Raw genomic sequence first — 52,049 nt, forward strand, 5'->3', positions numbered from 1 at the left:
GCAATGGTATGGCGCATCACACCGATCCTCTGGCCGCGGAAGTTCACACCGCGCACGCCTGGCTGAACACCATCGCCGACGGCCTGGGCACCGAGGACCGCCATTTCGCCCTCCGCGCCCTGCGCGCATGGATGCATGCGGTCCGTGACCGGGTCGGGGTGTCCAACTCTGCCCATATGACCGCACAACTTCCCGAGTTCCTTCGCGGGGTGTGGTACGAGGGCTGGATACCTGCCAAAGTCCCGGTCCGCCACGGTGTGGCCTCGTTCATCGACCAGTTGGCCGAGGAGGCACGGATCGACCGCGACGATGTTGTCATGGTCGCGGGAAAAGTGACGCGGTCGTTGGATCAGCTGTTCGCCCCCGGCCAGCTGGACAGGATATTCGCCGTTCTGCCTGCTCCGCTGGATATCGCTCTGTGGGGCGATTTCCTCGGCGAGACCACTGCGGCCAGGACCGTGTCGCCGGTCCGTGCCCTGCGTGCGCAGCGCAGGCATTCCCTCGCACAGCAGGTTCGGGTGCTGGGAGAAGCGGTTGCGGTGCTGGCCCGTGGGCTCGAACAGTTGCCGTCGCGTCCCGCCGACGAACAACAGGTCGCCGAGGCAGCGCAGTCGGCGCACCGGATTCTGCTGGCCGAGGGGCTGGTGGATCAGCACGTGACGGAGTGAGGTGAGCATGCTGCGGCCGACGGTGCCCCTGGGCCATCTGACCGGAATCCGGATCGGTGCACACTGGTCGGCGCTGGTCGCGGTGGTGGTGTTCACAGTATTGCCGGCCTCCGTGCTGTCCGACGGGTCGAGATCTGCGCCGGCGCTGTGGTCGGCCGCGCTGGGGCGCGCAGCCCCGCCGACCGACCGTCGCGCCGGTCCCGCCCCCTCGAGGAACCCGTCAGGAGGACACGATGTCAGAACCGCAGGACGGTGACGCGCCGCGAGGTGTCTTCGCGGACCGCCGCGAAGCCGGGCAAGCTCTCGCCCGGCTGCTCGAGCACTACCGTGGCGACCCCGACGTTGTGGTGCTGGGACTGGCGCGTGGCGGCCTACCGGTCGCCTGGGAGATCGCTGCCGCTCTTCATGCGCCGATGGACACGATGATCGTGCGCAAACTCGGAGCACCCGGCAATCCCGAATTCGCCATCGGGGCGCTGGCCTCCGATGGCCGGATGGTGCTCAACGACGACGTCGTACGCGCATTACAGCTGTCTGCCGAGCAAATTCGTGCCATCGCCCGGGAGCAAGCAGTGGAGCTCGCGCGGCGCGAAGCCGCCTACCGGCCCGGGCGCGGACCACTGGATGTCGCCGGCCGGACCGTGATCCTCGTCGACGACGGGCTCGCTACGGGCGCGACCATGTTCGCCGCCATCGACGCGATCCGCCGGGCGGAACCGAAACAGATCGTCGTCGCTGTCGCCGCGGCACCGGAATCCACCTGTCGCGAACTCGGCGCCGCGGTCGATGATTTCGTCTGCGCAACGATGCCGTCGCCGTTTCGGGCGGTCGGCGAATCCTACTGGGATTTCACCCAGGTCACCGACGAACAGGTCAGACAACTGATCGCCACCCCCACCGTCGGCGCACCCCCGGTCGCGGTTCCCGACTCAGCGGTCCTGCGCGATGCGGCCGTCGACGCCCCGGCCGGGATCCCGCCGGGAAAGGTCGTCGACGATCTGGTCGGCGATGCCCGCTTCGTGCTCATCGGCGAGAGCTCGCACGGCACCCACGAGTTCTATTCGGCCCGCGCCGAGATCACCAAACGGCTCATCGAACGCCACGGGTTCACCGCAGTCGCTGTCGAAGCCGATTGGCCCGACGCCTACCGTGTCAACCGGTTCCTGCGCGGCCGCGGCGACGACCGCGACGCAGAGCAAGCACTGGCAAGTTTCGAACGTTTCCCGGCCTGGATGTGGCGCAACACCGCGGTCCGCGACTTCGTTGACTGGCTGCACACCCACAACGCGCGCTGCCGTACCGCCGGCGCCCCCGAGACCGGGTTTTACGGGCTCGATCTCTACAGCCTGCACCGGTCGATGCAGCAGGTGCTGCGTTATCTCGAACATGTCGACCCGCGCGCCGCGCAGCGGGCCCGAGTCCGCTACGCCTGCTTCGATCAGGTCAGCGGGGACGACGGGGAGGCCTACGGTTTCTCCGCGGCGTTCGGCGCCGGTGCGTCGTGCGAAAAGGAGGTGGTCGACCAACTCGTCGAACTGCAGCGGGGACTGCTCACCGCCACCATGTCACACGGTCAGGGCTCCGAGGAACAATTCGACGCGCTCCGCAACGCCTGGTCGGTCCGCAACGCCGAGGCCTACTACCGCGCAATGTTTTCCGGCCGAGTCCACTCGTGGAATCTGCGTGACCGGCACATGGCCCAAACCCTGGACGCGCTGGCAACCCACATGTCCCGGCCGGGCCGTTACGGCCGTGTCCATGGCGAACCGCGCATCGTGGTGTGGGCACACAACTCCCATGTGGGTGACGCGCGCGCCACAGAATTGGGTGCCGAAGGGCAGGTGACCCTGGGCCAGCTGATCCGGCAACGCCACCCGACCGGCTGCCACAGTATCGGGTTCACCACCAGCTCCGGCACGGTCACCGCCGCCCGCCAGTGGGGTGGTACGGCCCTGCGGGAAACCGTGCGAGAACCGTTGCCGTCCAGTCTCGAAGGGCTGCTGCACGACACCGGCAACCCGGAATTCCTGCTCCGGCTCGACATCCCCGGCCCCGCCGCCGAACTGTTGAACACACCACGGATACAGCGCGCGATCGGTGTGGTCTACAGCCCTGGGACCGAACGGCAGAGCCACTATTTCCATGCCCGCACTACCCAGCAGTTCGACGCATTGATCCATATCGACCGCACCACCGCTGTGCAACCACTGGAACCGGACAGCCGCCACGACGCGGGCGCCATACCGGAAAGCTACCCCACCGGGCTATGAGTGCAGCCGCGCCTACTGCGCGGGGACAGCCACGATGCTCCCGAGAATGATATGGAGGTGGCGGCAATGATCGAGCTCGCCGGGCTGACCAAAACTTACCGGCACACGGTGGCACTCGACGATGTGACCGTGCAGATACCTGCGGGTGTGGTCTTCGGATACGTCGGACCCAACGGGGCAGGCAAAACCACCACCATCCGCATCCTGGCCGGGCTGATGCGGCCCACACGCGGTTCGGCGCGAATCTGCGGCGCCGATACGGTGCGGGAACGGGAAAAGGCGCAAGACCACATCGGCTATCTGCCGGGCCAATTCGTCGCCTACCCCGACCTGACCGGCGCGCAATACCTGGACTATCTGGCACACCTGCACGGAGGTGTCGACCCGAAACGACGCCGCGGTATCGCTGAACGCCTCGACCTCGACCTCGCCACTCGCATCGGTGCGATGTCACACGGCAATCGGCAGAAGGTCGGCATCGTGCAGGCGTTCATGACCGAACCGGACGCGCTGGTGCTCGACGAACCGACCACCGGCCTCGACCCCCTGGTTCAGCGGGAATTCCTGGCCATGGTGCGTGAGTCTCGCGACAACGGGTGCACCGTTTTCCTCTCGTCGCACGTGCTGTCGGAGGTGGAAGCGGTCGCCGACAGCGTCGGAATGCTACGCAAGGGCCGGCTCATCGACGTCGGGGCCGTCGCCGAATTCACCGGCCGGACACTGCGGCGCCTCGATGTGACTTTCGGCGCCCGGCCGCCGGATACGGCCCGGCTACGTGGTCTGGCAGAGGTCCGGAACGTGCAGCAGGACTCGCAGCACATACAGATCGAAGTGCAGGGGTCCACCGCCGAATTGCTCAAAGCAATCGCACCCTATGACGTGGTCGACATCGCGAGCCATGAACCCGATCTAGAAGAGATCTTTCTCAGCCACTACGGACAGGACTGAAACACCATGCTGCGCAGCGTGTATCTGAAATCCCTGCGTGATCAACGGCGCGGGCTTCTCGGCTGGAGTATCGGTATGGTTGCGCTGGTGCTCTTGGAGAGTGCCTTGTGGCCGTCGATCTCGGAAACCGGGGGAATGCAGGACATCGTGGAGAACTACCCCGAAGCGCTGCGCGAACTGTTCGACCTGGACGCATTCGGGACGGGCACCGGGTTTCTCAACGTCGAACTGTTCAGCATGCTGCTACCGATCCTGTTCCTGGTCTTCGCAATCGGGCGCGGCGCCAAGGCGATCGCGGGCGAAGAGGAACGCGGAACACTGGAAGTGCTGATGGTGACCAGGATATCGCCGGTGCGGCTCATGCTCGAGCAAGCGGCAGTGCTGGTCACCGCTGTCTTCGCGCTGGGTGTGGTGTTGTGTGTCGCGGTGGTGGTGTTCTCGGCGGTGTTCGGTCTCGAGGTCACCATCGGTTCGGCGGTGACCGGAGCACTGTCGATGGTGCTCATCGGTATCGAATTCGGTCTGCTCGCACTGGCCATCGGTGCCGCGACCGGCCATCGAGTGCTCGCAGCGACTGTCACGGCGGTCTTCGCGGTCGCGGCCTATGTCCTGTATGTGGCGAGCAAGCTCGTGGAGGCTGTGCGTCCCTGGGGGCCGCTGTCACCGTTTCACCAAGCCATAGAAGGTGGGCCGCTGGGGGCCGGGCTTCCCGCCGCCTATGGCTGGCTGCTGCTCGCCGGAGCCCTGGTGCTGCTGGCGGGACTACCGATCTTCGATCGACGCGACATCGCCGGTGTGTGATTCTGATCGGGTCGGGCGCATAGGTGCCTCGTCACCGTCAATGCATGCCTCCCCCACGATCAGGGTCTCGTCAGCGGTAACCGGTCTCGGCGGCCGGCGGTCAGGTTTGGTGGGCAACCAGGACCGGGCAGTGGGCTCGTTGCACGATGATGTTGCTGGTGGAGCCCATGAGCAGACCGTGGAACCCGCCGCGGCCACGGCTACCGACCACGACGAGCTGCGCCGACTTGGACCAGTCGATCAGGTGCAGGTCCGGGCCGGCCAGGTAGATCTTGTTGATAACCTCGACGTCAGGGTATTTCTCCGTCCACTCGGCGAGCCACTCGCTCAGTTGTGCCTCCGCCGCAGCGGCGATGTCGGGATCGTCGACGATCTCCGGCATGCCGGCGAACCAGTGGAAACGCAGATCGTGCCAGGCGTGGAGGGCAACTAGGGGGGCTCGCATCAGGTCTGCTTCGGCGAACGCGGCGGCCGCGGCAGCGTGACTGGCCGACGTTCCGTCGAGGCCCACGACGACGGGCCGCTCACGGCCCATGCCCGATTCGGGCCCGTGCCCGCGCACCACGACGACTTTCCCGTGACCGTGGCTGGTGACCGCGAGCAGAGTCGATCCGAGATGAGCCAGCGTGGATCCTTCTCCGGAGGCGCCGATCACGGTCAGTTCGGCGGAGGCGGACTCTTCCACCAGTAGCCGCGCAGGTTCCGCATCGGACAGTTCGGTCTCCACCTTCAGAGAAGGGGCAATCTGCAGCGCTAGAGAACGGGCGTGCTCCACGCAGTCGTTTCCGCGTCGATACGCTGCCTCGAGCACTGGCCGCTCCATCTGGTAGTAGACGCCGGTGAGGGTGCGCGCGGCAGCCAGGTTGTATCCGTGCACGATGCGCAGCCGCCAGCCGCGTTGGGAGGCGGTTCGGCCGGCCCAACGCGCGGCAAGCTCGGACGGCTCGGAGCTGTCGACACCGACGACGATCGATGGGGGCGACTCGGGCGACTGTGCGGAACTGTCCATGACGGCGGTCCTTCGGGCTCCGAAGCGGCGATCCTTCGAGACTAGGCCGGTAGGTACAACCGCCGCGGTTGTCATTCGTCACCCATACCCGGGACTTCGGTCGCCTGCACCCCGGCACGACCACTGAGCAACCCCGGCCACGTAGCCCGGCCGAGACTGCCCTCGCCAGGCCTGGCCCAGGGTTTGTGTGCGCTCGCGGACGTCGGGAGGACAGGGCGCTGCGGCGCGGCACCCTCAGCGGCTATCGCGCTCGCTGGTGGTGAATGCCGGCGGGCCGTGGTAGGGGCGTTGCAGAGCGGCGAATTCGGGTGTGCTCGCGGCGTCGATCACCGCGCGCAGCAGTGCGGTGGCGCGGTGAGGGGGCGGGGGCGCGGTGAGCACTGGCCCACCGAATCCTTGCCCGTCGATCGAAATGATGGGGCTGCCGCCGCGAGCGCCGAGAGCCTGCTGGGAGGCCCGGTGGGCTTCGGCGACCAGGGAGTCGAACGAGGCGTCGTCGAGGGCGGCGAGAAAGCCCGAATCCAGGCCGGCTTCAGCAAGCGCCGCCGCGGCGGCGGCATCGTCGTCGGGATCCGGTCCTCGAGGATGCAGCCGAGGCCCCAACGCCAGGTAGAGCGGAACGAACCCCGCGGGACCATGGCGCTGTTCGGCGGCGGCGAACATGCGCCCGAACCGGCGTGAACAGATGATCATCGGTTCCTGGCCGGCGTCGATGGTCTGAGCATCGTTGAGTACCGCCAGACTCATCTGTTTCACGGCCACCGTGTGCTCGCCGTGTGCGGCGTCGAGCAGCCAGCGGGCTGTGACCCAGGCGAACGGGCATACCGGGTCTACATACAAGTCGATCTCGGCCATCACGGTCCTCCTTCGCGGGGTTCCGGCCGGTGCGCGGGCGGGTGCCCTCCACTTGCCCAATATACCCCCTGGGGTATATTGGGGAACTCGAATATGAAAAGAGTGGGGGTGGGGGTTTTCGAAGAGGTGGAGGTACGGAGCTGACGGAAACGATGCCCGAAAAGGCAGGCGCCGAGACGGCGATCGGCGGTCCGCCGGCGCGACTCGGCGCGACGATGGCCGGGCGGCAGTTGGGGGGTCGGGGTGTGGCTGGTGGTTCTCGTCGCCCTCGGCTCACTGTGCCGTCGGCATAGACCGCCAGATCGGGCTCTTGCTGTCCTGCAACATCATGCGTCTGCCGCGATCCAGCCAACGACACCGACGTACTCGTCGAAGCCATGAACCCGAACGTCATGGTCCAGATCGCCGGGCAACCGGCGCTCGCCCCGATCGCCGAGGAGCAACGACGAAATCGAAGGCTGCGATCGGTTCCTTCGGCACCGGCGAGAATTGACACCCGCCGGTTCAGTGGATCGCTGCCCGGGTTTCGGCTCGTCCGCCGATACCGTTCGCGCATCGGCACGGTCGCTCCGGTCAGCGACGGGCTTCCGCCGGTCTGCCGATGCACCCGGGGTCTTGCGCCCACGGACTCGGGGACCTTGTTCCCTGATCCACGCAGCCCAGTTCAGGGATGCTCGGTTCAAGGACGGACCGGATACGAAGAAGCCCGCCGGAGCATACTGCAACCGTCGCGCCATCGGAGGCCGTTTCTCGCCGGCGGACTCGTCGATGCCCGCCCTGAGCGAATCGCGTACTCGGGGCCGTCAACGAGGAAGGCAGAGTATGAACCGACTCACCGACCCGGTGCACGGGAAACCCACCGTGCCAGATGTTGTTACCGCGGTAGATGGCTCACCCAGTTCGTATCGAGCGGTGGCCTGGGCGGCGATCGAGGCGAGAATGCACGGCTGTGGGCTGCATTTGATCAACTCGTGGGCCATCCCGTCGGGATTCGGTCCCGAGGACACGATGACCGAGAGCGACCTGCGCTGGTTGTACGACCAGGGCCAGCGAGTCGTCGACGAGGCCGAGCACGTGGCCCGGACCGCGTCGCCGGGCAAGGAGCCGATCATCAGCACCGAGGTAACCTCGTTGCTCATCACCACGGCGCTCATCAAGCGATCACGTTCGGCGCGAATGGTGGTAGTCGGCAGTCGCGGCCTGGGCGCGTTCCAGCGCGGCTTACTCGGATCGGTGAGCACAGCTGTCGCCCGCCACGCATGCTGCCCGGTCGCGGTCATCCATGCCGACGCACCGCTGGACTCGGCTGCGGCCGGGCGGCCGGTGCTAGTGGGAGTGGACGGCAGTGACAACAGCGCGCCGGCGGTGGCGCTGGCGTTCGACGAAGCGGCCCGGCGAAACGTCGGACTGATCGCCATGCACTCGTGGAGCGACACCAGCGGACTCGATTTCCCGATCCTCGACTGGGACGACGTCAGGAACTCGGCCGACAGGACGCGCGCCGAGACCTTGGCCGGCTACCACGAACAGTATCCCGATGTCGCGGTGCAGCGGATTGTCCGCATGGACCGGCCTGCACGTTCGTTGCACGACGCCTCGGCCGACGCGCAACTCGTCGTCGTCGGTAGTCGGGGACGCGGTGGTTTCCGCAGGCTGCTTCTCGGCTCCACCAGTGACGCCTTGCTGCATTCGGTGGATACTCCGCTGATCATCGTCCGCGCGGGGCCCCCACACGGTGACGGTGCAGGCGAGCACGAGTAGGGGAGTGCGCTACTCAGGGGCTGCACCGGCAGCTTCAACTGTTGGCGCGAGTGCCGCTGTGCGGCTGGGTCCTTCCGGTCTCGCCAGGGGGTGGCGCCTGCGCGACGGCCGCCGCGCTCACCGCCTCAGCCCTGGCGGGTACTCACACATCTGTACGGTGGCGTGCGCGTAGTCCTGCCAGGCGGAGTCCGGCGAAGGTCACCGCTACCGCCACGAATCCGGCGACCACTATGAGCCGGTTGACGTCCGCGGCCGGTTGCCGGCGCACCCGGCCGTCGGCGAGCACATAAGCACCGACGGGCTTGGCGCCGACACCGAACCCACCGCCGGAGCCTTCCTAGCCCTCCTCGTCGGTACCGCTGCCCCCGCCCGCACCGCCGGAGACCGCCGCGGCGGTGATCACCGTGGCCCGGTCGCGTTCTGCGCCGGATTGCAGGGCGTGTTCCGGCGGCGACCTCGGGTGCACAGTCACCGTCCGCTGGCCCATCCGCACCCGGACCTGGTCGACCGGCAGTTCGCAGCCGACTGCCCTGACCGGTTATGGTGCATGGACGTCATTCAACACCCCGGCACCGCACCCGTCCCGCGACAGAAAAGCACGTTCGGTCGACTCACTCGGACGCCACCAGTACGGGCAGTTCCGGCAGGCGCGCGAACCCCAGGGGTGCCGGCCCGGCGACGGGGTGGGTGAGTCGCAGGTCCGGGAATCGGCCGATCAGCCCACGCAGGGCGACCTCGGCTTCTTGCCGGGCGAGTGCCGCTCCGAGGCAGTAGTGCGCTCCCTGCCCGAACCCGAGATGTCGCTCACCGCGGCCGGTCTCGCGCCGGACGTCGAGCTCGTCGGGATTCTCGGTGAACTCCGGATCGAAGTTCGCGGACAGGATCGCGGCTGTCACCGTCGAACCGGCCGGCACGGTGACTCCGCCGAACTCGATATCGGTCGCGGCGTAGCGGGGCAGGCTAGTCGGGATCGGGCCGCAGGTGCGCACCAGTTCGTGCACGGCCCTCGGCCACAGCCCTGGCTCAGAACGCAGTGCCGTGAGCTGGTCGGGCCGGGTCAGCAGCACCTGCACGGACTTCGAGATCAGGTGGGCGGTCGTCTCGAACCCGGCGGTGACGAGTTCGAACACCATGGTGATCATCTCGTTCTCGGTGAGCCGGTCGCCGTCGTCGTGGGCCTCGACCAGAACGGTCATCAGGTCGTCGGCCGGGGTGTTGCGGCGGGCCTCGACGAGGACGCGGATCTGCTCGACCACGGCGTGGATCACCGGTGGCATCCGGTCCGGGTCCGGGGAGGTGAGCAGCTCGGCCAGCTCGCGCCAGCGCGCCCGGTCGGGCTCGGGCACTCCGACCAGCTCGCAGATCACCGCGATCGGCAGCGGGTAGGCGAAGGCCTGCACCAGGTCGACCGGGTGCCCGCCCGCACCCGCCGCGGCGATGTCGTCGAGCAGGTCTTCGGTCAGCGTCTCGACCCGCGGACGCAGCGCGTTCACCCGCCGGACGGTTAAGGCCGGGGAGACGAGCTTGCGCAGCCGGGTGTGCTCGGTCCCGTCCAGACTCAGCAGGCTCCGCTTCATCCAGTCCAGCTCCGGCGGGATGCCGAGCTTGCCCAACAGGTCGGACAAGGCGTTCTGCGCCCCGTCCACAGTAGATGCGTCGGCCCGCAGTCGAGGATCGGTCAGGACGGCGCGAACGTTGTCGTGCCGGGTGATCAGCACGCCGGAGTCGCCGCCGAAACCCGGGAAGGCCACGACCGGCCCCTGCTCGCGGAGTCGCCCGAACTCCGCGACCGGGCAGCCGCTGCCGGGCCCGGTGGCGGCCGAAGCCGTGTCGTCGGGTGTTGCAGTGCCGGTGTCCATGCATCGTCTCCTCGGGAACATCCTCTCGGTGCAGCTCCAATCAACACCATGCCGTCGCGGCATGGTCAAGCCCGCCTGCCGACGACCGGGGCCGGCGCGATCCATGCGGCGGCCGGTCGACTATGCGTCCGACGTATATCGCCTGGACACACCACCGAACTGGAGAGACCGTGCCCGAGTTGCCCCACCGCCCAGCCGAAACCCGGCACAGGTATCCGCCACTGCTCAGAGGACCGATCGAGCGTGTATCAGAGGAGCTATGCACCGCAGCAGCGATGCACGACGCATTGCCCGAAATCGACAATCCGACCCACCGCAGCGCCCCGGACCGAGCGCGGCGTTCAGCCTTCGCAAACGTGCCGGTTAGCCCGAAGCCGGTTACCGGAGCCCCTGCACGGAAGGCCTCGGGTAACCGGCCGGGGTCAAGAGGTGGCCAGCCGGACCGTCATGCGTTTGATGCCGTGGATGAGTGCGCTGTGCCCGTATTCAGGTTCACCGAGTTCGACCGGCGGAACCTTGGCGATCAACTCGCGGAACAGATGCTTCAGTTCCGTGCGGGCCAGCCAGGCGCCGAGGCAGTGGTGGGGGCCGCCGCCACCGAATCCAGCGTGGTGGTTCGGGTCGCGGGTGACGTCGAAAGCGTGCGGATTATCGAACACCGACTCGTCGCGGTTGGCGGAACTGTAGAACATCACGACCTTCTCACCTGCCGCGATCGGGGTTCCGGCAATCTCGGTGTCGCGGGTCGCTCGGCGGGCGAAGTGCACCACGACGCTGCCCCAGCGGATAAATTCCTCGATCGCGGTGCTCATGCGTCCGTCGAGATCCTCGCGCAGCCACTCGATTTGGCTCGGATGCTCCACGAGCGCTTTGAAGGCATGGGAGGTGGTCTGTTTGGTGGTGTCGTTGCCGGCGGAGTGGAGGATGCCGATCTGGGTGTAGAAGAACTCGGCGCGCTCCTCGAGGCTGGTGTACTCGAGGTCGGTGGTGCCGAACAGGGCTTCGGTCGCGTACGCGACCGCCTCGCGGTCGGCCTCGGGGATGCCGATCATCTGCGAAATCGTTTGCATGGGCAGTTTCCGGGATACCGCGTCGACGAAATCGAGTGTCTCGCCGGTCTGTAGATCGGCGACGAAATCGTCGACGATCCGGGTGGCGTTGGCGCGGACCTGCTCTTCCGCCCGCTGGATCTGGCGCGGAGTGAACGCCGAGCTGATCAATTTCCGGTAACGGGTGTGCCGGGGCGGGTCCAGGGCGATGAAGAATTTGGTGCTGTATTCGGCATCGGGTGGCATATACCCCAGGGTCGTGCCGTCTTCCGAGGAGAAGATCTCCGGGTTCCGGCTGACCTGCACGACATCCCGGTAGCGTCTATAGCGACCGTGCGTGATCCGGTTGTGAACACCGGCCGGCCCCGAACCGGTAATCGCCGGTTTCGGGTTCGAGTCAGGCGCCCCACAGCCATGAGCCCTCGCCGGCCGATGCGACGAGTTCACCCAGGCCGAATGCGACCGGGACGGGCGCCAGCAGGAACACGCCGACGCGGACCAGGGCCGGCGCGGCGAGTGAGACCACCTCATTGGGGGCGCGCGTTGTGGAGAAGTCACGCCAGCGCAGGATCTCCCTGGAGCTGCAGGCCCAGAGGAACAGCCCGGTCAACAGGAGGACCGTGCCGGTCAGCAGCCCGAGAAAGGTAGTCGCTTCCAGCAAGTCGCTACGGTCGTCGTGTTCGTCGATGATGAACACGGCGACGATCACGCAGACTGCTGCCCCCATGCCGTACGCCGCCCCGCGGGCCAGCACCCCGCCCAACCGCAGACGCGGTGCGAGTACCCCGTCCTCGCCTCTGCTCACATCGCCCATGGTTGCCCCCGTGCCACCGCCGAACCGTAACAGTGAGCCACGATCCCGGCTACCCGCACGAGCACCGGACCGAAACCGCGGTTGGACGACGGGGTCCCGATCGAGAACGCCGGCAACGGGGCGGTCTCACTTCAGGTGCCTGGTGAAGAACCGGTTCGCTTCCTCCCTGGCGTGCTGCGGCACGCCGGTGTGGCCGCCCATATTGGCGTTCAGCGTCTTCTCTTCGGAGCCGAAGGCGTCGAACAGGTCCAGGGCCATCTGCCGGTCGTTTCCTTCGTCGTCCCACTGCAGCAGGACATGCAGCGGAATAGTGACCTGCCGGGCCTCGTCGAGTATGGCGCGGGGCACGAAACCACCGGCGAACAGGGCGGCGGCCGCGATGCGCGGTTCGACCACCGCCAGCCGGGTACCGATGGAGATCACCCGCCCGAGTAGCCGACCGGGCCGCCGATCTCGGGCAGGGCGAGGAGGGCATCCAGCGTAGCCCGCCATTCCGGGACCGCCTTGTCGACCAGCGGGAGGATGAGCCGGTCGACGATTTCGTCGTCGACCGGCCCGCCGGCCGCGAGCGCTCGGTGCAGGTCGGCGACGGCTCGGTCGGCAGCGGTCGCGCGGGGCCGTCCGCCGCTCCAGGGGAGCTCGATGGTGGCCACCGCGAGCCCTCCGCAACGGTGTGCCGGGCCCTGGCCAATAGCCGCGGGTACGCCGCGCGCAGCCCGAGGGGTGGGGGACCGAGCAGGATCAGCGGCATCGGTGTGGAGGAGGATCCGGGCGTCCACAGGATGCCGATGCCCTGCTCGCCACCGCCCGGGAGATCTTCGACGCCGGCGGTTTCTTCGACCTGCGCTTCGACGACTTCGCCCGCCTGGCCGGGGTGGGCACCGGTAAGCTGTACCGCCACTTCCCCACCCGAGAGGCGCTGGCCGAGGCGGTCTACCACGGGAAAGTCGCCGCGCTGCGCGATCGCGCCCGCAGGCTACAGGCCACGCTGCCCGCGTCGGAGGCTTTGGCGACCTTCCTGCGCGGCATGGTCGACCACATCGATGCCCACGAGGGTCTGGCCCGGACACTGGCCACGCTATGGGCCGATCGCTCGGGCGCCCTCGCCGAGGGCAGTCGGGCGCTGGAGCAGGTCGTTACCGACCTGGTGGCCGCCGCCGTGCGGGCCGGCGCCATCCGCGACGACGTTGACGCCGGTGCCGTGATGATGGCGTTGCATGGCATCGGTGCGGCCCGTAACCGTCCCGGTTGGCGGGCCGAGGCCGACGATGTCATCACCCTCGTGCTGGACGGGCTGCGCCGCCCGCACTCAACCGATTCGAACTAGTGAGGCTTTGACCGGACCCCGTTCCGCGGCCTGCGCCCGGTACCGCCGCGGTGTGGTGCCGAACGTTCGCTCGAAGGCGCGCGATAGCGCGTACGGACTGCCGTACCCGACTCGGCCGGCGATGGTGACCGACGTGCCCGAGGTGTCGCGGAGCAGCCCGGCGGTCACGATCAGTCGCCACCACAGGAGATACGCCATCGGCAGGCGGCCGACCGGTGCGGGGAACCGGCGCGCCAGGTGGCGCGGGAAACGCCCGATTCGATCGGCAAGTACCCGAACGCATCTCGAACGGGGTAAGCGGGCAAGCCGTGCTCGACCGCCGGGACTCTCGCGCAAACAGCCCGCTCATCGGTGATGCCGTGCTCGCCGGCCGAACGTCGGTGTCACATGTGATCGCGGTCGATCTTGTCGTCGCGTTCACGGTCGCGCTGATAGTCGGTTTCGGCGTTCACGTTCCACGAGATCGGGTGTGCGCCGGGGCCGCAGTCCTGGCTGAACCGGATTGTCGATTCGGGGCGAATCCGAACCTCCTGGGCCAGCGGGCGGAGGTCGTTGCACATCACAAATGCTCCGGCGGTGGCCGGTCCCACGTCGGTATTCGTGCATTCGAAATCGACACGGCTGTCGACCGGAACCGATGAGCAGAACGCGTCACGGGGTGGCAGCGCCGGAGCGGCCCCCGCGCCGACGGTCGTCGAAACCGCCACAGCCGTGAGGCCGGATATCATCGCCCCCGCGATCGACAGCCGCCGGGTACTTCTCTTGGGTATGGACACCGAGTTTCTCTCTTTCGTTGCACTGTCGTTTCGTACCGGGGTTGCGGTCGGTTCGGCGACAGTCGCTCATTCTCATTATCGATAATGATAATGATAATGTAGCAGCATGGGTGCATCTTCGGAACGTTGGGCAGACCTTGCGCTGCATCCGGTACGTATCCGGATCCTGACCGCTGTATCCGGCAGCCGCCGAACAGCCTCCGACCTGGCTGAACTGTTGCCGGATGTGCCGCAGGCCACGCTCTACCGGCATATCTCTACTCTCACCGCGGCGGGAATGCTGGAGGTGGTCGCCGAGCACAAGGTCGGCGGCGCGACCGAGCGGGTGTATTCGGTGCCGGAAGGTGGCGTGAAACCGACAGTGGAGGGTTTGGCCTCGGCCACTCCGGAAGAGCACGCGCGATACTTCACGGCATTCGTCAGCAGCCTGCTGGCGGAGTTCACCCGCTATCTCGCAAGGGAATCCATCGACCTGGTGGCGGACGGTGTCGGCTACCAGCAAGTGGCGCTTCACCTGGACGATGCGGAATTCGAGCGTTTCGCCCAGGACTTCGCCGAGTTGGTGCAACCCATACTCGCAAATGAACCAGGAGGTGGACGAACGCCGCGGTTGCTGGCGACCATCCTGCTTCCACTGACGGAAGGAAGATCGTGACAGCAGTAGAGCCGGGTCGTTACGGCGGCGGGAGCATGAGCCCGGACCGGACCGTCCCGATCTCCGTATCCGCCCGTAAGCCCGCGCCGGCGTTGCAGGAATCGGTTACTCCCGAACCGCGCGAATGGAAGCCGTTCATCCGAATTCTGTTCCGATTCAGTTTCCTGTATTTCGGGCTGTTCTGTGTGGCCTCACCGGTCATGCTGTTCGAGTTCACCGGACTGTTCGGCATATGGTTACCCGACGACGCGGTGTTCTGGCAGGTCCGCTTGATGGAGCCGGCGTTGTCGTGGGTCGGGCACACCCTCTTCGGCATCGATGCGGCCCTTTACCTGAACGGTAGCGGCGATCAGAGTATTTACTGGGTCCAGCTGTTCTGTGTGCTGGTGATTGCACTGGTCGGAACCCTGGTGTGGACGCTATTCGGCCGACGCGTGGAATATCGGCGTTCGGCCGGGTGGTTGCTGCTGGTGCTGCGACTGTGCGTGGCCGCCCAGTTGGTGCATTACGGTCTGGCCAAAGTACTTCCGGCGCAGATGCCCGAACCCGCCCTCACGACCTTGCTCACGCCGGTCGGCGACCTCACCCCTTTCACGCTGCTCTGGAACCAGGTCGGTGCCTCACCCACCTACCAGATTCTGCTCGGCGCAGCGGAATTGACGGCGGGACTCCTGCTGTTCATCCCGCGAACCGCGGTGGTGGGGTCGATTCTGGCCGTGGTCTCCATGGCGCAGGTGTTCATCCTGAACATGACCTTCGGGGTACCAGTGAAGATCCTGTCCGGCCACCTGCTGCTCATTGGCCTGGTGCTGCTGGCCCCGGAGGCGCGCAGGCTCACCGCGGTCCTCGTGCTGAACCGCACGACCGGGCCGTCCACCGCGCCCTACCCCTTCCGGACTTTCCGTGCACGACGAATCGCTACCTGGTGCCAGGTCGCACTCGCGGTCTGGGTGACAGTATCGATCACGTACTTCACCTGGGGTATCTGGCAGGCGGTCGGACCGGACCGGCCGAAGCCACCCCTGTACGGCATATGGTCGGTATCGGAATTCACCCGCGACGGCGAGCCGGCGCCGCCGCTGCTCACCGACGAAACCCAGTGGCGCACCGTCGTATTCGAACACATCGGCCAATTGTCGTATCAGCTGACCGATGGCACACTCGTTACGGCGCCGGGCACCATCGACCCTGCCACCCACCGCATCGAAGTTCCCGCCGATACCGCGGGCGGTACCCCCGCGGCCGCGCTGACCTTCGACCAGCCCACCCCGGACCGAGTTACGCTGAACGGCGAACTCGGCGGACACTCGGTGAGTATGACTCTGCACCGCCTGGATCCGGACCAGTTCACCTTGCGTAGCACCGGCTTCCGGTGGATACAGGAGCAACCGGCGCAATGACCTTCGAACACGCTGTGTCGACCGGATCCCGCCCGGACGGACACTGGGATCGCGCGGTGCATACCTCGGACCCCTCGGGCGGTGCGGAACGCGCCCTCGACCATTGCGACTCGAGAACGAGAAAGGAGGCCTGTTGGTGAGTGACACGTCGAACCCTGCCCGCACATCCAGCTCGGCCGGTATACGAGCATTCCCTCGAAGGAGTTGAACAATGGAAGGAGCCCACAGTGGACGCCGAACCCGACGAGGCCCTGCTCGTACTGTGACGGTGCGTCGGAGGAAGCGCGGACTCCGAGCGAGGAAACTTGTGCTGGTCGGGGCACGGGGCACGGGGCACGGGGCGTCGGGGTGGGCAGTTGCCGGATCCGTCGTGGACAATCACGCTCGCGTGTGAGTCCCCACGGTCATAGGCGGAGCTATTCGGGGCCGTGGTAGCGCGGCGGTTTCGTCGGCGATTGGCTCTTCGGGGGAGGCGCTGTGCGGTGACACCCAGCGGGTGCGCGCTGAAAGACTGCTGGCGTCATAGTGTCCGGCCGGATGCTGGATCATTCTCGGGTTGTCCTTGCCGCGACTTCCTGGATGAGCCACAACAAAGCGCGTGCGGTGTCCGGTGTGAGCTCAGGTGGGTCGGTCGGGACGATGACTTCGATTTTCCTCGAGCTTGCGCTGCCATGGGGCAGTCGGGTGGTAGGCGAGTGCGCGATCTCTCGCGGGTCGATGTTCTGCATGAGGCCACCTTTTGCTAGGCGAAACGCGGGGGCGTACCCGATAGCGGCCTATGGCTGACTGCTCACCGTTGGGGAAGCCGTGGCGACGACTCCAGTCGCGGGACCGCCCGGTTTCTCAGTGTTCTCTCAGCTTAGCCCGAACTGAACCCCCACAAGCCTCTACCTGCAGTTTTGCGTTGCTTTGTGTTGAGGCTTTGCTCCACTCGGAAGAATAACCCCAGGTAGGGAGCGTGAGAAAATATACTGGTTGTGTCCGGAGGGGGAATCGACCATTACGCCAACCTCCTGCAACGCCGAAATATGCTGTTCATCGGCAACTAGCAGCGGCGTGACAGGGGAGCGGTGATCATGAGATAACTGGAACTGCTGAGTGGGGGTCAGGGGTTCGAGTCCCCTTAGTTCCACTCAAAATCCCAGGTCAGGCCCGGTCTAGTACCGGGCCTGACCTGCTTTATTTTGGCCAACCCCCCGTTTACCCCCGGTTTGGTCCCGAAATGGTGTTGATGATGGTTCTGCCGTTGTTCTGCCGGTGAAACAGTGTGACCTGATCCGGGTGTATGCCCGGGATCGGGAGTCATTGTGGCAGGTCGGGTAGGTCCGCCAGTGTCTGTAGCGCGCCTTCGTACCAGGCGTGTACAGCCAGCCAGAGATAGGGCGGTTGTCTTTCCTCGGGTTCCATCTCCTGGGCCTTGTGGATCAGGTACTGCAGCATCTGGTTGTCCGGATGCGGGAATGGGTAAGGGAAGGTGTTGTCGGGTGTGTTGATGCTGTCGGCCCGGTAATCGGAGTGTCCGTTGGCGATGATTTGGGTCGACTGGCGGGTGATGTAGTCCGTCTGGGTTCGATCGCGAATTCGGGCACCGTCTGGTCGCGAATTCGGGCACCGTCTCGTTCGCGGCTGGTCGCGGATCTCGACACCACTGCGCCATCCTGGTTGCGGTACAGCGGTACCGACTGACCTCCCGCAGCTGGGTTGCCGGTTGCCATCGTGACGGATAATCACGTCGCCACTCGTAGGACCACCGAAGGCAACCTTGAAACGGGTTATCCCTTTGCTGAGTGGCGAAGTCCCGTCCCCTGTGTGACCGGTAGACGGCATTACCGGATGACCGGGTGGCGGGCAGCGCTTTAGCGTTCGGAGGGTCAGCAGGCCGAACCCCCTCGCGTCCCAACGTTATGGGTCGGCTCACGAGTATCCGCCGGGCCTGACAACGCGACTGAGCTGGATATCCGCCTGGTCATCGCTGCGCTGCCCGGATCTCTTCGGTTGCCGCACGGAAGGCGGGCGCGGCGTGGGCGAAGTAGTCGAAGAGCACCGCGCGCTGTTCCGGTGTGTAGCGGTCGAGGATGTGGGCGATTCTGCGGCGCGCCGGTGTTACCAGCTCGCTGATGCCCGCGAGGGCGTCGGTCACGGGCTCGACGACGACCTTGCGGCGGTCGGTCGGGTCGCTTATCCGACGGGCGTAACCGGCCCGTTCCAGCCGGTCGATGAGACGGGTGGTCGCGCCGGTCGTCAGGCCTGTTCGCTCTGACAACTGTCCCGAGGTCAGTGCGCCTGCCAATGCGAGCTGGCTGAGCGCGTACCACTCCGAGGCTTGCAGTCCTGCCGCTGCCGCGCCGGCCATGCCGTGCAACCCCACGGCGTCGAGATAGGCGCGGAAGACCTCCTCTTCGGCATTCTGCTGCGCAGTAGTTGCCATGATGCTCGAAGCCTCCTACTCTGATTACTGCACGCATGCAGATACTGAATCTGTGCAGATAATGCACCTTACCCACAGGAGGAAATCATGTCCATGACTACCCGGGACGATCAGCAGGCGGTTGTCGAAGTGATCGCCGGACTCGTAGATGCCTGGCGTCGTCACGATGCCGATGCCTACGGGGCAGCATTCACTGAGGACGCCACCTACATCACCTTCGTCGGCACTTACTACCGCGGGCGGGGCGACATCATCGAAAGCCACCGCACGCTGTTCGCCAAATACCTGAAGGGCACCCAGTTGGCCGACGAAATCCTCGACGTCCGATTCCTCGGGCCTGACATAGCCGTGGTCACCGGGCGCGGCGAATCATACAAGGGAGACCACCCCAAGAAGCTGACCAAGGTTCAGACCTACACCCTGGTCCGCGAGCCGTCCGGGCAGTGGCGCGTCGCGGCATTTCAGAACACGAAACGCAAGCCGATAATGGAGGCGATTTCGTTCAAAACCGCTCCCGGCCTGATCCCGGCAGCCCAGCGGTAGAGCGGGTTATGCAGCAGGAGTGCGATGAACCCATAACGACGCACGATATTCCGCATGAGGGTCTGGTCGGCGGGACGCCCCAAGGCCGTTCGCGCATCACGGATCTGGAACATGTTCACTCGAGGACTACCGCGGTCCGGCGGTCCATATTCGGCAGCGTGGCGGTCTCATGACGAGTACCGAACGACAGCCGGTCGTGCGCTGAGGTTCCGTACCGGTCGCCTGGCTGGGGGTGCTGTCGAGATTCACAAACACCAAATCGAGCGGTGCTGGAATTGGCGACCAGAGTGATGCCGAGATTCGCGACCAGAACCATCCGTCGGAATCTGTGCCGGTTGGTCGGGTTCCATGGCTTGTCCGGGGTGGTTGTGGGCGGCCTGGTGATGTGATCAGTGTGTCATGCCCACCGCGGGGCGCCGTGTGGCCGAGGCTCGGCAGGTGTGTAACGTCCGATGCTGGTCGGCGGCAGGGATACGGCACTGGTCTCGTAAGAGAGGTGGGTTCGGCGCGATTCTCGAACTCATGAACCAGCTGCGAGTTCGGAGTCATGTGCGGGGATAGTGGTGTGACCGGCCGGGATCCGGCGCTAAGATGATTCAGACTGGTTGGCTGGGGCTGTGAGCGGCGCGTGTTGGCGGCAGAAACACCAGTACACAGTGAGATTCTGTTCGCGTCGGAGACGACGTGGAGCTTCGCCCCTTTCTTTTCGCGGTCGACCGGGCTGCGGCCGGTCAGCGAGCCCCTTTTTTCGCCCGTATGGACGCTGCGTCCAGGATCGCCGCACTCCAGTCGAGCTCGCCGGCTGCTCCGAGCCGGTCGAGTATCTCTCGGTGCAGCACGTCGAACGTTCCGGTGTCAGCCCACCGCCCGCTCGACCGGCCTGGAGCAAAAGGTTCAGGGAGGGAGGCGCGGCGGTTGGCCGCATCGCCGCGAAGCGACGCGGCGGCGGCGGTGTAGTGCTGGGTCTGGATCAGGCGCACGGTTTCGAAGCCGGCGGCGCTGAAGGTGGCGTATCCGCCGCAGAAGCTGACGCCCGACAATCATTGCGAGATCGCGGAATGCGTCGTGGAACAGCGTCACGCCGGTGATGAACCCCAGTATCAGCGGGCCGGTCACGTTGATGAAAAGGGTTGCCCATAGAAGCAGTGAAGCTTGCTGAGTTGTGATCTGGCTGCGCGCTCATGGAGACGCCGGCGGTGCCAGCTGAATCCGTCCGGTGTTGGCCTAGGCGGGCGGTCTGGCTGATCGGCGTGTCGGGGCATTTGGTCGGTGTGTTGCTCGTACGTAGGGCGCGAACCTGCGACGCGTGACCTGGGGTTTCTTGCGTAGGCTGGATATCCGATCTCTACTTGCATCGATCTGAACTGCGCAGATGGGCTTGACCCTCGATTCCCAGTTTAGGCTCACGTGATCGTGCCGGGACCAGTTGTCCACGGTGGTTGCTACGGCAAGTTCCTTCCTGCCGAGCAACCGATCCGTACAAACGTCGCCCCGACGCGCGGTTCGGTGCGAAGGGATGCACAATCGGCCGAAATCGTGAATCATTTATGCATCGAGCATGGCCGGGCACGGTACGCGTGCGAGCGCAACGAGTCAGGGGATTGCGGAGATGCCGATCGATGTGGTGGTGGGTGCGGGGCTGGCGGGTCTTGCCGCTGCGAATCATCTGCAACGTCACGGTGTGGATGTGGTCGTGTGCGAGGCCGGCGACGAGGTGGGTGGACGGGTACGAACGGACCGGGTCGAAGGGTTTCAGCTCGACCGCGGTTTCCAGGTATTGCTGCCTGCCTACCCTGAGCTTCGGCGGCAGGTTGACCCGCAGCAACTCAGACTGCGACCGTTCACTAGCGGGGTGATCGCTATGGGTGTGGACCGGCGGCGGTGGCTGACCGGTCCCCGGCATGGCCGGGTCGCCCTCGCCGGAGCATTGGACCTGCTCCGGCACCGACCTGTCGACGTCGCCGCGCTGGCAACGCTGGCGCTGCGGGACGGACTGGGCCCGGTCAGCCTGGCACGTAGACGCACCACGCGCTCTGTTGCCGAGGAATTGCAGCATTGGCGTCTGTCGACACGAACCGTTGACGAGGTGCTGCGCCCCTTCTTGGCGGGCGTGTTTCTCGACCCGCTGTTGAGTACCGATGCGCGAGTGTTCCATCTGATCTGGCGATGCTTCTTACGTGGTGGTGGGGCGGTGCCTGCCGAGGGGATGTCGGCTCTGCCGTTACAGCTGGCGGGCAACCTCGCCGATGCAACGATCCGTACGGCCGCTGAGGCGTGCGCAATCGATGGCACCCGGGTTCGTCTGCTCGGCGGCGAAACGATCTCCGCACGCGCGGTGGTCGTCGCCACCGACGGCAGCACGGCCGCGCGGCTGTTGCCCGAGGTCGACCCACCGAGCTGGCACGCTGTCACCACCTTCTACTACGCCGCGCCGCGCTCACCTCTGCGCTCGACCACGCTGCTTGTCGATGGGCACAGCGACCTCTTACTGAACACCGTCGACCTCAGCATTGTCGCCGAACAGTACGCGCCGCCCGGACAGAGCCTGATCGCCGCATCGGTTCCCGGGCGCGCCGACGACGCACTCGAACCGGCTGTGCGGCATCGGCTCGCCCAGCTCTACGGCACCGACACAGCTGGTTGGCGATTGCTTGCCAGCTATCCGATTACTCGGGCATTGCCGGTGATGCGCCCAGGTCATCGACTGTGTCGAGCTGTCCGGCTGGGTTCCGGGCGCTATGTGTGTGGCGATCACCGCGATACCAGCTCGATTCAGGGCGCGCTGGTGTCAGGGCGTCGGGCGGCGACTGCGGTGCTGACCGATCTCGGCGTCCACGCGAGGAGAAGGGGCTGATTGCGGATGCGTTGTGTGGTTTTCGGGGCGACCGGCTATATCGGTGGCCGTGTGGTGCCCGAGCTGATCGAGGCAGGTCATCAGGTTCGGGTGGTGGCCCGGACGCCGGCTAAATTGGCGGAGGTCCCCTGGCGGGGTCGGGTCGAGGTGGTCCGCGGTGATGTCACCGTGGACGACGAGGTCCGTGCGTCGGTTGCCGATCAAGAGGTCGTCTACTACCTGGTGCATTCGCTGACTCGTCGCGACTTTTCCGATGTCGACCGGGAAGCCGCGCGCGTCGTGGCCGCCGCGGCGAGCTCAGCCGGAGTTCGGCGCATCGTCTATCTCGGCGGCATCGTCCCGCAACACACCACCCTCTCGCGGCACCTCGCCTCTCGCGCCGAGGTAGGAGAGATCCTTAGACAATCCGGTGTCCCCACGGTGGAGTTGCGGGCGGCGGTGATCATCGGATCCGGCTCGGCCAGTTTCGAGATGCTGCGCTACCTGTCCGAACGTCTTCCCGCCATGGTCACCCCCCGATGGGTGCACAACCGGATCCAGCCGATCGCCATCCGAGATGTCCTGTACTACCTGGTGCGTGCTGCCGCGTTACCCGCGGAGGTCAATCGCGCGTTCGATATCGGCGGTCCCGACGTCCTGACCTACTTGACCATGATGCGCAAATACGCCGCTGTCGCCGGGTTGACTCGTCGCGTGGTCCTGCCGGTCCCGGTCCTCACCCCATGGCTATCGGCGCAATGGGTCAACCTGGTGACCCCGGTTCCGCGCGCCTTGGCCGTGCCACTCATCGAATCGCTCGTCCACGAAGTCGTCTGCGGCGAACACGACATCTCCTCTCACATCCCCGAACCCGCCGAGGGCCTGACCCGTTACGAGCGTGCCGTGGAACTGGCGTTGACCCGGATTCGGCACGCCGAGGTACCGACCCGCTGGTCCGACGCGAGTACATACGGCGCGCCTTCTGATCCGCTGCCCACCGATCCGGCCTGGTCGGGCGGTTCCCTCTACGAGGACCTGCGCGAACTCCACACCGACGCCGATCCCGACACTTTGTGGGCGGTAGTCGAATCCATCGGCGGCGAGAACGGCTGGTACTCGTTTCCGCTCGCCTGGTCAGCACGTGGGTGGGTCGACCGGGTCGCCGGCGGGGTCGGGTTGCGTCGTGGCCGCAAACATCCGCATCGTCTACACGCGGGCGAAGCCTTGGACTGGTGGCGCGTCGAACACATCGACCGGCCTCGGTTGCTGCGGCTTCGCGCCGAAATGCAGCTTCCCGGACTGGCATGGCTGGAACTCGGCGTCGAACCCGGCCCCGACGGGGGCTCCTACTACCGCCAACGCGCCATCTTTCAACCGCACGGGCTTGCCGGGCACCTCTACTGGAAGGCGATCACACCGTTTCACAATGTGGTGTTCGGCGGCATGGTCCGCAACATCACCGGAGCTGCCGAACGCGGCCTTTCCGACACTTCGGCTTCGCCTAGTTGAACGTTCAACTACCTGGAGGAACCTTGGCTCGCTATCTGCTGGCCGCCAGCACGATCGCCGGACACGTCATGCCGATTCTCCGTGTCGGCACCGACCTAAATCGCCGTGGCCACGATGTATGCATAATGACCGGCCCCGGCTACCGCGAGCAGGTCCGCCGAGCCGGAATGCGGTTCGCGATGCTGCCACCCGACGCGCACATCCAACCGCCACCCTCGGCGCAACCGAGCAGGCTTCCGCCCCTCATCCGCCGCTACCTGCGTGGACGCGCCGAACTGCGGTCGATATTCATCGCACCACTGGCGGCGCAAACCGAGGCACTACACGCAGCCCTGCGCCACGAGCAGGCAGACGCTGTCCTGGTCGATATCGCCTTGACCGGCGCACTCGCACACCTGCTCGCAGGGCCCTCCCGCCCGCCGATCCTGGTCTGTGGCGTCGGCCCACTGACATTATCGAGCACCGAGACCCCACCGTTCGGAATGGGATGGCCACCGCGGCCATCGAGGAACCACACCACCATGACCTGGGTCGTGCATCACATTCTGTTCGCCGGCACACAACGGCGACTCAACCGCGCCCTGCGCCAGATCGGCGTCCGCCGATCGCCGGTGTTCCTCACCGACTGGCCGCGACTGGCCGACCGAGTGCTACAGCTGACCGTGCCCGCCTTCGAATACCCCCGCGGCGACCTGCCCGAGACCGTCACATTCACCGGCCCGGTCTTCCCGGACGCACCCGACGAACCCGTTGCCGCACCCTGGTCGGATCAGCTGAGCAGCGCTCGAACGATCATCCATGTCACCCAAGGAACCTGGGACAATACCGATCTCGGCCAGCTGATCGGCCCCACCCTGCGCGCGCTGTCCGATCGCAACGACTGTCTTGTCATCGCCACCACCGGCGGCGGCCCGACCCACACACTGAGCCTCCCGATCCCGGACAACGTGTACCTCACCGACTATGTGCCCTACGAGCAACTGCTACCCACCGTGGACCTCATGATCACCAACGGTGGATACGGCGGCGTGCAACACGCCCTGCGCTACGGCATTCCTCTCATCGTCGCCGGAGAGACCGCGGATAAGGCCGAAGTCGCAGCTCGGGTCGCCTACACCCACACCGGGATCGACCTCGGCACAACCTATCCGACACCCGCCGCCATCCACTGCGCGGTCGATCGGATCCTGGCCGACCCGAGTTATCGCACCGCAGCGCACCGGCTACGCCGCGACCTCGTCGCCGCAACACCACTGGACACAATCGCCGAGGCACTCGCTGACCTCACCGCCAACCCCATCCCACTGGCCGATGCCGAATAACAAGGACTCCCACCGTGGCCATAGACAAATTCGACGCGGGGCTGCCGCACAATTTGGTGAATGGATCGTGAACCCGTGAGCGAGCTGAACAACGCACGAATTCTCGTCTTCGGGGCCAGTGGTGGGCTCGGAGCGCCTATCACCACCAAACTCGCCCGCGCCGGCGCACGCCTGGCTGTCAGCGGCCGCAACACCGACGCACTCACAGCCACTGGCGCGCACATCATCGCCGCTGACCTGCGGCACGTCGATTCGGCGCGAACTGTGCTGGCCGAAGCAGCAGACAAACTCGGTGGGCTCGACGGGATCGTCATCGCCGCAGGGGTAGTAGCCTTCGGACCCGCCGCCGAACTCGACGACGATGTGGTCGACGACCTCTTGATCGTCAACTACCTTGCGCCACTGCGCATCATCCGTGAAGCATTGACCGTCCTCGAACCTGCGGGGTTCGTCCTCAACATCAGCGCCGTCGTCGCCGACCAGCCGGTCGCGGGCATGTCCGCCTACTCGGCCAGCAAAGCCGCGATCAGCGCGTTCGTCGCCAGCGTCCGCATCGAGGCACGCCGATCGACAATACGTGTCATCGACGTTCGCCCGCCCCATACCGAAACCGGATTGGCCACACATGCGATCGCCGGGAACGCACCGCATCTACCCACCGGCCTGACACCCGATCAGGTCGCCGAACGCATCGTCGCGGCCATCGTGAACGACGAGACCGACGTTCCTCCGCCGGAGTTCACTACGAGCTCGTAGTCGATGGGTCCGGCTGTCTCAGCGCTCACGCAACGTCCCCTCCTCGTCGTCTGTCGGCCGTAGTACTTCTGGTCGGTGAACCGCGTCGCCTCCGCTCTTGTCGCTACGCACCCGGTACTGCGGTTCGTCCTCCGACGCGCGGACTGTGCGAGAAGCTGCCTCGGTGTCGGAGGTGATCTTCTCCTCGACGGTGCCCTCTGCAGTGCTACCGTGACTGTTCCACTCGACCTTGTCACCCGGTTGGAAACTGCGCTTACTCATCGGTTCTCCGTTACTGCGCTCGGCGGCGACTGTGATCTAAGGGTTGGGCCGATCGATCTCACCGCGCCAGTGCCCGGTTTCGGTGCCGCGGGCTTCGATGAAGTGCTTTAAGCGTTCCATGTCGCTCTTGATGCGGCGGTCGAGAATGCCCAGCTTGTCCGCCACGTTCTCGACGAACCCCTCGGGGTCGATGTCCATCTGTGCGGTGACCCGGCTGGTGGTATTGCCGAGCCGGTGGAAGGTGATGACTCCGGCGTGCTGCGGCCCCTCGTCGGACTTCCAGGCAATCCGCTCCTCGGGATGCTGTTCGGTAATGGTGGCGTCGAAGGCCCGCGTCGCCCCGGCGACGGTGATGGTCCAGCGGGTATGGGTGGCGTCCAGCTGCTCGATTCGGTCCACTCCGGTCATGAACTCGGGGAACGATTCGAACTGGGTCCACTGGTTGTAGGCGACGTCGACAGGAACATCCACGTCCACGGTTTCGATCACGGTGCTCATAGTTGGCTCTCCTTCCGCGTGACGGTTACGCCGCCTCGCATACCACGCCTCCATCAATCCACACACAATGATGCAAAAACGCTTCAATTTTTTGTTTCGGTCACGCCTCCACAGGTGGTCGGCCAATCGACAGTGCCGATCACCGGGGCACGCAGCAACGTCGCACCAGCTGAGAGGTCACGACATCGGTGCAGGTGGGTCTACGTATCGGTGAACAGCAAAATCGCCACACTGAGCGCTCGTCTCAGTTTCCGGCCCCGTGTGGGGCGTCACCGCAGAACTTCAGGGCATTACTATTCGGCCTTGTGCGACCGGTCCTTGCTGAGCGCTGCGGTTGGCCGTTTGGTGCGGTCGAGCGGTCGCGGTTCTTGTGTGCGCTGGTGGTAGCGGCGTTCGGCGTAGGCGAGGTCGTCGTCCCAGAGCCGGGTCGCGGTGTGCGCCATCATCGGACGTAGAAGGCGGGTGAGGTGGCGGGCGCGGGCGAAGCCGGGGCGGGTGGAGTCGGCGATGACGGCTTCGATCACAGCAGTGCGTGGCAGTCCGTCGGGACCGGGACCGAGTGGTGTGGCGTGGGTTTCGACAACGCTGCCCACTCCTTCGCCGTCGATGATGCGCATCGTGACGGTCCGGGGTTCCGGACTGGTGAACTCGGCGGTGACGGGAACGCCGAGCCGGCGGCCGACCCGGAAAGTGACCGCCACCAGAAACCGGTCGTCGAAATCGGTTGACTCGCGGTGAAGCGGCGGAGATGCGAGTACTTCGAGGTGAGCAAACGAGTACGGATGGAACCAGGCGCCGTGCCAGGGGTCGAGTCGGTTGGCAACGACATCGTCCGGTTCGCACACTCCGCTGAGGGTCGCGACTGCCGCGATGGCGCGATGCGCAGGCGGGCGGGCGCCGAGAACAGGTGTCTCGAGCGGGCTACCACCGCCGATATGGTCGAGGCGGACCCACACCAGGACGCCATCATCGTGGCACGGTAGTGGTGTCCAGCCGGGCACCCCGCTGTTGTCCAGCCGCAGCCCGTGCCATTGGCACACAAGGGCACCGCAGTCGATGTGTGCCTGCGCCATCGGTGCGCCCATGTGCGGGCACGCTCCCGGACCTACGGCGAGTCGTTGGCGTCGGTCGCGCCATGCCACGAGTTCGACCCCGGCGATGGTGAATCCGAACGGGCGGTCGGTACGAATGTCTCGGCTGGCGGCGAAGACGTACCAGTTCCCGGACGGGCGTTGCTGTGCGCGTCGGAGTATGGCGGCGATGAGGGCGGGTTTCGCGGCGTGATAGGTGGGTGGCTGGTCTATCCAGTGCCCGACGTCGAGGGGTTGCAGGGGCCATCGATCGGGCCATCGTCGAAACAGGAGGTTGTTCATCGCAGGTCCTCGGCAGGGCTGGTTGCCGCTGCGTAGCGGGTAGCGAGTCGGCGCAGCAGGGCGTTGCGACCGCTGGTCGGCACGGTGTACAGGTCGTGGCCGGGTAACCCCCATTGAGTGAGCAAGGCGTTCGCCGCTGCCCATCCGGTGGTCGCGGCGCGTTCCATCAACGCGACGGGCAGGTCGATGCGGATGCCGTCGCCGGCCAGCACGAGCCCGTCGTGTGGTGTGCGGACGGTGGGACGGTGTGCGTGGTCGCCGACGCCGAACAGGGGGCAGTCCTGGTTCCATTGCAGGTGTTCGCCGAGGATTTGGGCGTCGGCGGTTTCCGGGTACAGGTCGTGCAACCGGGCGCGCAACCGAGCGCGGATATCGTGTTCTTGGTTCGGTGTGCGCCGCTCAGGCAGCGCATAGGCGTGGAGTTCCAGCACGGCGCCGTTGTGGCTCTCAGCCCATGTGCGCGCTTGTTGCTCGTAGTGGTTGACCACGCTGACGTTGTCGAGCGGGGTGAGGCCGCCGGTGGCCAGGAAGGCTGGGCGATGCGGTGCGACCGGCTTGTTCAGCCAGATCCGGTACACCAGAAACGATGGCGCGCTGCGTAGCTGCCCGATCGATTCCCGCCATGCGCGGTCGCCGAGTCGCGGTGATTGTTCGACGATGGCCCGGAGTCCGGTGACGTCGGTGGCGAGTACGACGGCGTCGGCGGCGCTGTCGCGGCCGTCTTGCTCGCGCACCCGGAAGGCGCGGTCGCCACCGGTTTCTACGGTGGTGACCGTGGCGCCGGTGCGGATCCGGACGTCGTGTGAGCTGAGGTAGTCGCGCAGCGGCGACCACAGTGCGGTGTCGTAGTTCGAGGTGGGGACGTCGAACAGCAGGCCTTCGCTGGAGCCGAGGAAGTAGATGTGGAACATGGTCGCCAGCTCGGCAGCCGAGAGCTGGGTGGGTGGGGCGAAGAAGCTGCGGGAGAACACATCGAAGGCGAGATGGCGCGCGGTCGCGGGGAAGTTGATTCGCTGCAGAAAGGTTTCGGCATCGAGGTGGTCGAGCTGGTCGTAGATGCCCGGCACGGACACCGCCGCCAGCGGCGCCGCGGCGCGCGCGTCGATGCGGCGCAGGTCGTGTAGTGGGAAGGTGGGGCTGCGGGCGGCGAAGGCGAGGGCGTTCCATGGTGGGGTGCGGGGCAGGCGTCGGAAGGTGTCGTGCCGTCCGTGCCCGTCGACGAGGGGGTAGTCGTCGATCGCCCGCAGCCGGTGCAGTTGTGGGTCGGTGCGGCGTAGCAGTGCGCGTAGGTTGTAGTACTGGCGGAAGAAGGCGTGGAATCCACGGTTGACCGTGATGGGTGTGCCGTCGGGCAGGTTGTCGGTCCAGCCGCCGACCCGGCCGCCGAGGTGCGCTCGGCGTTCGATGATTTCCACCGCGATGCCTCGTTCGGCGAGTCCTGTTGCCGCGGTGAGCCCGGCGATACCGGCGCCGGCGATCACGACGCGTGGGCGGTGGTCGAGGCGTCTGCTGTTGCGGGCCTGTGGGGCGCGATGGTGTACGACGCGGCGGTCGCGGCCGAAGTCGGCACGCATTACGGTGTCCTTCCTGATTCGGAGCCGGGCCGCGGCACGGTCGCGGTGAGGGTGTGCACGATGCCGTGCTGCCACCCGGGCACGGTGGCCGCCCGGATCCCGGTGAAGCCGTTTACATGCAGCCGTGCCCGGAGCTGGGGCACACTGTCGAACGCGGTTACGCTGCGACGCAGGTGCCGATACAGGGTGGTGTCGCCGGTGAGCAGCGCGCCCAATGGAATGATCACTGCGCCGCATACGATATTCCAGACCAGGCGGGCCGGCAGTGATCCGCGCACCGAATACTCGTGCAATGCGAGCGGGGCACCGGGACGCAGCAGCGCCGCGAACGCGCGCAGCTGGGCGTCGGGGTCGGCGAGGTTGCGCAGCAGATACGCGGCGAAGATCCCGTCGAAACGGCCGCCGGAGCCCGTCGTGTCCAGGTCTTCGATGCGGGTGTGGTGGAACCGCACTGTCGAGGGCCAGGACTTCGCGCGGGCGCGGGCAAGCATCTGTTCCGATGCATCGACCGCGACGATCTCGGCGTCCGGGGCGACCGACAGCAGTGCCGCGGTCGAAGCGCCGGTACCGCAGCCCGCGTCGAGCAGCCGCAGCCCCGCGCCGCCGGCGGGTAGCTGCATACGCTGTGCCGACAGACGTAGATGCTTGTGATAGCCGGGGTTGAATCCGACGAGCCGGTCGTATTCGGCGGCGCCGTGATCGAACGTGGTCGGCACCTGGTCGCGTGGGAGCCCGTTCGGGCCGAGTCGTCCGCCGCTCACGGCGCTACCTTCCGGCCGGTGCGGTGTTCTATTCGGCGGCGGCGCTCCCACCACAGCAGCACCGCGGTCACCATCGCGAAACCGAACAGGAAGTCTTCGACCGGGATATCCCACGGAAAACGGATCCCGGTGATGTGTTCTTCGTTGTAGAGCACGAGCGGTGCACTGAGTTTGGTGAGCCAGCCGTCGACCGGGATCTGGAAGCCCAGCACGATCGTCAGGGTCAGCCAGTATTCGAGCCGCCGGAACAGGCCGGTGTGCAGAACTGCCAGTTCCCACCCGCATACCGCCGCAGCGGCGACGACCGCGGGGAGGGTGTATCCGATACCGGTTATCATGTCGACTCCTGCTGGGCGTTCGGGCTCACGCGGCGGCGCCGCACACGGTCCAGGATCGCCTCGACCGCGCCGTAGGTGAGCAATGCGCACAGCGGGATAACCAGAAAGAACACCAGCTCCTCGACCGGTATATTCCCCGGCAGAAGCCATCCGGTGAGATAACGCGGACTGTAGCTCCACACATCGGCGGCGATCGCGATCGCATCCCACACCAGCAGTATGCCTGCGACCGGCAGCACACTGCGGGCAACACGCGCCGGGCGCCGGTAGACCCCGTCTCCGAAGAATTCCAGCGGTGCGGTCACCGCGAGACACAACCCCATCACGATCAAGTACTGCCAGCGATCCACACTCAGCCCCCTTCCGTCCACCGGCTGAACCCGGGCGCCGCGGCGAGCTGCGGCACCTGGTCGGCTGCCCACGGGCTGATCGGCCAGCGCAATGCGGCGGCGGCGACGAAGTCGGACCACGGCACCCAGCGCCAGTCCATGACCTCGGCGGCGTCGGCCTGCACCGGTCCATCGGCGCGGGCGCAGAATACCGGGCAGAGTTCGTTCTCCATGGTCCCGTCAGGTGCGGTGGCCGAATACCGGAACCGCGGCAATAGGCATGTCGGTGTGTCGATGCCCAGCGCCAGTTCTTCGCGTACCCGGCGCCGTACGGCGTCGCCTGCTGATTCGTCGGGTGCCGGATGCCCGCAGCATGAGTTCGTCCACACTCCCGGCCACGTCCGTTTGCTCATTGCCCGGCGCGTGACGAGAAGTCGACCGCGTCCGTCGAACAGGTAGCAGGAGAACCCGAGATGTAGTGGCGTCTTCGTGTGGTGCACCAGTGTTTTCGGCATCGATCCGGCGGGTTTGCCGCCGTCGTCGAGCAGCACCACGTGCTCCTCGCGTCGCCCGTTCATGACGGCATCGTCGTGGTGAGAGTATCGGCCCGGCCGCCACGGCGGGCCCACAAGGCGCGGGCCAGCGCGGGCCCTGCGACGGCGGCGCGGCGGGTGCGGCTGACGGTTGCTCGCTGGGAGAACACCGCGAAATCGGTTGCCTCGATGCGGTCCAGAATCTCTCCGTACAACATGGCCGCTGTCGTGACGCAGGGCCGTGACACCGGATGCAGTAGGTCGATTCCGGTGCGGGCGGTTCGGTACCAGTTGCGGGTGATCGCGTGTTGGGCCGCCAGTGCCGTGCGCACCCGGGTGTCGGTGCGCCGTTGGTCGCGGCACCATTGCAGCCGGTCGCGGTCCACGCCGAAAGCGGCCAATTCGTCGGCGGGAAGGTAGACCCGGCCGCGGTCGAGATCTTCGGCGATGTCCCGTAGGAAGTTGGTGAGCTGGAATGCCTTGCCGAGCGCGGCTGCGTAGGGTGCCGCGTTCTCGGTGGGGCCGATGGTGCCGAGCACCGGTAGCACCTGCAGGCCGATCACTTCGGCGGATCCGCGCATATAGCGATCCAGCGCGGCCCGGTCCGGGTAGTCGGTCACTGTCAGATCCATCCGCATCGATGCCAGGAAGTCCTCGAACAAGGCGCGGTCGATATCGAAGCGTGCGACGGTGTCACCGACCGCGGCCACGATCGGGTCCGCGCTCACACTGTTGTCGATACCGTCGAACAGGCGCTGCGCCAGAGCGTCCAAGCGGGCCGCGGGTGTGGTGGTGTGCCCGTCGGCGAGGTCGACGATATCGTCGGCCCACCGGGCGAATCCGTACAAGGCATGGATCGGCGGGCGTTGCGCCGGCGCGAGCAGCTGGGTGGCGAGGAAGAATGTGCGCCCATGGGTTGCGTTGAGGTCGCGGCATTGCCGGTAGGCGTCGCGTAGTCGCGGTTCACCGATGCCGGCGGCGTCGAGTTCGGAACGAATCACGGCCGCACCCCACTGATATCGGCGATCGGCGCCCCGTGGTCGCGGCCCGCCGCGGCACCGGTGATGCGGTCGGCCGCGAGCCGTCCCGATAACAGCGCTGTCGGTACTCCGACGCCGGGTACCGTGCCGCAGCCGGCGAGCACCGCATTCGGTACGCCGCGCGGGAGGTTCGCCGGCCGGAACGGCCCGGTCTGGCTGAAGGTGTGCGCCAGCGAGAACGGCGTTCCCGCCAGCATGCCTCGGCGAGCCCAGTCCTCGGGGCTGTCCAGATGCACGATTTCGGCGCGCGCGGCGAATCCCGGCATCAGTCGCCGTTCGACAACCTCGGCCAGTTCCGCACCGTAACCAGGGGCGCGGCGCTCCCACTTCAGGTGTGCGCCGCGGTCGAGGTTCGGCACCGGCGCCAGCACCGAGAACAGGTCGTGACCTGGCGGTGCGAGGGTCGAATCGGTCGCGGTGGGGCGGGTGACCAGTAGCGAGGGGTCACTCATCGGCACGCCCTGGTTGATCAGTTCGTCGAACGTCTGTTCCCAGGCGTCACCGAAAAGTAGTGTGTGATGCGCGGTCGTCGCACCGGCCGGTACACCGATATGCGCGACGACCGCCGATGGCGCGGGCCGCGCCCGCACGGGCCGCCGCGGTGATCGGTGTAGCAGCTGGTAGGCGGTGTGCAGTTCGGTGGCCAGCACCACCGCGTCGCAGGTGATGCGCTTCTGTTTGTCGGTGTGTACGGCGCTGATGCGGGTGCCGCGTCGTTCCAGGGCGGTCACCGCTTCGCTGTAGTGGAACTGCACGCCGGCGTCGGTGGCGGCTGCTGCCAGCGCGGTGGGCAGGGCGCGCATCCCGCCGCGCGGGAAGTACACGCCGCCGATGGTGTCCATGTAGGCGATCACCGCGTACAGGGCCAGGGCCCGTTGCGGTGAGACGCCCGCGTACAGGGATTGAAAAGTGAATACCCGGCGCAATCGCGCATCGGTAAGAAACCCGCCGATGGCCCGGTCCAGACGGCGGAAACCGCCCAACGCGATCAGCCGGGCGAGCGCTGGGGTGACCAGTGACAACGGTGAGTCGAAATTGGCGGCGATGAACCGGTCGAACTCGACGTGATATAGCGCGCTCAGCCAATCCCGCAGTTTTCGATAGCCGGCGACCTCACCCGGTCCGGCGAATTCGGCGATCGAGTGTTCCATCGCGTCGCGGTCGCTGTGTACGTCCAGTGCGCTGCCGTCGGCGAAGCATGCCCGGTAGGCCGGTACCACGGGTTGCAGATCGAGCCTGGCTTCGATGTCCTCGCCTACCGCCGCGAGCGTATCGGCAACGATCCCGGGCATGGTGAGCACCGACGGGCCGGTATCCAGGCGATACCCGCCGATATCGAGGCGCCCTGCCCGTCCACCCGGAACATGCTCGCGTTCGATCACCGTGACAGCGCGACCTCGGCCGGCCAGGTGCAGCGCGGTGGCGAGCCCGGCAAGACCGGCGCCTACCACGACGACATGGTCGGTGCTCCCGGTTACGGTCCGCATGGATCCTTCTTTCCCTGTGTTCGGCCGTCTGACTGTTTCGCGTGATGGTGCGGACTCAGGTGCTACGTCGGGTGCACAGCATCGCCATCTGCTGCAACGCAGTGGTCACCGTCGGGTCGAGAACGCTGTCCGAAAGCAGTGTTCGGGCGCCCTCGACACGCTCGGCGATCATCTGCTCGGCGCGCTGAGGTGCACCGCTGTCCACGATCAACTCCCGGGCCGTCTGCACCGCATTGTTATCGAAGGTGTCGCGCCGCCACAGGTCGTGCAGCCGAGTGCGGCCGGGTGGCCCGGCCAGATGTTCGGCCAAAGCGACGACCGTGGTGGCTTTGCGTTCCCGCAGGTCCGCGTTCGCCGGCTTGCCGGTGACCGAGGGCTCACCGAAGATACCCAGCAGATCATCGCGCAGCTGGAATGCCTCGCCGATCAGCACGCCGTATTCACCCAGTACTTCTATGGTCGGTTCCGCGCAGCCCGCCATCGCGGCGCCGAGCTCCAGTGGTCTGCGCACCGTATAGTTGCCGGATTTGCGTCGCGCGATATCGAGAACCTGTTCCAGCGTCGGCATCCCCGCGGCATCGTTGACCAGATCGGCGAGTTGACCCACGGCCAGTTCGGCGCGCATCGCGTCGTAACGTGGCCATACCCGGCTCAATGCAGCCGCATCGACACCGCTTTCACGCAGCATGCGTTCAGCCCATACCAGGCACAGATCACCCAGCAGCACTGCCGCGGATTCACCGAATCGGGCCGGCGATCCGGACAGACCCTGTTCCTCGTGCCAGCGTGCCAGCCGCACGTGCGCGGTCGGACGTCCCCGGCGCGCGCCGGATTCGTCCATCACGTCGTCCTGCAGCAAGGCGAACCCGTGGAGCAGTTCGATGCTGGCCGCGGCTCGCAATGCGGCTTCGGATTCGTCGGCACCGCACAACCAGCCGAGGTACATGAATGTCGGACGCACAGACTTGCCACCCGATAAGAAATCGAGAAGTACCCGGCTCGGAAATTCGAACCCGTTCGCCTGCAACTCTTCTGCACACCGCGCGCGGACGAAATCCTCGATGTGGGAGCGCACCGCCGCCCGGACTCGCGCAGTCCACGACTCGATCCATGCGGAACCGTCACCGTCGATGTCCGACGTGCGGAATAGGGGTGCCGCTTGTTGTGCGTTCACCTCACCGATTGTGGCACTTTTTCGCCGAAATTGCATCGTTTACGCATCGTTATATGAAGAGATGGCTACTCACCGGTCCGCGCCAGCCGGCCGATCTCGGTGACCGCCTCCTCGAGCGTGCCGATACGCTGCCCGCCGGTGGGCAGCGTATGGGATGCGGACCAACCAGGCCCGGCCAGAAGTAACCGGGCACGTACGCGTCCGGGATCAACTGCGTCCGCGATCGCTGTCCGATCCGTTTGGGACCACAGCACGACCACGGGGCCGCGCGGCTGTTTGGCTACCGCATCGGCGAGTGCATTATCGGGTACGGCGCCGAGTAGCAAGGCCGGTATCCCGGCTTCGGCCAGCGCGGCGCGCAGGACCTCCAGGGGAAGTACGTGCCCCTCGTCCTCGGTGCAAGCCAGCAGTATTGGAGCAAGCCCCGCCACGTTGCGTACCGGCGGTACCGCGCGGTGCAAGCCGATGGTGATCGCCCAGGACAGAACATGCTCCACGTCGATCAAGTCGATGCCTCGATCCTGGCGGCCCACGATGTCGGCGAAGGCAGGCCTGCACAACCGCTGCCATGTTGTTATCACACCGAAATGCGTGAGATGTGCGGTGATCTCGGTCAAGAGCTCGGCGACTCGAAGCTGCTCGGCCGCGGCCAATACCGGCGCCACATCTCCCAGCGTGGGTGGCGAATCTGCCCGGAGGCGGGCGGCTTCGGCCGCTTCAGCCGGGCTCGCCCCGGTGCGGACCAGATCGGCCATCCGACTCAGTATCGCCACGTCACCGGCCGTGTAGTGCCGGTGCCTGCCGGGGCGGTGGCGGGCGGGTCCCAGGCCGTAGCGCTGGTTCCAGCTGCGTAGTGTCGCGACGGGAATATTCAACATTGCCGCGACGGCTCCGACCGTGTACCCGGGTACCGAGTCACCTCCTGCACCACCCTCGACCACGCTCGACCACCTTTCAACGAACCCGCTGAAGCCGCACCACTGCGAACGGCCGCAAATCCCTGGCAAAGAGGACGATGTGCCTATCGCTCGCCGTCCTGGTGTCGACAAGCAGTCGGCTTCCTACCCGAGCATGATTCTCAGCGCAGCGACACGCAGCCCTGCAAAGTTTGGAAGTCCCCGGCGAATCCGGGACCGCCGGTGCAGGTGGGGGTCGATACCCCGGTGACGGTCACCACGGCTCCGGGGCCGGCAATGCCGATGGACAGCCCGGGGCGCACCCCGACCGTAGTTGCTTGCGCGCCCGGCCCCAGCGCGATAGCGGCCGGACCCGACAAGAACTCCGAGCTCGACGTCGCCGTGCCGCCGTTCTGCGCGATGGCCAGCGACAGGCTCGTCGCGGCCGCATCAGCAGCCGCGGTGCCATCGACCCCATAGGCGGCCCCCGCACCGCCGGAGGTACTGGTCGCCGAGCAAGACGCCTCACCGGTCCCGGCCTGCACGGACGCAGCACCGGGCGCCGGACATGACGCAGTCGGCGCAGCGTTGGCAGTCGGGCCGGCGGCCAGCGCAAACAGTGACGCCGTTCCCACACTCACGAGCAACCCGAGCGAGCGCGCAGCAGTGAAATGAAACATGACGATCTCCTCCTCGTTCCCGATCTTGTCCATGGCCATTGTGACGCCTGCAGCGCCGTCGGCCGATTGAAATATCTCTCTGTGAGGCTTCACACTACGCGCCAAATGATGCAGAATCGACGCATCAGGAAAATTTCTGGCGTGGCCACGACGTATGGCGGAGCTACGGGCTCTGACCGCATTCCTGCAGCACCAGATCATGCGCCGACGGCAAGTACGGGCATCTCGCCCCTTGACAGAAAGGCACGACATGAAGATCCGGAAGCACCCCGCGGCACTGATCGCCGCACTGTCGGCGATTGCGATCGCCGGATCGGCATGTACCGACACCGGAGAATCGGACAATGCCGAGCCCTCACCCGCGATGACTACGTCCGCGCCCACGATGCCGGCGCAGGATGACGGCGCTATGGCCGGGCCGGTCGGCGCTGGGTGCGCAGCCTACGCCGAGCAAGTACCGAGTGGGCCCGGCTCGATCGATTCGATGGCGCAGGAACCCGTGGCGACAGCCGCGTCGAACAATCCGCTGCTGACCACACTCACCTCCGCGGTATCCGGTCAGCTCAATCCGCAGGTCAATCTCGTCGATACCCTCAACAGTGGTGAATTCACCGTTTTCGCTCCGGTGGACGATGCTTTCGCCGCGCTCGACCCCGCCACACTCGAAACGTTGAAAACGGATTCGGCGCTGCTGACCAGTATCCTCACCTACCACGTCGTGGAGGGTCGGATGGCGCCTGACGCCGTCGTCGGCACACACCCGACCGTCGAGGGATCCGAGGTTATGGTGACCGGATCCGGTGACCAGATCACCGTCAACGAGGCGGCTGTGGTCTGTGGCGGTGTCGAAACCGCGAATGCCACCGTTTACCTGATCGACGGCGTTCTGACGCCGCCCACCAGCTAGCGAACGCTGTCGGCCACCGTCACATGCCCGCGCACTCGACAATCGGTGCCGGGTATGTGGCGGGGTCGATGTTTTCGCGCCACGGCCGGTGAATACCGTTGCCCGGAAGATCGGCCAGTTCGGGTAGCCACCGGCGCACGTAGGTGCCGTCCGGGTCGAAGCGGTCGGCTTGTCGTAGGGGGTTCAGTTTCCGGTTCGGCCGGGTGTCGGTGCCGGTGCCCGCCGCCCACTGCCAGTTGAGCTGATTGTTGGCCAGGTCGGCGTCGACCAGCCAATCCAGGAAGTACCGCGCACCGATACGCCAATCCACACCCAGGGATTTGGTGAGAAAGCCGGCAACGATCATCCGGGCACGTCCGGCCATCCAGCCTTGCGCACGCAGTTGCCGCATCCCGGCGTCGACCACCGGGAATCCGGTTTCGCCCGCTTGCCAGGCCCGCACGGCCTGCGGGTCGTCACGCCAGGTGTTGTTCGGCCGGCTGCGGTAGTCCGACCAGGCCGCATTCGGTCGTGCGGCCAGCACTTGGTGATGGAAATCGCGCCACGCCAGCTGGCGCACGAATGCCTGGCCACCTTCGCTTGCGGAGTCGACAGCCGCGAGTATCTGCACGGTGGAAAGGCAACCGAAATGCAGGTACGGCGACAGGTGCGAGGTGGCGTCGAAATCCAGCCGGTCGGCGCGTTCGGCATAATCGGCGATCGGCCCGGAGACCCACTCGCGCAGCACCTTCCGGCCGGTGGCCGAGCCCCCGACAACCAGCTGCGGCGAGCTCGACCCAGGGCACAGATCGGCCGGTTCGGGCAGCGGGACACCGGTTACCGGCGGCGGCGTCAGTCGCCGCGGGGCACTGAGCGGCGTGCGCTGGTTCGCCTCGACCCACCGGCGGAAATAGGGGGTGAAAACGGCGAAATGATCGCCACCGCCGGATGGCCGCAGCGCACCCGGATCGATGGCGGTCACCGAGCTGCCGTGGACATGCAGCGCGCAATCGAGTTCGGAAAGCCTCGCGTGCAGCCGATCAGCGCGGCGGACGCTGTAGCCGCTGACGTCAGCGGCTATATGGACGCTGCCGGCGCCGGTCTCCTCGGCGATACGAGCGGTCTCGGTCACCGTGTCGCCGCGCCGGACAACGAGCTGACTTCCGAGGGCGCGTAGTTCGGCATCCAGTTCGGTGAGTGCCGCGAGCAGGAACCGAACGCGGTTCGGTGTAGCGAACCGGGCCAGGATGTCGTCGTCGAGCACGAAGAGCGGGATGACCGGTTCGCCCGCCTGATGTGCGGCAGTCAACACCGGATTGTCGTGTACCCGCAGATCGCGCGTGAACAGAGCGATGCTCGCCGTCACCGCGGCGCCCACCGGATCACAGCAGCGGGACCGGACGATGCCGGAAGGAGCCGGACATGGTTTGTCATGCTCAACGGGTGCACAGGGGTGCGATATCGGCCATTCCGCCCGTTGTGGGCGATGTCAGATACATGCACGGGCTCTGGCCCGTGCCCTCGATCGCCGCCTTCACTCGATCCCAGGTCGGGGCATCCAGTGCTGGTGTTCGGGACAGGACGAACCCGGACAAGCGGCTGGGGTCGGTCACCAGGGCCCAGGAGTAGTCGGGTCCGAGTGCGGTGACGATGTAATTGGTCGGCCCGGTGCGCTGGTCCTGGCCGGGCACGCTGGGGAAGCTGACGTGCAGCTGCGCGCCGGTGACAGGGTCGTTGACGGTCGCTGTTCCCTCGATCTGGTTCAGCGATCCGGTCCAGGTGACGCATGTGTTTCGCACTGCGATATCACCTTGCTCGTCGAGTTGGTAATCCGCTCGGGTGTCGCGGGCACAAGCCAGATTGAACGGCTGTGGGACGGCGGCGAGTTGATGCCACGTACCCAGATAGCGGGTCAGCTCCACTTTTTCCACCGGGGCCGGACTGGCGACGGAAACACGATCGGGTACCGCGCCCGCATTCCCAGCTGTCCCGACAGTGACCGCGACAGCGGCCGAGGCCGCACCGAACGCGGCCAACCGCAGCCCCCATCGGCGGCTCGGGGTGTCGACGGCAGATCTTGTACGCGAGAACATCCGGCGCTCCTCGAATCTCGGCTACCTCTGTCGGGAAGTCACCCTAACAGAAAAACGATGCACAATCGACGCATAAATTCTCGTGGTCGCGTGACGGGAAGGCTGACCCACATTCGCGCCAGTGCCCCGAGATGTGTCTTTGTCGCCTCACACACGGACCGACCGACAACAAACCGGCGGAGGCCCGGGCGCTTGGGATGTCGGCGCCTTCAGGGGGCACAATAGGCTCATGCCCGCCGGTCCAGCCCCCCTTCCCGACGCAGCCGGATACACGGTGCGCGCGGTAGCTGACCGGCTCGGCATTCCGACCGCGACGTTGCGCAGCTGGAATCGCCGCTACGCCATCGGCCCGACCCAGCACCGACCGGGACAGCACCGCCTCTACAGTGCATCCGATATTGCGGTGCTCGAGCGGATGCTCACGATGATCCACGCGGGCGCGAGCCCGGCCGGTGCGGCTGCCGCGGTGACCGCCACATCTCCGACTCCCGTACTCGGGGAGTGGGAGCCGCTGCTGAACGCCGCGTTCGCGCTAGACATGCGAACGACCTCCGCGCTGCTGACCGCGCATCTGCAGGCATACGGGGTGGTCGATACGTGGGATCTCCTGTGCCGCCCTGCCTTCGCGGCGGTCGTCACCCGGCAACTGGGCGGCGAAAGTTGCATCGATGTGGAACACTTGCTGTCCTGGTCGATCACCGTTGTGCTGCACCGCCATACGCCGGTACCTGCACCCGCGACCAACCAGGCGGTCGTACTGGCATGCACCAGCGGCGAAACCCACGCCCTACCGCTGGAAGCCCTGCGCGCCGGCCTCGCCGAGCGCGGTGTCGGCGCGTTGATGCTCGGCGCCGACGTACCCACCGACGCCCTCGCGGCCGCACTCACCCGCGACGATCGGCGGCCCGATGCCGTGCTCTGGTCGCAGCAGGAGTCCACCGCGCTGACGTCTGCAATACGTGCATGTCACGCCGCCGGGTCCCGAGTCCTGGTCGGCGGGCCGGGCTGGGATGCGGTGATCCTGCCGGAGTTCGCGCACCGCCTCGACGGGCTCGGCGAAGCTATCGATCGAATTACCAGGCCACCACTGACGAGGACAGACTCCACCGAGAGCGGTCGGAATCCGTCCAGGTAAGCGACGCAATAATGATGCACTAGCGGTGGATGCGGATCGGGGTGCAGCCGTCCCACGAACTCGAGGTTCCACGGCGAAGTCGGACACCACGAGATCGGTCGCTTCGACAGCCACGGGCTTGCCGCGATGCCGCTATCGACATCGACCAGCACTCTTCGCAGTCGTTACGATTCCGCGGTGCGGCCCAGGACATGGCGCAGCGCGGATTCCAGCTCAGGGTGGCGGAATTTGTGGCCGGCGCCGACGAGCCGATCCGGCACCACCCGCTGACTGGCGGTGGCGAGTTCGCGGGCACCCGAGCGACCGAGCAGCACGGCGGGGCCGAGCTCTGGTACCGCAACGACGGTGGGCCGACGCATGACGTGCCCCAATGTGTGCGTGTACTCGATGTTGCGCACCGGATGCGGTGCCACCGCGTTGATCGGACCACGCAACCCGTCGTCCCACAGCGCACGATGATAAGTATCGACGAGATCGTCGATGCCTATCCAGGACATCCACTGGTGCCCGGAACCGATGCGGCCACCGATTCCGGCACCGACCAGTGGGCGCAGTAACCGCAGTGTCACGCCTCGCGGCGATTGCACGATCCCGGTGCGGACCGACACCACCCGGGTGGTGCCCGAGGTGGCGGCAGCTGCTGCCTCCTCCCAGTCGGAGACGACGTCCGCCAGGAACCCGGTCCCCCGCGATGACCGCTCCGTGAGTGTTTCGTCGTCGCGGTCGTATCCGTAGTAGCCGATGGCCGAGGCGCTGACGAATACCCCTACGCCGGACCGCGCGCAGAGTTCGGCCAGTTTGCGGGTCGGCGTAATCCGGCTCTCCGCGACCGCCCTCTTGTGCTCGTCGGTGAACCGGCCCGCGATCGGTGCCCCGGCCAGGTGCACCACCGCGTCCACGCCGTCGAGCAGACCACCGGCGGGACTGTAGGGATCCCAGCGCCGCTCCCCGCGCTCACGTGGCTCGCGGCGCACCAGCCGGATCACGGTATGCCCACCCGAACTGAGAAAGGCCGTCAACGCCGACCCGATCAAGCCGGAGGACCCTGTCACCGCGACCGTTATCGCGCCGAGGGCGTGGTCGGCGGCTCGTGCGTGAGCCGCCAGATCCGCTGTAAGTTGCCGGTGCCGATAGGTGAACACATCGGACGCAGCATTGCGGCAGGCACCCAGGTCTGAACCCGGTCCACTATCCGAGTGTGAGCGGAGTCCACCTCCTCGAATTCATGAATATGCCGCCACGACAGCACAGCGGACGCGGGCACGGACGCCAGGCCTCGGGTGGTGATCCGGTCGACGAACCGGTGCGGCGGGTCGTATTCACCGCCCTCGTGCCGGGCCACCCAGCGCAAGCGCGCCGGCAAACCGAGCACCGCACGCCCATCGGCGAGCGAATCGGCTTCCTCGAGCAACGACACCGGCTGCCACGGCGGTGCGAGCCGCGCGAATGCCCCCGGACGTGCGAACCACGCGAACACTTCGGATCGAGGAACCGCGACAACGGCCGAACACTCGATGCTCATCCCACGACCCTACGCACGGGCCGCGGCAATCCGGTCGCACCGCACCCAGAGCGTCGTCTGCCAGGACGTAGACGACGGCCCGGGTCACCGCGGTGTGCCCGAGTCCGCGAGCAACAGTGCGAACTGCTCGACCAACCGCAGGACCGCCTGTTTCTGCTGGGCCACCGTCGTTCGACGGGCCCGATTCCGAGCGCAGGCCGGTCGGTATCGAGCCCCGCCCGTGGCCCCCGGCGTCGCTGACATGCCCCTGGTCGAGTGCGAGATCGCCCGGATGGCCTGGCCATGATATGAGCAAGTGCGGGACTGTCGGCTTGTCAATTCCGGTGTGGCCGCCAGGGTGGGCGATGCTCGCCGTCGCTCGCGCTCGCTGTGGTGGCGTCGGGCTTTCTGTGGTGTTCGGCGGTGGCGGTGATGTTGCGGGCCATGCCGCCGAAGACGACGTCGTGCAGCGGTGTGATCGCTGTCCAGTAGAGGTGCCCGGCTAGTCCGCGGGGCTGGAAAACGACCCGTTGTCGGTACCGTGCGCTCCGGCCGGGTGCGGGTTCGACGCCGAGTTCGAGCCATGCCATGCCCGGCAGGTTCATTTCGGCGCGCAGGCGTAGCAGCCGCCCACGGTCGATGTGTTCGACACGCCACCAGTCGAGCGCTTCACCAATGTGTAGATGGTAGGGGTGTTCGCGGCCGCGGCGATAGCCGATCCCGCCGGTGGCTCGGTCGATCCAGCCGCGCAGTGACCACACCAGTGGTAGCGAGTACCAGCCGTTTTCTCCGCCGATGGATTCGATGACCGCCCACAGGGTTTCCGCGTCGGTGTGGGTGTGGTGTTCGCGTAGGTCTTCGTATACTGATCCGCCGGACCATTCGGGGTCACTCGGCAGGGGCGCCGCAGGTACGGCAGCTGCGTCGGGGTCCGGCCAGCGGGTCGCGGTTTCGGCGTTGCGGATGTGGGCGGTGGCCAGTTCGACGGCCTGCTCGTAGTGGGTGAGCCCGCCCTCGGGGTCAGGGATGTAGGTGGCGATGTCATGATCACCGCAGACGACTTCGTGGATGAGCGATTCGATCAGCGGGACCGCCAAGGCGCGTGGGACCGGGGTGACGACATTGACCCATTGCGCCGACAGCCATGGGGTCAGCACAGGCACCGGCACGACCAGCCGGTGCGGGAGTCCGGATACGGTCGCGTATTTCCGCATCATCGACAGGTAGGTCACGATGTCGGGGCCGCCGATATCGAAGGCCTGGTTGACTTTCGTGGGTAGTTCGGCAGACCGGACCAGGTAGTGAAGGACGTCGCGCACGGCGATCGGTTGGATGCGGTTGTGCACCCAGCGCGGGGTCACCATCGCGGGCAGGCGTTCGGCCAGATAACGCAGCATTTCGAAACTGGCCGAGCCGGAACCGATGATGACCGCCGCCCGCAACTCCACTGTCGGCACCCCGCTGCCCCCGCAGGATTTCACCTACCTCGGCGCGGGAGGCCAGGTGCCGCGACAGCGGCCGTTGCTCGGGGATGATTCCGCCCAGGTAGATGATGCGCCCGACCCCGGCCGTCTGCGCGGCGGCGGCGACGGTACGTGCGGCGCGCTGGTCGATATCGGTGAAGTCGTGGCGGGTCAGCGAATGCACCAGGTAGTAGAGGACCTCCTGGTCGGCGACCGCCGCACGCACGTCGTCGTCGATGGTGAGGTCTGCGCGCACGACCTCCACGCGTTCGCGCCACGGGACCTCGGCCAACTTCGCCGGGGTCCGGGCCACCACCCGCACCCGGTGCCCGGCGCGGAGCAGTTCGGGGACCAGCCGCCCGCCGATGTAGCCGGTGGCACCGAAGACTACGCACCGCATATCCGATCACCGTCCTGATTTGTGAAAAGCAATGCCGGGGTAATATCTGTCGAGTTCTCTTGCGATTTTTCTCGAACGGTCGGAGCAGGTTTTCGCGGCCATCAACCGAATCGATTATCGAGGAACTACGAATGAGACCATCGGCCGGGGCCGCTGTGAAAATGATATGGAGAACCGTAGGGGTGATCGCCGCGCTCAGCGCGGCCCTCGGATCGAGTACCGCGACCGGGTCCACCGCGCCCGGTGGCCGGCAGCCGCTGGCGCCGGTCGAGGCCCTGGACGTGGGTCGTTACCTCGGCGTATGGAACCAGGTCGCCGCCCTGCCGCAGCCCTACAACCTCGACTGCGCCCGCAACACGACCGCCGACTATCAACTGATCGACGCGAACAATATCCGCGTCGAGAACACCTGCATCTCCTGGAGCGGCGCCACCAACCGCATCATCGGAAATGCCCGGGTCAACGACCCGGTCACCCGAGCACAACTGCACGTCAGCTTCCCGGGCGTGCCGTTCCAGAATTCTTTGGACGGACCCACCAATTACATCGTGACCTTTATCGCCGAGGACTATTCCTGGGCTATTGTCGGTGACCCCTTACGGTTTTCCGGATTCGTGCTGTCGCGCTCACCGGCGGTCGATCCGGCCCGCTGGGGCGAGATCCGCGCAGTCGTGGCCGACCGCGGCTACGACCCCTGCCTGCTGCTGACCTCCCCCACCCCGGGCGGTGCCACCGACATCCGCCCGCTGTGCACCGCGTAGACGGCGCCCGCAGCGAGTCGAGCGGGCCCCCGCGCCGGGATTGAATGCGCCCGGGGTGGGCATCCCGTCGATATGACGGCCCGGAGCACGGATTACAGCAGGCAGATCAGTGTGGGAGTGAGCGCTGTGGTGGCGGTCGCCGCCGCGGTCATCGGCTCCGGCGCGTGGGGCGGGACCCCGATCTCGGAAGCCGCTGGTGGTGCGCTGGCTGCTGATGCCACCTATGTCGCTCCGGGCGGCACCGCGTTCGTGATCTGGTCGCTGTTATATGCCGGGTTCCTCGCGCTCGCGGTATGGCAGATCCTTCCGGCGCAGCGCGAAAACCCGCGGTTGCGGGCGACCGGCTGGTTGATCGCGCTGTCGCTGCTGTTGAACGCGGCATGGATCGCGACGGTCCAGGTTGGGTGGGTCACGGTAAGTGTCGCGGTGATCGTGGCACTGCTGGTGACGCTGGCGGCGGTGTTTATCCGGTGTCTGCAATCACGGCCGACCGACGCGACCGAAGCGGTGGTTCTCGACGGTGTTATGGGTCTGTATCTGGGATGGATCGTCGTCGCTACCGTCGCCAACACCGCCGCGGCCCTGAAACAGGCCACCGCAGATTTCGGGTTGGGTGCTCAACCGTGGGCGGTGATCGTGGTGGTCGGCGCCGCCGTCGTCGGCGCCGCGCTTTCGGTGATCGGCCGGGGCAGGTTCGCGGCTCCCGCCGCGATCGTGTGGGGCCTGGCGTGGATCGCGATCGCCCGCCTGGACGCTCCGCAGTCGACGGCAGTCGCCGTCGCCGCGGCGGCCGCGGCCCTGCTGGTGGTCTCGGCGGCCGTCGCCGCTCGCATTCGGCGGCCCAGCACACCCACACCAGCCTGACGGCCCACCCTCAGGCTCTCGCTCGGAAGCGACCCCAGACAACGAAAGCTCTCGCCATCACCCGGGCCGACCGGTCGAGACCGTCGAAGCAGGCACCCGCATCGGGTGTCACGGACCAGGATAGAATCGAACCACCCACGCCGCTTCTGTGCCCGCACTCACGATTGCAGTTCCCCGAGCGGATCGAACGGTGGTCACATCATGCCGATCAGGAAACCGGCCAGCTCCGTCGCCGTGATTGTCGTGCGCTCGCTACCGCAGTTCGGGCCGGTAGGGGCCGAACTCAGGTTTCGGCTGCAACCGGCAATAGGGCGGCCATACCGCGACTCGAGAGATGTAGCGATGCGGTGCTCGTCGGTCCACGAGGGGATGCCGCGGCACAGACCGGACGTCCCTTTCCAGGTCGTCGTCGAGACCCGGTCGTGACCTTCGGCGATCTGATACGAGACGCGGCCACCGCGGGTGTCCGCGGCACGGCCGATTTCGCCCGTCGTCGCGTCGCCGGAGACTACCGACTCGACGCGTTCGGCCTCGACGAGGACCTGCTGGAGTCACTGATCCTGCCCGTCCTGCGGCCGCTGTCACAGCGGTGGTTTCGGGTACAGGTCGATGGTATCGAGCACCTCCCCGAATCCGAGGGCGCGCTGATCGTGGCCAACCATGCCGGCGTGGTGGCCCTGGATGGGCTGATGCTGCAGGTCGCCGTGCACGACCATCATCCCAAACAGCGCGCGGTACGCCTGTTGGCCGCCGACCTCGTCTTCGACCTACCGGTCGTGGGCCCACTGGCCCGCAGGGCCGGACACACCCTGGCCTGCCGCGCCGACGCCGAACGACTGTTACGCGCCGGTGAGCTGACAGGGCTGTTCCCCGAAGGCTTCAAAGGCGTCGGCAAGCCCTACAAAGCACGGTACAAGCTACAGCGTTTCGGGCGCGGCGGCTTCGTCTCCACCGCCGTCCAGACCGGTGTGCCGCTTGTTCCATGCTCGATCGTCGGCTCCGAAGAGATCTATCCGAAACTGGCCGACATCACACCGCTGGCCCGGCTACTCGGCCTATCGTATTTCCCGGTGACACCGCTGTTTCCGCACCTGGGCGCACTGGGCGCTATCCCACTACCATCGAAGTGGTACATCGAATTCGGTGAACCCATCTACACCGGACACTACGGTCCCGACGCCGCTGACGATCCGATGACCATGTTCGAGGTCACCGACCATATCCGCGAAACCATCCAGCAGACGCTGTACAAGCGACTGACCCAGCGCCGCAACCCGTTCACAGGCTAGGGCGCAGGGCTTGCACGGTCCTGGACTCCGGACGACGATCGCATGCCGACTTGTCGCGGCCACAGGGTCGAGGACGACTGCAGCACGAACACGGCATCAACCCTGCACCTCTCAGTGACGACCAAACCGGGCTGGTCAACGGTCCAAAACGGACGGTTGTCGCTACAGGCGCTCTCGGCAGCGATGGGAACGCAGCCGCCGAACCAGGGCACGGGCACGGAGCCTCCTCGGCGTGCCGGCGATCAGCTCTACCGCATCACCCTCTCCGGCCTGACACTGGGCGCGGCGCAACGCGCCGCCAAATCCGCCTTCACAAGAAAACCGGGTGGCCATCGTCGGTGACCCCTCAGTTCAAGTTCACCTCGCCTCGCTGGTCGCCTGCCGTCCACATTCCTGCCCGGCGGTGGGCGACAGCAGGATTTGGAACCCAGAACCCGCTGTTAGGGTTTCGAGGTCTGGTCAGCGTTCACGTCGGATCACGTTAGGTCACGATAGGTGATCTACCTGCGGCGATGCCGTTAGGTGATGCACGCTCGTTCACGGATGATCACCAGAAATATCCGTGAATGTTTGGTGTAGTTTTGGGATGGGCGAAATCCGCCGCCACCATCGTGATCTCACCGCAGGAACGGGCCGGTCCGAGCTTGCCGAGCTGGGGATCAAGCTTGAGATGGTTCTGGGGAGAACCGAAGGCGCTGCGGAGTACACCGAGCAGGCTCGTCGATACCTCGCTACACGCCTGATAGCCGACGGCAAGAACAACTAGGGGGCCGATGTCGAGCATTTGGAAGCGAACCTCGCGCAGGTCGAGGCTGTATACGAGGGCTACGGCTTCGCTCTAACCGGCCTGACGCAGATCGACACCTACTTCCTGGTCGGTAGGGCGTGCTGCTGGACAGGACGGAACGCGTCGGCAAGTACAGACCAACTCGGTGCTCACGGCGATGACTACAGATCAGCTTTGTGCGTCGAAGCCGCCCTGCGGTGTGGGTGCGGTGTGAAAAGCATCGAAATGGCGTATCGCAGTGTGTCTGTCTCCGAGCGGATTCGCGCGGCGTCGGTCGGTAGCGCTCGAGCTATGGCCAAACCGTCCAGTACGACGTTGAGGTAGGCAGCCCGTTGGGCATTGTCTCCTGGCGGGAGGACCCCTTCTTTTTCGAGCACGTCCAGCCAGTGCTCGGTACGCCGCAGCCCAGCCGCGCTGAAGGCAAGGTAGGTAGCGATGGCATCGGCACTGGGCTCCGAGCCGACGTAGGTCTCGAGCGTATGCCGCCACGCATGTCGCGCTTGTTCCCCGGCGCCCGTGGCAGCCAGCACCTGCTGCATACACGCCAGCAGCCGATCCTCGGCGGGCACCGTGGTGTCCTCGATGACGTCCGCACTCGCGAAGAGACCGGTGATGCCTGCTGCGACTTCGTCTATCAACGCCCGCTGCGTGGGAAAGAAGTGCCGCAGCGAACCGGTACTGACGCCAGCGCGCGCGGCGACGGCGCGGACACTGAGCCTGGCACCCGGGTCTTCGGACACCATCGTCGCGGCAGCAATCAAAATGCGGTCCCTGGTGCTGGGCTCACTTTGTGGCACTATCGTCACCTCCGACCCTGACAATACTAGTACAGCGTGCTAACGTCGAAAACGCACTATCACGCTGTACTAATGAATTTTGGGGTGTAGTCATGGCGACAAGCTGGCGTGAACGACGAGCCGAGCGACGAGTTCGACCCGGCGACGGCCGGGCCCTCACACGTTTTCGGTGGTGGCAGGTCCTCAGCAGGTCCCAGCTCGCTCTGGACGTGTCGGCCGGATCCGGCACCACCACCCAGTACACGGTCGACGTCCGACAGCTCGGCGACGGCAAAGACGGGGAAGTACGTGCCCGGTTGTACCGCAACGGACTGCAACATGCTGTCTCCCGTATGCCCGCCCGATTCTCCGTCGAGAACGGAACCATCGAAGTCGCCATGGGCGGGTTCGGGCTCAAGCGTTGCCACTTCGTCGACACCGACGACAACGAGACGATGTTGGTGCCCGATCCCGCGTCCGCCGAAGGTCGTCGGGCCAGGCTCGAGGAGAACCGGCCACAGCTGAGCCGCATCCTCGGCGTACTCGCCACGCTCGCCGTTCTGGTCGGGATGTTGGTCGCGCTACTACAGCTGGTCGAGCCGATCACCAGCATTCCGCAGGTACGCGAGCTCGTCGGCGGGGTGCAGTCTCCGCTGCGGCTGCCGCTCGCGGCAAACATCGCGGTCGGTGTAGCTGCCTTCCTCGGCAGCATCGAACGCGCTCTGCGCATCCGCACAAGCTGGCTGGACAATTTCGCGAACTAGTCACCGGCCTGCGGGGGAGCTCACACGTGAACCCGAGAGCTGCCCACCGTGACGATTCCACGCAGCGCTCACGCATTCCCGCCCCGGACTCTTGCTCGCCCATTCCACGCCGACCCGTCGATAGGAATTTCTCGTGACAGACAGCTATTTCCACCGACACGGGCGTCATCAGCGTCGCCGCACTGCACTGTTGAAAGCCGCCGCAGTGAGTACAGCCGCCCTGTGGACCGTCACCTCTTGCAGCACACTCTCATCGGAGGAGCTGAACTCCTCGTATCCCACACTGGCGCACTACGAGTCACAGACACTCGACTTCGCCCCATGCGACCAGACCGCCACAGGCATTGACGATGACCGGGTCGAATGCGCAACACTCGAGGTGCCGCTCGACTACTCCAGCCCCGACGGGCCCGCCATCGAACTCGGAATCTCCCGCATCCGAGCCACCGGCACCGACAGAGTCGGATCGGTCGTGGTCAACCCCGGCGGACCAGGAGCACCCAGTGTGGGTTTCGTGACCGCGGTCGCCGACTCCTGGGCGGACGGCCCAGCTCGCCAACAGTTCGACATCGTGTCGATGGATCCCCGCGGAGTCGGCACCTCTCGACCGGCCATCGACTGCTACACCGACCAGGAGCGTGACGACGACGCGATCGTTTCCGGGATCCCCGCTGGTGCGCTGGCCTGGACCGCCGACTCGGCCCGGTCGGTGTTGGAGCAGTGCGCTCGACGAAGCGGCGGAATGGACGTCCTGGGACAGATGAGCACCGAGAACGCGGCACGTGATCTCGATGTCCTGCGCGCGGCGCTCGGCGACGAGCAGTTGACGTTCCTCGGTGCCAGCTACGGAACGCGCCTGGGGACGATCTACGCCCAACAGTTTCCGAGCCGGGTCCGTGCGATGGTCCTCGACGGGGCGGTCGATCCCCGCAAGAATGTCCTCGAACGCCAGACACAACTGTTCGCAGGCGTACAGCGCTCGTTCGACGAACTGTCCCGGTACTGCGTAGACCGAGGGAACTGCCCTCTTGGAAGTGATCTTGCGGGAACGGTGGGTGCTATCCAGAGCCTGCTTCGACCGCTCCTCGACACCCCCGCCCCGACCGCGGGTGGGCGTCGACTGACCTATTTTGCTGCGATCGAAGCTGTCACACTCGGTCTGTACTCCAGCCAAGCGTGGGACAGCGTCATCGCAGGCCTGGCCGAGCTACGAGCCGGGCGCGCCGATGTGATGCTCGCACTGCGAGATGTCGGGGCGCAGCGCGGACCCGACGGGACGTACACGAATTCATCGGAAGCGACCCTCGCCATCAACTGCCTCGATGAGATCAGGCCGACACCCGAACAGACAACAGCCGTCGTCGCAGAGGTCAATTCTCTTGCCCCGTACATGGACCCCGGGTTCGATGTGGACACCCATTACGGATGCGAGGGGTGGCCCGACGAACAGGTACTGGACTACCCCTACGGCGACAACATCACCGGCTTGCCCGAAACACTCGTGGTGTCCGTCACCGGTGACGGGCTGACCCCGCACGAAGGCGGTGTGGCACTATCAGAGATGCTCGGCGCACGACTGCTCACCGTCGACGGCGAACAACACGGCGCCACCACCGCAGCCAATGCGTGCATCAACGAGATCGTCGAACACTACCTCGTGGACCTGACCATCCCGGACAACCAATTACGTTGTGTCCTATAAAGAAAAATCACCCGAGTAGACCGGAGACAACTCGCCGACCACGATGGAGATTAGAGCGTGTTTCATAAGCCCAATGGTGGGGGTCGAACCCGTTGTCCGGGTTGAGAAGTTGGTGATATGACGAGGTCTCCGGTAGTTGGTTGAACGACCAAGCACAACCGGAGACCAACCGGAGACCTCTTGAACAGCGTAACGGCAACGTGCCGTGCGGATCTGACCGATGCCCAGTGGTCGAAACTGAAACCGCTACTACCTGCCGGTATGAAACCGGGCCGGCCGCCTCGGTGGTCGAAACGGCGGTTGATCGACGGAATCCGCTGGCGGATCCGTACCGGCACCCCGTGGCGTGACATCCCAACGGTTTACGGGCCGTGGCAAACGGTGTACGGGTTGTTCCGCCGCTGGCAGCGCGATGGAACGTGGGAATCGATGCTGACCGCGCTGCAAGCCCACGCCGACGCTGCAGGCGAGATCGAGTGGACGGTGAGCGTGGACTCCACCGTCGCCCGAGCGCACCAGCACGCGGCCGGTGCCCGCCGCGACCCGCACCGCCAGGCCGAGCCGGCGGGCGGATTCGATGACGAACCCGCCGACCATGGCCTCGGACGGTCGCGGGGCGGGTTCGCCACGAAGCTGCACTTGGCCGCCGACCAGGAGCAGCGGCCGTTGGCGCTGCTCGTCACGCCTGGTCAGTGGGCCGATTTCCCGCAGTTCACGACCGTGCTCGGCGAGATCCGGGTGCCGCGGCTCGGGGTCGGTGGTACCCGGTCGCGGCCGGATCGGGTGCTGGCCGACAAAGCCTATTCTTTGGCGGCCAACCGTGCTTACCTGCGGCGACGCGGGATCAAGGCAACTATCCCGATCAAGGCAGATCAGGCCGCGAATCGCGCGGCCAGAGGCCATGCCGGTGGGCGACCGCCCGCGTTCGAGCGCGGTCTCTACGTCCTGCGGCACGCCGTGGAATGCACGATCAACCGCCTCAAACAGCACCGGGCAGTGGCCACCCGGTATGACAAACTCGCCGTCCGCTACCTGGCCACCGTCCGTGTCGCCGCGATCAACCTGTGGTTATCAGGCCGCGGCTTATGAAACACGCTCTAA

Annotated in this window: 50 protein-coding genes and 4 pseudogenes; 22 read left to right on the forward strand and 32 right to left on the reverse strand. The window is 66.2% G+C overall.

All coding sequences use genetic code 11. The annotated features are described in order from the left end of the window. The first annotated feature begins 8 nt into the window (after positions 1 to 8). The 4 genes from NS6_RS29430 (at position 9) to NS6_RS29450 (ending at position 4,687) form a co-directional block, all read left to right on the forward strand. Entirely contained in the window at positions 9 to 668 is a 660-nt protein-coding gene (locus tag NS6_RS29430) for a DUF2267 domain-containing protein (protein WP_068048842.1), read from the forward strand. Positions 669 to 901: 233 nt separating this feature from the next. Beyond that, positions 902 to 2,938 carry an erythromycin esterase family protein gene (locus NS6_RS29440; protein WP_068048681.1) on the forward strand — a complete coding sequence of 679 codons (2,037 nt, stop codon included), beginning with the start codon at positions 902 to 904 and terminating at the stop codon, positions 2,936 to 2,938. A gap of 66 nt (positions 2,939 to 3,004) precedes the next feature. After that, positions 3,005 to 3,886, forward strand: coding sequence for an ABC transporter ATP-binding protein (locus NS6_RS29445; protein ID WP_245669553.1), 882 nt, complete (start codon positions 3,005 to 3,007; stop codon positions 3,884 to 3,886). A gap of 6 nt (positions 3,887 to 3,892) precedes the next feature. Then, on the forward strand, positions 3,893 to 4,687 hold the full coding sequence (locus NS6_RS29450) for an ABC transporter permease (protein WP_068048683.1): 795 nt from the start codon (positions 3,893 to 3,895) through the stop codon (positions 4,685 to 4,687). Between the two features lie 100 nt (positions 4,688 to 4,787). Here NS6_RS29450 and NS6_RS29455 read toward each other — a convergent pair whose 3' ends face one another. Beyond that, positions 4,788 to 5,696: a universal stress protein gene (locus tag NS6_RS29455; RefSeq protein WP_068048685.1), complete on the reverse strand. Its 909-nt coding sequence runs from the start codon at positions 5,694 to 5,696 to the stop codon at positions 4,788 to 4,790. 234 nt (positions 5,697 to 5,930) lie between these two features. Beyond that, entirely contained in the window at positions 5,931 to 6,551 is a 621-nt protein-coding gene (locus NS6_RS29460) for a mycothiol-dependent nitroreductase Rv2466c family protein (RefSeq protein WP_068048687.1), read from the reverse strand. Positions 6,552 to 7,373: 822 nt separating this feature from the next. Between NS6_RS29460 and NS6_RS29465 the strand changes: the two genes are divergently transcribed. Beyond that, positions 7,374 to 8,312 (forward strand): universal stress protein, encoded by a 939-nt coding sequence (locus NS6_RS29465; protein WP_068048694.1) that lies wholly within the window; start codon positions 7,374 to 7,376, stop codon positions 8,310 to 8,312. 142 nt (positions 8,313 to 8,454) lie between these two features. On the opposite strand, the gene NS6_RS36380 is transcribed toward NS6_RS29465, so the two are convergent. The 6 genes and pseudogenes from NS6_RS36380 to NS6_RS29485 form a co-directional block, all read right to left on the reverse strand. Continuing rightward, positions 8,455 to 8,598 carry a hypothetical protein gene (locus NS6_RS36380; protein WP_157113011.1) on the reverse strand — a complete coding sequence of 48 codons (144 nt, stop codon included), beginning with the start codon at positions 8,596 to 8,598 and terminating at the stop codon, positions 8,455 to 8,457. A gap of 51 nt (positions 8,599 to 8,649) precedes the next feature. Continuing rightward, positions 8,650 to 8,784 carry a hypothetical protein gene (locus tag NS6_RS36385; protein WP_307648661.1) on the reverse strand — a complete coding sequence of 45 codons (135 nt, stop codon included), beginning with the start codon at positions 8,782 to 8,784 and terminating at the stop codon, positions 8,650 to 8,652. A gap of 139 nt (positions 8,785 to 8,923) precedes the next feature. After that, positions 8,924 to 10,171, reverse strand: coding sequence for a cytochrome P450 family protein (locus NS6_RS29470; RefSeq protein WP_084471519.1), 1,248 nt, complete (start codon positions 10,169 to 10,171; stop codon positions 8,924 to 8,926). Positions 10,172 to 10,593: 422 nt separating this feature from the next. Further along, positions 10,594 to 11,526 (reverse strand): cytochrome P450, encoded by a 933-nt coding sequence (locus NS6_RS29475; protein ID WP_068048695.1) that lies wholly within the window; start codon positions 11,524 to 11,526, stop codon positions 10,594 to 10,596. A 91-nt stretch (positions 11,527 to 11,617) separates the two neighbouring features. Beyond that, positions 11,618 to 12,025 carry a DUF6336 family protein gene (locus NS6_RS36100; RefSeq protein ID WP_245669554.1) on the reverse strand — a complete coding sequence of 136 codons (408 nt, stop codon included), beginning with the start codon at positions 12,023 to 12,025 and terminating at the stop codon, positions 11,618 to 11,620. A 135-nt stretch (positions 12,026 to 12,160) separates the two neighbouring features. Continuing rightward, positions 12,161 to 12,821: pseudogene (locus tag NS6_RS29485) on the reverse strand (alpha/beta hydrolase); the annotation flags it as partial. 87 nt (positions 12,822 to 12,908) lie between these two features. Here NS6_RS29485 and NS6_RS29490 point away from each other — a divergent pair. Then, the gene (locus NS6_RS29490; protein ID WP_245669555.1) at positions 12,909 to 13,361 is read left to right on the forward strand and encodes a TetR/AcrR family transcriptional regulator; all 453 of its coding nucleotides are present in this window, start codon (positions 12,909 to 12,911) and stop codon (positions 13,359 to 13,361) included. On the opposite strand, the gene NS6_RS36520 is transcribed toward NS6_RS29490, so the two are convergent. Then, complete coding sequence (locus NS6_RS36520) at positions 13,344 to 13,697, reverse strand: helix-turn-helix domain-containing protein (protein ID WP_210746787.1); 354 nt, start codon at positions 13,695 to 13,697, stop codon at positions 13,344 to 13,346. The genes NS6_RS29490 and NS6_RS36520 overlap by 18 nt on opposite strands. 47 nt (positions 13,698 to 13,744) lie before the next feature. Further along, on the reverse strand, positions 13,745 to 14,137 hold the full coding sequence (locus tag NS6_RS29500) for a hypothetical protein (protein ID WP_157113013.1): 393 nt from the start codon (positions 14,135 to 14,137) through the stop codon (positions 13,745 to 13,747). Between the two features lie 106 nt (positions 14,138 to 14,243). On the opposite strand from NS6_RS29500, the gene NS6_RS29505 reads away from it, so the two are divergent. The 3 genes from NS6_RS29505 (at position 14,244) to NS6_RS36295 (ending at position 16,458) form a co-directional block, all read left to right on the forward strand. Further along, on the forward strand, positions 14,244 to 14,792 hold the full coding sequence (locus NS6_RS29505) for a helix-turn-helix domain-containing protein (protein ID WP_068048707.1): 549 nt from the start codon (positions 14,244 to 14,246) through the stop codon (positions 14,790 to 14,792). Then, positions 14,789 to 16,192, forward strand: a complete 1,404-nt coding sequence (locus NS6_RS29510) for a DoxX family protein (RefSeq protein ID WP_245669556.1) — start codon at positions 14,789 to 14,791, stop codon at positions 16,190 to 16,192. Before NS6_RS29505 ends, NS6_RS29510 begins: the two co-directional genes overlap by 4 nt. Before the next feature lie 140 nt (positions 16,193 to 16,332). Beyond that, on the forward strand, positions 16,333 to 16,458 hold the full coding sequence (locus NS6_RS36295; RefSeq protein ID WP_281211493.1) for a hypothetical protein: 126 nt from the start codon (positions 16,333 to 16,335) through the stop codon (positions 16,456 to 16,458). 1,036 nt (positions 16,459 to 17,494) lie between these two features. On the opposite strand, the gene NS6_RS35020 is transcribed toward NS6_RS36295, so the two are convergent. Together NS6_RS35020 and NS6_RS29520 are read right to left on the reverse strand one after the other, a co-directional pair. Beyond that, a complete protein-coding gene (locus NS6_RS35020) occupies positions 17,495 to 17,632 on the reverse strand; it encodes a hypothetical protein (RefSeq protein WP_157113014.1) in 138 nt (45 codons plus the stop codon). 526 nt (positions 17,633 to 18,158) lie between these two features. Continuing rightward, entirely contained in the window at positions 18,159 to 18,620 is a 462-nt protein-coding gene (locus NS6_RS29520) for a MarR family winged helix-turn-helix transcriptional regulator (RefSeq protein WP_068048710.1), read from the reverse strand. 87 nt (positions 18,621 to 18,707) lie between these two features. Here NS6_RS29520 and NS6_RS29525 point away from each other — a divergent pair, with 87 nt between their 5' ends. Continuing rightward, entirely contained in the window at positions 18,708 to 19,163 is a 456-nt protein-coding gene (locus tag NS6_RS29525) for an SgcJ/EcaC family oxidoreductase (RefSeq protein WP_245669557.1), read from the forward strand. Between the two features lie 618 nt (positions 19,164 to 19,781). Here NS6_RS29525 and NS6_RS34370 read toward each other — a convergent pair. Continuing rightward, a pseudogene (locus NS6_RS34370) lies at positions 19,782 to 20,026 on the reverse strand (IS5/IS1182 family transposase); the annotation flags it as partial. A gap of 746 nt (positions 20,027 to 20,772) precedes the next feature. Between NS6_RS34370 and NS6_RS29540 the strand changes: the two are divergent. The 4 genes from NS6_RS29540 to NS6_RS29555 all read left to right on the forward strand — a co-directional run bounded on the left by NS6_RS29540 (position 20,773) and on the right by NS6_RS29555 (position 25,583). Next, positions 20,773 to 22,017 carry an NAD(P)/FAD-dependent oxidoreductase gene (locus NS6_RS29540; protein ID WP_084471520.1) on the forward strand — a complete coding sequence of 415 codons (1,245 nt, stop codon included), beginning with the start codon at positions 20,773 to 20,775 and terminating at the stop codon, positions 22,015 to 22,017. Positions 22,018 to 22,023: 6 nt separating this feature from the next. Next, complete coding sequence (locus NS6_RS29545) at positions 22,024 to 23,505, forward strand: SDR family oxidoreductase (RefSeq protein ID WP_068048858.1); 1,482 nt, start codon at positions 22,024 to 22,026, stop codon at positions 23,503 to 23,505. A 125-nt stretch (positions 23,506 to 23,630) separates the two neighbouring features. After that, positions 23,631 to 24,827 (forward strand): glycosyltransferase, encoded by a 1,197-nt coding sequence (locus NS6_RS29550; RefSeq protein ID WP_245669558.1) that lies wholly within the window; start codon positions 23,631 to 23,633, stop codon positions 24,825 to 24,827. A gap of 60 nt (positions 24,828 to 24,887) precedes the next feature. Next, complete coding sequence (locus NS6_RS29555; protein WP_068048721.1) at positions 24,888 to 25,583, forward strand: SDR family NAD(P)-dependent oxidoreductase; 696 nt, start codon at positions 24,888 to 24,890, stop codon at positions 25,581 to 25,583. 18 nt (positions 25,584 to 25,601) lie between these two features. On the opposite strand, the gene NS6_RS29560 is transcribed toward NS6_RS29555, so the two are convergent. From NS6_RS29560 to NS6_RS29620, 13 genes are all read right to left on the reverse strand, one after another. Next, complete coding sequence (locus NS6_RS29560) at positions 25,602 to 25,844, reverse strand: hypervirulence associated TUDOR domain-containing protein (protein ID WP_068048724.1); 243 nt, start codon at positions 25,842 to 25,844, stop codon at positions 25,602 to 25,604. Between the two features lie 36 nt (positions 25,845 to 25,880). Then, positions 25,881 to 26,342, reverse strand: coding sequence for an SRPBCC family protein (locus NS6_RS29565; RefSeq protein WP_068048729.1), 462 nt, complete (start codon positions 26,340 to 26,342; stop codon positions 25,881 to 25,883). 293 nt (positions 26,343 to 26,635) lie between these two features. Further along, entirely contained in the window at positions 26,636 to 27,715 is a 1,080-nt protein-coding gene (locus tag NS6_RS29570) for a Rieske (2Fe-2S) protein (RefSeq protein ID WP_068048735.1), read from the reverse strand. Beyond that, on the reverse strand, positions 27,712 to 29,289 hold the full coding sequence (locus NS6_RS29575; protein WP_068048738.1) for an FAD-dependent oxidoreductase: 1,578 nt from the start codon (positions 29,287 to 29,289) through the stop codon (positions 27,712 to 27,714). Before NS6_RS29575 ends, NS6_RS29570 begins: the two co-directional genes overlap by 4 nt. Further along, positions 29,289 to 30,050 carry a class I SAM-dependent methyltransferase gene (locus NS6_RS29580; RefSeq protein WP_068048741.1) on the reverse strand — a complete coding sequence of 254 codons (762 nt, stop codon included), beginning with the start codon at positions 30,048 to 30,050 and terminating at the stop codon, positions 29,289 to 29,291. The genes NS6_RS29575 and NS6_RS29580 overlap by 1 nt, the downstream gene beginning before the upstream one ends. Beyond that, positions 30,047 to 30,385 carry a lycopene cyclase domain-containing protein gene (locus NS6_RS35025; RefSeq protein ID WP_068048864.1) on the reverse strand — a complete coding sequence of 113 codons (339 nt, stop codon included), beginning with the start codon at positions 30,383 to 30,385 and terminating at the stop codon, positions 30,047 to 30,049. The genes NS6_RS29580 and NS6_RS35025 overlap by 4 nt, the downstream gene beginning before the upstream one ends. Then, complete coding sequence (locus NS6_RS29590; protein ID WP_068048743.1) at positions 30,385 to 30,738, reverse strand: lycopene cyclase domain-containing protein; 354 nt, start codon at positions 30,736 to 30,738, stop codon at positions 30,385 to 30,387. Before NS6_RS29590 ends, NS6_RS35025 begins: the two co-directional genes overlap by 1 nt. Positions 30,739 to 30,740: 2 nt before the next feature. Next, a complete protein-coding gene (idi, locus tag NS6_RS29595; RefSeq protein ID WP_068048746.1) occupies positions 30,741 to 31,295 on the reverse strand; it encodes an isopentenyl-diphosphate Delta-isomerase in 555 nt (184 codons plus the stop codon). Further along, positions 31,292 to 32,251, reverse strand: coding sequence for a phytoene/squalene synthase family protein (locus NS6_RS29600; protein WP_068048749.1), 960 nt, complete (start codon positions 32,249 to 32,251; stop codon positions 31,292 to 31,294). The genes idi and NS6_RS29600 overlap by 4 nt, the downstream gene beginning before the upstream one ends. Further along, a complete protein-coding gene (gene crtI / locus NS6_RS29605; protein WP_068048752.1) occupies positions 32,248 to 33,777 on the reverse strand; it encodes a phytoene desaturase family protein in 1,530 nt (509 codons plus the stop codon). Before crtI ends, NS6_RS29600 begins: the two co-directional genes overlap by 4 nt. Positions 33,778 to 33,832: 55 nt before the next feature. Continuing rightward, positions 33,833 to 34,951, reverse strand: a complete 1,119-nt coding sequence (locus NS6_RS29610; RefSeq protein ID WP_371859375.1) for a polyprenyl synthetase family protein — start codon at positions 34,949 to 34,951, stop codon at positions 33,833 to 33,835. A 65-nt stretch (positions 34,952 to 35,016) separates the two neighbouring features. After that, complete coding sequence (locus tag NS6_RS29615) at positions 35,017 to 35,892, reverse strand: MerR family transcriptional regulator (protein WP_068048754.1); 876 nt, start codon at positions 35,890 to 35,892, stop codon at positions 35,017 to 35,019. A 137-nt stretch (positions 35,893 to 36,029) separates the two neighbouring features. After that, positions 36,030 to 36,560: a DUF6764 family protein gene (locus NS6_RS29620; protein WP_245669563.1), complete on the reverse strand. Its 531-nt coding sequence runs from the start codon at positions 36,558 to 36,560 to the stop codon at positions 36,030 to 36,032. Positions 36,561 to 36,777: 217 nt separating this feature from the next. Between NS6_RS29620 and NS6_RS29625 the strand changes: the two genes are divergently transcribed. Beyond that, positions 36,778 to 37,434 (forward strand): fasciclin domain-containing protein, encoded by a 657-nt coding sequence (locus tag NS6_RS29625; RefSeq protein ID WP_068048757.1) that lies wholly within the window; start codon positions 36,778 to 36,780, stop codon positions 37,432 to 37,434. Positions 37,435 to 37,453: 19 nt separating this feature from the next. Here NS6_RS29625 and NS6_RS29630 read toward each other — a convergent pair whose 3' ends face one another. Beyond that, a complete protein-coding gene (locus NS6_RS29630) occupies positions 37,454 to 38,779 on the reverse strand; it encodes a cryptochrome/photolyase family protein (RefSeq protein ID WP_068048872.1) in 1,326 nt (441 codons plus the stop codon). A 70-nt stretch (positions 38,780 to 38,849) separates the two neighbouring features. Next, positions 38,850 to 39,506: a lipocalin family protein gene (locus NS6_RS29635; RefSeq protein WP_084471524.1), complete on the reverse strand. Its 657-nt coding sequence runs from the start codon at positions 39,504 to 39,506 to the stop codon at positions 38,850 to 38,852. A gap of 229 nt (positions 39,507 to 39,735) precedes the next feature. On the opposite strand from NS6_RS29635, the gene NS6_RS29640 reads away from it, so the two are divergent. Next, positions 39,736 to 40,641 (forward strand): MerR family transcriptional regulator, encoded by a 906-nt coding sequence (locus NS6_RS29640; protein WP_068048764.1) that lies wholly within the window; start codon positions 39,736 to 39,738, stop codon positions 40,639 to 40,641. Between the two features lie 164 nt (positions 40,642 to 40,805). On the opposite strand, the pseudogene NS6_RS29645 reads toward NS6_RS29640, so the two are convergent. Both NS6_RS29645 and NS6_RS29650 read right to left on the reverse strand, forming a co-directional pair. Next, positions 40,806 to 42,163: pseudogene (locus NS6_RS29645) on the reverse strand (TIGR01777 family oxidoreductase). Between the two features lie 314 nt (positions 42,164 to 42,477). Next, positions 42,478 to 44,005 (reverse strand): annotated as a pseudogene (locus NS6_RS29650) (SDR family oxidoreductase). Between the two features lie 161 nt (positions 44,006 to 44,166). On the opposite strand from NS6_RS29650, the gene NS6_RS29655 reads away from it, so the two are divergent. From NS6_RS29655 to NS6_RS29670, 3 genes are all read left to right on the forward strand, one after another. After that, the gene (locus tag NS6_RS29655; protein WP_157113015.1) at positions 44,167 to 44,766 is read left to right on the forward strand and encodes a lipocalin family protein; all 600 of its coding nucleotides are present in this window, start codon (positions 44,167 to 44,169) and stop codon (positions 44,764 to 44,766) included. A gap of 72 nt (positions 44,767 to 44,838) precedes the next feature. Then, entirely contained in the window at positions 44,839 to 45,630 is a 792-nt protein-coding gene (locus NS6_RS29660; RefSeq protein WP_068048770.1) for a TspO-related membrane protein, read from the forward strand. 182 nt (positions 45,631 to 45,812) lie between these two features. After that, positions 45,813 to 46,919, forward strand: coding sequence for a lysophospholipid acyltransferase family protein (locus tag NS6_RS29670; RefSeq protein ID WP_371859378.1), 1,107 nt, complete (start codon positions 45,813 to 45,815; stop codon positions 46,917 to 46,919). A 547-nt stretch (positions 46,920 to 47,466) separates the two neighbouring features. Here NS6_RS29670 and NS6_RS29675 read toward each other — a convergent pair. After that, entirely contained in the window at positions 47,467 to 47,703 is a 237-nt protein-coding gene (locus NS6_RS29675) for a hypothetical protein (protein WP_068048779.1), read from the reverse strand. 164 nt (positions 47,704 to 47,867) lie between these two features. Beyond that, on the reverse strand, positions 47,868 to 48,503 hold the full coding sequence (locus tag NS6_RS29680; protein WP_084471535.1) for a TetR/AcrR family transcriptional regulator: 636 nt from the start codon (positions 48,501 to 48,503) through the stop codon (positions 47,868 to 47,870). A 92-nt stretch (positions 48,504 to 48,595) separates the two neighbouring features. Between NS6_RS29680 and NS6_RS29685 the strand changes: the two genes are divergently transcribed. The 3 genes from NS6_RS29685 (at position 48,596) to NS6_RS29695 (ending at position 52,037) form a co-directional block, all read left to right on the forward strand. After that, positions 48,596 to 49,246: a hypothetical protein gene (locus NS6_RS29685; RefSeq protein WP_068048785.1), complete on the forward strand. Its 651-nt coding sequence runs from the start codon at positions 48,596 to 48,598 to the stop codon at positions 49,244 to 49,246. Between the two features lie 205 nt (positions 49,247 to 49,451). Beyond that, positions 49,452 to 50,948, forward strand: coding sequence for an alpha/beta hydrolase (locus NS6_RS29690; RefSeq protein ID WP_168443403.1), 1,497 nt, complete (start codon positions 49,452 to 49,454; stop codon positions 50,946 to 50,948). Between the two features lie 180 nt (positions 50,949 to 51,128). After that, entirely contained in the window at positions 51,129 to 52,037 is a 909-nt protein-coding gene (locus NS6_RS29695) for an IS5 family transposase (RefSeq protein WP_068048788.1), read from the forward strand. Positions 52,038 to 52,049: the final 12 nt, after the last annotated feature.

Source organism: Nocardia speluncae NBRC 108251, assembly GCF_001613245.1.
Classification (GTDB): Bacteria; Actinomycetota; Actinomycetes; order Mycobacteriales; family Mycobacteriaceae; genus Nocardia; species Nocardia speluncae.

Excerpts from the sequence above, each read along its gene's own strand:
- NS6_RS29430 (WP_068048842.1), top strand. The coding sequence starts at position 9 with ATGGCGCATCACACCGATCCTCTGGCCGCGGAAGTTCACACCGCGCAC.
- NS6_RS29440 (WP_068048681.1), top strand. The coding sequence starts at position 902 with ATGTCAGAACCGCAGGACGGTGACGCGCCGCGAGGTGTCTTCGCGGAC.
- NS6_RS29445 (WP_245669553.1), top strand. The coding sequence starts at position 3,005 with ATGATCGAGCTCGCCGGGCTGACCAAAACTTACCGGCACACGGTGGCA.
- NS6_RS29450 (WP_068048683.1), top strand. The coding sequence starts at position 3,893 with ATGCTGCGCAGCGTGTATCTGAAATCCCTGCGTGATCAACGGCGCGGG.
- NS6_RS29455 (WP_068048685.1), bottom strand. The coding sequence starts at position 5,696 with ATGGACAGTTCCGCACAGTCGCCCGAGTCGCCCCCATCGATCGTCGTC.
- NS6_RS29460 (WP_068048687.1), bottom strand. The coding sequence starts at position 6,551 with ATGGCCGAGATCGACTTGTATGTAGACCCGGTATGCCCGTTCGCCTGG.
- NS6_RS29465 (WP_068048694.1), top strand. The coding sequence starts at position 7,374 with ATGAACCGACTCACCGACCCGGTGCACGGGAAACCCACCGTGCCAGAT.
- NS6_RS29470 (WP_084471519.1), bottom strand. The coding sequence starts at position 10,171 with ATGGACACCGGCACTGCAACACCCGACGACACGGCTTCGGCCGCCACC.
- NS6_RS29505 (WP_068048707.1), top strand. The coding sequence starts at position 14,244 with ATGGGTGCATCTTCGGAACGTTGGGCAGACCTTGCGCTGCATCCGGTA.
- NS6_RS35020 (WP_157113014.1), bottom strand. The coding sequence starts at position 17,632 with ATGCTGCAGTACCTGATCCACAAGGCCCAGGAGATGGAACCCGAGGAA.
- NS6_RS29520 (WP_068048710.1), bottom strand. The coding sequence starts at position 18,620 with ATGGCAACTACTGCGCAGCAGAATGCCGAAGAGGAGGTCTTCCGCGCC.
- NS6_RS29525 (WP_245669557.1), top strand. The coding sequence starts at position 18,708 with ATGTCCATGACTACCCGGGACGATCAGCAGGCGGTTGTCGAAGTGATC.
- NS6_RS29540 (WP_084471520.1), top strand. The coding sequence starts at position 20,773 with ATGCCGATCGATGTGGTGGTGGGTGCGGGGCTGGCGGGTCTTGCCGCT.
- NS6_RS29545 (WP_068048858.1), top strand. The coding sequence starts at position 22,024 with ATGCGTTGTGTGGTTTTCGGGGCGACCGGCTATATCGGTGGCCGTGTG.
- NS6_RS29550 (WP_245669558.1), top strand. The coding sequence starts at position 23,631 with ATGACCGGCCCCGGCTACCGCGAGCAGGTCCGCCGAGCCGGAATGCGG.
- NS6_RS29555 (WP_068048721.1), top strand. The coding sequence starts at position 24,888 with ATGGATCGTGAACCCGTGAGCGAGCTGAACAACGCACGAATTCTCGTC.
- NS6_RS29560 (WP_068048724.1), bottom strand. The coding sequence starts at position 25,844 with ATGAGTAAGCGCAGTTTCCAACCGGGTGACAAGGTCGAGTGGAACAGT.
- NS6_RS29565 (WP_068048729.1), bottom strand. The coding sequence starts at position 26,342 with ATGAGCACCGTGATCGAAACCGTGGACGTGGATGTTCCTGTCGACGTC.
- NS6_RS29570 (WP_068048735.1), bottom strand. The coding sequence starts at position 27,715 with ATGAACAACCTCCTGTTTCGACGATGGCCCGATCGATGGCCCCTGCAA.
- NS6_RS29575 (WP_068048738.1), bottom strand. The coding sequence starts at position 29,289 with ATGCGTGCCGACTTCGGCCGCGACCGCCGCGTCGTACACCATCGCGCC.
- idi (WP_068048746.1), bottom strand. The coding sequence starts at position 31,295 with ATGAACGGGCGACGCGAGGAGCACGTGGTGCTGCTCGACGACGGCGGC.
- crtI (WP_068048752.1), bottom strand. The coding sequence starts at position 33,777 with ATGCGGACCGTAACCGGGAGCACCGACCATGTCGTCGTGGTAGGCGCC.
- NS6_RS29620 (WP_245669563.1), bottom strand. The coding sequence starts at position 36,560 with ATGGACAAGATCGGGAACGAGGAGGAGATCGTCATGTTTCATTTCACT.
- NS6_RS29625 (WP_068048757.1), top strand. The coding sequence starts at position 36,778 with ATGAAGATCCGGAAGCACCCCGCGGCACTGATCGCCGCACTGTCGGCG.
- NS6_RS29635 (WP_084471524.1), bottom strand. The coding sequence starts at position 39,506 with ATGTTCTCGCGTACAAGATCTGCCGTCGACACCCCGAGCCGCCGATGG.
- NS6_RS29640 (WP_068048764.1), top strand. The coding sequence starts at position 39,736 with ATGCCCGCCGGTCCAGCCCCCCTTCCCGACGCAGCCGGATACACGGTG.
- NS6_RS29655 (WP_157113015.1), top strand. The coding sequence starts at position 44,167 with ATGATATGGAGAACCGTAGGGGTGATCGCCGCGCTCAGCGCGGCCCTC.
- NS6_RS29660 (WP_068048770.1), top strand. The coding sequence starts at position 44,839 with ATGACGGCCCGGAGCACGGATTACAGCAGGCAGATCAGTGTGGGAGTG.
- NS6_RS29675 (WP_068048779.1), bottom strand. The coding sequence starts at position 47,703 with ATGCTCGACATCGGCCCCCTAGTTGTTCTTGCCGTCGGCTATCAGGCG.
- NS6_RS29685 (WP_068048785.1), top strand. The coding sequence starts at position 48,596 with ATGGCGACAAGCTGGCGTGAACGACGAGCCGAGCGACGAGTTCGACCC.